We start from the raw sequence: 57,671 nt of genomic DNA on the forward strand, positions 1-57,671 counted from the left end.
GGAAATCGAGATTATCGGTATTCGTCCAACGTCTAAGACGACGGTTACAGGCGTTGAAATGTTCCGCAAGCTTTTAGATCAAGGTCAAGCAGGTGATAATATAGGGGCTCTGCTACGTGGTGTTGACCGTGAAGGGATTGAGCGTGGTCAAGTATTGGCGAAGCTAGGATCCGTTACACCTCATACACGGTTTAAAGCAGAAGCTTACATTTTGACAAAAGATGAAGGTGGACGTCATACACCATTTTTCACGAATTATCGTCCTCAGTTTTACTTCCGTACGACGGATGTTACAGGTATTGTTACGCTTCCAGAAGGAACGGAAATGGTTATGCCAGGTGACAATGTTGCGATGGATGTTTCGTTGATCGTTCCGATAGCGATGGAAGAGAAACTTCGTTTTGCTATTCGTGAAGGTGGTCGTACTGTTGGTGCCGGTATCGTCTCTAAGATCATTGAATAAATAATGCTTGTTAAAGGGGTGTTAAAAGTGTTTTAGTTTTGAGAGTTAGGGGTATAGCTCAGTTGGTAGAGCGGCGGTCTCCAAAACCGCAGGTCGCGGGTTCAAGTCCTGCTGCCCCTGCCAAAGGGGGATTTTACATATAAGGGAGTGGATTTTGCTGCCTTTTTCGCTTTTTTTGATATGGGGCTTGTTTTTTTGTGTGTGAAACGGTATTGAATAGAAAGTAAGGAAATTGCATAAGTCTGAAAGTTGGCTTTTGCGTTTTTTCCTGTTTATTTTGTTCTATAAAACACAATAGGACTAGAGAGAGTATAGTGTGACGATGGCATCTAAAACCAATCCGATTACCTTTTTGAAACAGGTTTATGCAGAAACAATTAAAGTGAAATGGCCTACACGTCGTGAGACGGTTATTTCTACTATTATGGTTTTGTTGGTAACTGCATTGGCTTCAGCTTTCTTTTTTATTGTGGATCAGGTTATGCATTTTGGTGTTTGGCGGGTTATTGATCTTCTGAAATATCTTTTTAGTTGAGAATGTAAGGAAGTGTGACTGTGGCAGCTCGTTGGTATATTGTTCAGGCATATTCAAATTTTGAAAAGAAAGTAGCGGAAGCTATTGATAAGGAGGCAAAGCAAAAGGGGCTTGATCATCTTTTTGAAAAGATTTTTGTTCCAACAGAGCGTGTTGTAGAGGTTCGTCGTGGACGCAAAGTTGATACTGAGCGAAAATTTTTTCCTGGTTATGTTCTTGTTCGTGCTGAGTTAACAGATGAAGTTTATCATCTTATTAAGAATACGCCTAAAGTGACAGGTTTTTTAGGGTCGGATGCGCGTCCTGTTCCTATTTCTGATCGAGAGGTTGAGCAAATTCTCAAACAAGTTCAGGAAAGGGTTGAGTCTCCAAAGTCCTCTGTATTGTTTGAGGTTGGAGAGCAAGTTCGCGTTGCTGATGGTCCTTTTGTTTCGTTTAATGGAATTGTTCAAGAGGTTGAAGAAGAACGCTCTCGTCTTAAGGTTGAAGTGCTTATTTTTGGGCGTCCTACGCCTGTTGATTTGGAATTTGGTCAGGTTGAAAAACTCTGATTAAACTTAGAGTAGTTTTAATTACTTTAAGGAAGGAGTGGGAGGTGATTTATAGCTTTTGTCGGCTTAATGATCCGAACCACGTGACTGCAAGCGGGTAACGGGCAAGATGAATTGTCAGTATACCAGTGAAATTAAAGGCAGATTGTTATGGCAAAAAAAAGTATAGGTCAGCTTAAGTTGCAGGTTCCTGCAGGAGCTGCTACTCCATCTCCACCAATTGGTCCAGCTCTTGGGCAGCGTGGTATTAATATCATGGAATTTTGTAAGGCGTTTAATGCAGCGACACAAGAAATGGAAAAGGGGGCACCGATTCCAGTTGTTATTACGTATTACCAAGATAAGTCTTTCACCTTTTCTCTCAAGACGCCTCCTGTATCCTTCTTTTTAAAGAAGGAAGCAAACCTGAAATCTGGCTCAAAAGAGCCTGGTAAAGTGTCTGTAGGAAGCATTTCTCGCGATAAAATTCGTTCGATTGCGGAATCAAAGATGAAAGATCTTAATGCGAATGACATTGAGGCAGCAATGCGTATGGTTGAAGGTTCTGCTCGCTCGATGGGCTTGGAAGTGGTGGGCTAATATTATGGCAAAAGTAGCAAAAAGAATAAAAAATATCCGAAAAGATATTGATTTTAATGAACTCTACGCTTTAAAAGATGCCGTTTCAATGGTTAAGGAGCGTGCCGTTGCTAAGTTTGATGAAACAATCGAAATTTCAATGAACTTGGGTGTTGATCCTCGTCATGCTGATCAAATGGTTCGAGGCGTTGCTCATTTGCCTAATGGAACAGGGAGAAATATTCGTGTTGCCGTTTTTGCTCGTGGGGATAAGGCTGAGGAAGCTAAGGCGGCAGGAGCTGATATTGTGGGTGCCGAAGATTTATTTGAAAGCGTTAATAGAGGGACTATAGATTTTGATCGTTGTATTGCAACGCCAGACATGATGCCTCTTGTTGGTCGTCTTGGTAAGATTCTTGGTCCACGGAGTTTGATGCCGAATCCGAAAGTTGGTACTGTAACACTTGATGTCGCCGGTGCTGTCAAAGCTTCTAAAGGTGGTGCTGTTGAGTTTCGTGTGGAAAAAGCTGGTATTGTGCATGCTGGTATTGGTAAGGCTTCTTTTGGTGTTGAAAAAATCGTAGAAAATATAAAAGCCTTTGCAAGTGCAGTTATTAAAGCCAAACCGCAAGGTGCAAAAGGTGAGTATATTAAGCGCGTTGCTGTTTCGTCGACTATGGGAATTGGTGTTAAAGTTGATCCAGCAACGGTTCGTTCAGAGCTAGTATAAGCTGATTTATAATTTTGTTTTGGGGTATGGGAATATCAAAATTGTATTTAAAATGCTGATTTTGATCAGCTCGCTATCTAAGCTTTATAGGGCTTAGGTTGTACCGGGAGAAATTCCGGAATATCCTGTCCGAGATTGTAGGTGATGCTTTTAAGTATCTTAATCAAAAAAACCTGCATGAGACTGGGGTAAAAACTGAGAGTTAAAAGACTTAAAGGGTTTGAGCCAAGGTTGCCTTTGAACGCTGTGCGTGAAAAAGGGGACAGGATCCTCATCGGTGACATGAAGTATTTTATGTTATCAAAGGTAACCAACAGGTTTGTTTTAAGCAAATCTGTTAAATGGAGAGAGACAGTGAATAGAGCGGAAAAACGCGAATTTGTTACATGGCTTAACGAGGCTTTTCGGAAGTCTGGTTCTGTTGTTGTTGCACATTATTCCGGTCTGACAGTTTCACAGATGAATGATCTGCGTTCGAAAATGGGTGAAGCTGGCGGTGCCGTTAAGGTCGCCAAAAACCGTCTTGCTAAAATCGCTCTTCAGGGCACGGAATCTGAATCGATAGTGGGTTTGTTTACTGGACAAACACTTATTGCTTATTCAGAAGATCCAATCACAGCACCGAAAGTTGCTGTTGATTTTGCGAAAAGCAATGACAAATTTGTCATACTTGGCGGTTCAATGGGTGCAACAAGTTTAACTGTAGATGCTGTGAAGTCATTGGCTTCATTGCCTTCATTAAACGAGTTGCGTGCAAAACTTGTGGGTATGATTTCTACCCCTGCGACCCGTATTGCACAGGTTGTTAATGCCCCTGCTGGTCAGGTTGCACGTGTCATTGGAGCATATGCTCAGGAGGATAAGGCGGCTTAAGGCTGTTTGTATTCACGTTTATGGAAGAGCTTTAATGCTTTTCTGTTTTTTTGAATAAGATTTAATAATGGTTCAAATCTTTTAATTGAAGGAATTTAAAAATGGCTGATCTAGAGAAGATCGTAGAAGACCTTTCTAATCTAACCCTTTTGGAAGCCGCTGAGCTTTCTAAGTTACTTGAAGAAAAGTGGGGAGTTTCGGCTGCTGCTCCTGTAGCTGTCGCTGCTGTTGCTGGTGCTGCTGCTCCAGCTGCTGAAGAAAAAACAGAATTTGATGTTATTCTTGTTGAAGGTGGCGCACAAAAAATTAATGTTATTAAGGAAGTTCGTGCTCTTACTGGACTTGGTCTTAAAGAAGCTAAAGATCTGGTTGAAGGTGCACCTAAGCCTATTAAAGAGGCTGCTTCTAAAGAAGAAGCAGAAAAAATTAAATCTCAACTTGAAGCTGCCGGTGCTAAGGTGGAACTTAAGTAAATTTAATTTTATCGGCGGGCATTTATGTTCGCCGATTTTCTTTCTCTTAATACAAAGAGGGAAAATAATGAGTAAAAAACTTTTCCCAATGGTTTTGTAACAGGAATGGGATAGGTTTGGATTACTTACCCCTTCATCATAGAGTCAAAGAGATAAATGGCTTATGTTGGTGGGGAAAGTTAATGATGCTCATTATTGAGTGTCAAGTGAACTGGTCTGCATATGCAGGTTAATGGTATAAGGCTTTCAAGGTTGGTCTACCTTGAAGAGTAAAGATCAAGGAGCGACGATGGCTCAGACTCACGCAATGATGTCTCAATTCAATGGTCGTAAGCGCGTACGGAAATTTTTTGGTAAGATTCCTGAAGTAGCAGAAATGCCGAATCTTATTGAGGTTCAAAAAGCCTCATACGATCAATTTCTCATGGTTGAGGAACCGAAAGGTGGGCGACCAGATGAAGGTTTGCAAGCTGTTTTTAAATCGGTTTTTCCTATTTCAGATTTTTCCGGTACAGCTATGCTTGAGTTTGTAGGTTATGAATTTGATTTACCAAAATTTGATGTTGAAGAGTGCCGTCAACGTGATTTAACTTATGCTGCCCCATTAAAGGTCATATTGCGTTTGATTGTTTTTGATGTTGATGAGGATACTGGCTCCAAAGATATCAAAGACATTAAAGAGCAAGGCGTTTATATGGGCGATATGCCTTTAATGACGACGAATGGTACCTTTATTGTTAATGGTACGGAGCGTGTTATTGTTTCTCAGATGCATCGTTCTCCTGGTGTCTTTTTTGACCATGATAAAGGAAAGTCCCATTCATCAGGAAAGCTTCTTTTTGCTGCTCGTGTTATTCCGTATCGTGGTTCTTGGCTTGATATTGAGTTTGATGCTAAGGACATCATTTATGCGCGTATTGATCGACGGCGCAAGATTCCTGTTACTAGTCTTTTGATGGCATTAGGTATGGATGCGTCGGATATTTTATCGACGTTTTATGATAAAGTGACTTATGAGCGTGATGGAGAAGGATGGCGAGTTCCTTATTCTGTGGATCGCTTTAAAGGAATGAAGCTCATTTCTGACCTTATAGATGCAGATAGTGGTGAAGTCGTTGCGGAGGCTGGTAAAAAATTAACAGTTCGTACTGCGAAGTCTTTGGTAGAAAAAGGACTTAAAGCGGTTAAAGTTAGTGAAGATGATTTATTAGGTTGTTATCTAGCCGAAGATATCGTCAATTACGAAACAGGTGAAATCTACCTTGAAGCTGGTGATGAAATTGACGAAAAAGTATTAAAAGTTCTGCTCGATGTTAGTGCTGATCAAGTCAATATTCTTGATATTGATCACATGAATATTGGCGCTTACATCCGCAATACTTTGAAGGTGGATAAAAATGAAAGTCGGCAGGATGCGTTATTTGATATTTACCGGGTGATGCGTCCAGGTGAACCTCCAACAATCGATACAGCAGAGGCAATGTTCCATTCATTGTTTTTTGATCCAGAGCGTTATGATCTTTCAGCTGTCGGGCGTGTTAAGATGAATTTACGTATGGATCTTGATTGTCCAGACACAGTTCGCATTTTACGCCAAGAGGATATTCTTGCTGTTGTTAAGATGTTGGTTGAATTGCGTGATGGACGTGGTGAAATTGATGATATTGATAATCTTGGCAACCGTCGCGTTCGTTCCGTCGGGGAGTTGATGGAAAATCAATATCGCATTGGTCTTCTTCGTATGGAACGTGCGATAAAAGAGCGTATGTCATCGGTTGAAATTGATACAGTTATGCCACAGGATTTGATCAATGCAAAGCCTGCTGCAGCAGCAGTCCGTGAATTTTTTGGGTCTTCACAATTGTCGCAGTTTATGGATCAAACCAATCCATTGTCAGAAATTACCCATAAGCGCCGTCTTTCTGCTCTTGGTCCAGGTGGTTTGACTCGTGAACGTGCGGGTTTTGAAGTCCGTGACGTACATCCTACGCATTATGGTCGTATTTGTCCGATTGAAACACCAGAAGGCCCCAATATTGGTCTGATTAACTCCTTAGCAACATTTGCGCGAGTTAACAAATATGGCTTTATTGAAAGCCCATATCGAAAAATTATTGATGGAAAAGTCACAAAAGAAGTTATTTATCTTTCAGCGATGGAAGAAGCAAAGCATTATGTCGCTCAGGCTAATTCTTCATTAGATAACGAAGGTCGTTTTATAGAAGAGTTTGTTGTTTGCCGTCATGCTGGTGAAGTTTTAATGGCGCCGCGTGATCATGTTGATTTGATGGATGTTTCACCAAAACAGTTGGTTTCAGTTGCAGCAGCGCTTATTCCTTTTTTGGAAAATGATGATGCGAATCGTGCGCTTATGGGATCGAACATGCAGCGTCAAGCAGTTCCTCTTGTACGCGCTGAAGCGCCATTTGTTGGGACGGGAATGGAATCTATTGTTGCGCGCGATTCAGGAGCTGCTGTGAGTGCAAAACGTAGTGGTGTTGTTGATCAAGTCGATGCTACCCGTATTGTTATCCGTGCAACAGAAGATTTAGATCCTTCAAAATCAGGCGTTGATATTTACCGCTTACAGAAATTTCAGCGTTCTAATCAGTCCACTTGTATTAATCAGCGTCCTCTTGTACATGTCGGTGATAGGGTAGAGAAAGGTGATATCATTGCAGATGGTCCATCCACGGATCTTGGTGATTTGGCTCTTGGGCGGAATGTTCTCGTAGCCTTTATGCCTTGGAATGGATACAATTATGAAGATTCTATTTTGTTATCCGAGCGCATTGTTGCTGATGATGTGTTTACTTCAATTCATATCGAGGAATTTGAAGTTGCGGCACGCGATACAAAACTTGGACCTGAGGAAATTACGCGCGACATTCCTAATGTTGCGGAAGAAGCGTTAAGAAATCTTGATGAAGCTGGCATTATTTATATTGGTGCTGAAGTTCAACCAGGTGATATTTTAGTTGGAAAGATTACCCCGAAAGGTGAAAGTCCCATGACGCCGGAAGAAAAGCTTCTGCGTGCAATTTTTGGGGAAAAGGCATCCGATGTTCGTGATACTTCTATGCGTATGCCTCCTGGGACTTTTGGTACTGTTGTTGAAGTTCGCGTTTTTAATCGCCATGGCGTGGAAAAAGATGAACGTGCGATGGCAATTGAGCGTGAAGAAATTGAGCGTTTAGCAAAAGACCGTGATGATGAACAGTCTATTCTTGATCGCAATGTTTATGCGCGCCTCACCGATATGTTGACAGGTAAAGTTGCTGTAGAAGGTCCGAAAGGCTTTTCGGGTAGTAAAAAGCTTGATAGTACAGTAATGGGGCATTATCCGCGATCCCAGTGGTGGCAATTTGCTGTTGAGGATGAAAAGCTTCAAAATGAAATTGAAGCTTTGCGCAAGCAATATGATGAATCAAAAGAAGCATTACAACGTCGCTTTATGGATAAGGTTGAAAAGGTCCAAAGAGGTGATGAAATGCCTCCTGGTGTCATGAAAATGGTGAAAGTTTTTGTGGCTGTGAAGCGCAAAATCCAACCAGGTGACAAGATGGCGGGGCGTCACGGGAATAAGGGTGTTGTTTCACGTATTCTTCCCGTAGAAGATATGCCATTTCTTGAAGATGGGACCCATGCTGATATCGTCTTGAATCCGCTTGGTGTGCCTAGTCGTATGAATGTTGGACAAATTCTTGAAACGCATCTTGGTTGGGCATGTGCGGGGATGGGCAAGAAGATTGGTGCTTTGTTAGAGTTATATCAAGAGACTGGGGATATATTGCCGTTGCGTCAGCGTATTGAAAATCTTATGCCTGATGATAATCATAATGAACCAGTTCGTCAGTATGATAATGAAAGCCTTTACAAATTGGCATTGCAGATGAAGAAAGGGGTTTCAATTGCAACGCCTGTTTTTGATGGAGCACATGAGTCTGATATTAACATGATGCTGGAAGACGCAGGCTTAGATAGTTCAGGGCAGGTTACGCTTTATGATGGTCGTACTGGGGAGCCTTTTGATCGCCCAGTAACGGTGGGATATATTTACATGTTGAAATTGCATCACCTTGTTGATGATAAGATTCATGCACGTTCTATTGGTCCCTATTCACTCGTTACGCAGCAGCCATTAGGAGGTAAGGCACAATTTGGTGGTCAGCGTTTTGGTGAAATGGAGGTTTGGGCACTTGAAGCTTATGGTGCTGCATACACTTTGCAGGAGATGCTAACAGTAAAATCAGATGATGTGGCTGGTCGAACAAAAGTCTATGAGGCAATTGTGCGTGGTGATGATACATTTGAGGCAGGTATACCCGAAAGCTTTAATGTGTTGGTAAAAGAAATGCGCTCACTTGCTCTTAATGTGGAGCTTGATGATGCGCGTGAACTTATTGCACAGCGGGCATTGTCTGATACGGCAGAATAATAATTCAAGGAGCGCACTAGAAAAAAGCTGCGCTCTTATTACTTTAAGAGGCTCAATAACCTTATTAAGGCTATACAGGTCATTTTTAAAAGTAAATGTATTTTAAAGAAGATCTGTTATAAAATAAATGAGATATTACAACAGGTTCTAAGAATCTTTGAAGGAGAACAGCATGAACCACGAGGTCATGAATCTTTTCAATCCTCAAGCGCCAGCGCAGACATTTGACTCTATTCGTATTTCTATTGCGAGTCCTGAGAAAATTTTGTCCTGGTCGTATGGTGAGATTAAGAAGCCTGAGACGATTAATTATCGGACTTTTAAACCAGAGCGTGATGGTCTTTTTTGTGCACGTATATTTGGCCCTATTAAGGACTATGAATGTCTATGTGGCAAATATAAACGCATGAAGTATAAGGGCATTATTTGTGAAAAATGTGGTGTAGAGGTTACTCTTTCGCGCGTACGTCGTGAGCGTATGGGGCATATTGAACTTGCGGCACCCGTTGCGCATATATGGTTTCTTAAATCATTACCAGGCCGTATTTCTACACTTTTAGATTTAACTTTAAAAGATATTGAACGGGTTCTTTATTTTGAGAATTATATTGTAACCGAACCAGGGTTAACATCTCTTAAGCTCCATCAGCTTCTTTCTGAAGAAGAATATATGCTTGCTATTGATGAATTTGGAGAAGATCAGTTTACAGCTATGATTGGCGCTGAAGCTATTTACGAGCTTTTAGCTAGTATGGAGTTAGATAAAATCGCTAATGATTTGCGTCTTGAATTAGCTGAAACAACTTCAGAGTTAAAGCAGAAAAAATTGATTAAACGACTTAAAATCGTTGAAAATTTTCTTGAATCTGGAAATAAGCCAGAGTGGATGATTATGAAAACAATTCCGGTTATTCCACCGGATTTGCGTCCATTGGTTCCGCTTGATGGTGGGCGTTTTGCGACATCAGATCTGAATGATCTTTATCGGCGTGTTATTAATCGTAATAACCGCTTGAAGCGGCTGATTGAATTGCGAGCTCCTGGAATTATCGTACGCAATGAAAAGCGTATGGTACAAGAAGCTGTTGATGCATTGTTTGATAATGGACGGCGTGGGCGTGTGATTACTGGAGCCAATAAACGTCCTCTTAAGTCTTTATCAGATATGTTGAAGGGCAAGCAAGGGCGTTTTCGTCAGAACTTACTTGGGAAGCGTGTTGATTACTCGGGGCGTTCTGTTATCGTGACGGGTCCTGAATTAAAATTGCATCAATGTGGTCTTCCCAAAAAAATGGCTCTTGAATTATTTAAGCCTTTTATTTATGCGCGGCTTGATGCAAAAGGCTATTCATCAACGGTAAAGCAGGCAAAGAAGCTTGTTGAAAAAGAACATCCAGAAGTTTGGGATATCTTGGATGAGGTTATTCGTGAACACCCTGTTTTGCTCAATCGTGCACCAACATTGCACCGTTTGGGAATTCAAGCTTTTGAGCCTATCTTGATTGAGGGAAAAGCTATACAGCTACATCCATTGGTGTGTACTGCTTTTAATGCGGATTTTGATGGTGATCAGATGGCGGTTCATGTTCCGCTTTCTCTTGAAGCACAACTTGAAGCCCGTGTTTTGATGATGTCCACCAATAATATTCTTCATCCGGCCAATGGTGCTCCCATTATTGTTCCCTCACAGGATATGGTTCTTGGTCTTTATTATCTTTCAATTGTTTCTGAAAAAGAACCAGGTGAAGGAATGGCCTTTTCTGATATAGGTGAGCTTCATTATGCCTTGGAAAATAAGGTTATAACGCTTCATACGAAGATTAAAGGCCGTGTTAAGAATATGGGGAAGGATGGAAAAGAAGTCTCTAAACTTTATGATACGACACCTGGTCGTTTGATTATCGGTGAGCTTTTGCCAAAAAGTGCGGATATCTCATTTGATATTGTCAATCAAGAGATGACGAAAAAGAACATTTCTAAAATGATTGATCATGTTTATCGGCACTGTGGACAAAAAGAGACGGTTATTTTTTGTGACCGTATTATGCAGCTTGGCTTTTCTTATGCTTGTCGTGCAGGAATTTCATTCGGTAAGGACGATATGGTTATTCCTGATAGTAAGTCGCGTTTAGTCGCAGAAACAGAAGCTTTGGCTAAGGAGTACGAACAGCAATATAATGATGGTTTGATTACACAAGGTGAAAAATACAATAAGGTTGTAGATGCTTGGGGTAAATGTACAGATCGCGTCGCAGATGAAATGATGAAACGTATTCAAGCTGTGGATTTTGATCCTAAAACAGGTCGTCAACGGCCGATGAATTCTATCTATATGATGTCGCACTCTGGTGCTCGTGGTTCTGCTAACCAGATGAGACAATTGGCCGGTATGCGTGGATTAATGGCAAAACCATCGGGTGAAATTATTGAAACACCCATTATTTCAAATTTTAAAGAAGGTCTAACTGTTAATGAATACTTCAATTCCACGCATGGTGCACGTAAAGGACTTGCTGATACTGCGTTAAAGACGGCGAACTCTGGTTATTTAACACGGCGTCTTGTTGATGTTGCACAGGATGCTATTATTTCAGCAGTTGATTGTGGTACCGCAAAAGGGCTTACCATGCAGCCGATTGTTGATGCAGGACAAATTGTTGCCTCCCTTGGGCAAAGAATTCTTGGTCGTACAGCGCTTGTTGATATTCTACATCCTGTCTCTGGAGAGGTTATCCTTGAAGGTGGAGCAATGATTGAGGAAGCTGATGTCGCGAAGATTGAAGCAGCTGGGATTCAATCTGTTCAAATTCGTTCTGCATTAACATGTGAAACACGTCTTGGTGTTTGTGCAAAATGCTATGGTCGTGATTTGGCGCGTGGAACACCTGTTAATCAGGGAGAAGCGGTTGGTGTTATTGCTGCTCAATCCATTGGTGAGCCGGGAACACAGCTTACTATGCGTACTTTTCACTTAGGAGGAACTGCGCAGGTTGTTGATTCATCGTATTTAGAGGCATCTTATGAAGGTAAGGTGGAGATTCGTAATCGTAATGTAGTTCGTAACTCTGAAGGCCATTTGGTTGTTATGGGGCGTAATATGGCTATCCTTATCAAGGATGAGTTAGGAAAAGAGCGCGTTGTACATCGTGTTAGCTATGGTGCTCATATTTTTGTTGATGATGGTGATGTGGTTAAACGTGGCCAACGTATAGCAGAATGGGATCCTTATACACGTCCAATTTTAACGGAAGTTGAAGGCTATGTGGGTTTTGAAGATATGATTGATGGTTTATCTGTCACTGAAACAGCTGATGAATCTACGGGTATTACGAAGCGTTTGGTGATTGATTGGCGCGCTAATCCACGTGGTGCGGATCTTAAACCAGCTATTATTATTCACACGGATAAAGAAGGTGAATCCATTGCTAAATTGTATAAGGGAGGTGAAGCCCGTTATATGATGTCAGTGGAAACTATTCTTTCTGTTGAGCTTGGTGCTCATGTTAAGGCTGGTGATGTTATTGCTCGTTTGCCAATGGAAAGTGCCAAGACGAAAGATATTACGGGTGGTCTTCCTCGTGTGGCTGAGCTTTTTGAAGCGCGTCGTCCAAAGGATCATGCGATTATTGCTGAAGTTAGTGGTACAATTCGATTTGGCCGTGGTTATAAGAATAAACGTCGTATCATTATTGAACCAAATGATGAAACTCTTGAGGCAGTAGAATACTTGATTCCAAAAGGTAAGTTGTTCCACTTCCAAGAAGGCGATCAAATTGAAAAGGGAGATTATATCCTTGATGGTAATCCAGCACCTCATGACATCTTGGCGATTAAGGGGGTTGAAGCTTTGGCATCTTATCTTGTTAATGAGATTCAGGAGGTTTATCGTCTGCAGGGAGTTCTTATTAATGATAAGCACATTGAAGTGATTGTTCGTCAAATGTTGCAAAAAGTTGAAATTACTGAATCTGGAGATTCTGGTTATATTCCAGGTGATAATGTTGATCGTATTGAACTTGATGAAATCAATGATAATTTGATTGCAGAAGGGAAGAAACCTGCATCTGGTAATCCCATTCTTCTTGGAATTACAAAAGCTTCTCTTCAAACACCTTCTTTCATTTCGGCGGCATCGTTTCAGGAAACAACACGTGTTCTTACTGAAGCAGCAGTTTCTGGTAAAATTGATACTTTGCAAGGACTTAAAGAGAACGTTATTGTCGGTCGTCTTATTCCAGCAGGTACGGGTGGTACAATTTCTCAAATCCGTCGTATTGCTGCAGTTCGTGATGATTTGATTGTAGATGAGCAGCGTAAGTCTAGTAATAACGAAGTGGCTAAGGCTATGTTGACAAATATGACAACTGGGGCCGTTACTGAATAATTTAAATACAACACCACATAATATAAAAACGTCTGAATAGAAAGTTTAGACGTTTTTTTATTTCGAAATGCAGAAGTTGTATATTTTCTTGAAAAATATCAAAAATTATAAGGCGATAGTTATTTTAAACATCTTTAGTAGCTTATTATTTTGTAATGATGCTTATCTTTTTTGTTACTTTATTTTAAAGTTTCTTAATTTCTAAAAGCAGTATAGAATTTTTCCAAAATATGTGAAACTCAAAAATCATATTCAAGGAAAAGAGTTGATTATCTACAAATCAAATAAGATTGATTTTGAACTTTAGGAAAATTTTTGATTGATATCTTCTATAAAAATTTAAAAGGACTTATGATGAAAGATCAAGAGTCCTTTCTATAATCTAAAAAATAATTGATTCTCTACTATACAATGTTTGTGAATGTATTTTCTTCTAAATTAGAATGCAGAAAAGTAGAGATTAAGGTGCTCACTAAGTTTTATAAAAAATAGACATATTTCTTATAACAATGTGATCTATGCAGACAGAATAATATAATGTACGAATATTATTCAATTGGAAAATTAACACGTGAGTTTTCAATAATAGCTCGAACTTTGCTATGAAGAAGAGGGACTTCTTATCCCTTTTCGGTGTGGAAGTACACGGCTTTATACATAAACGGATCGTCATAAGTTAAAACAAATTCTGTATGCTAACAGAGTAAAATTTTCGTTGTCTGAAATATCTGATATGTTGACAATGGTTGGAAAACCACCTGATGATGAGAAAAAGCTTAAGAAATTAATAGCAGGAATTCATAAAAAACGAACTGATTTAAAGCAGATGCAGCATGATGTTGATGATCTTCTACAGGATTTAGAACGAATTGAAGAGAGTTTTTTTGAGAGCTTAGCGGAGTTGGGGGGTAGTCATTGATTATAAATTTATTTTGTCTTCTTTTAGACTAATTTCTTTCTCTTAAAAGAGATAGATTATACCGTCTCTAAGGGGAATATTTACCACTGCGTGAAATGTGTAAGTCATTTAAAGAAATAGAGTGTTTGAAAAAGCTGCAAAGGTATTTTCGCAGTATATTATTCTTGATAAGAAAAAACTATTTTTCATAAAGAAAGTAAAAACAATGACAGTTTCTCCTATGAGTGTTTTTCAATCTATATTGTCACGAAAGTCAATTCGCGCTTTTACTGATCAGCCAGTTAGTTTGGAAACAATCAAAGAAATCTTAAAACTTGCAGCACGTGCACCATCTGGAACAAATATTCAGCCATGGCAAGTAATTGTGCTTACAGGAAGTGTATTACAGAAAATAGGGCAAGAGCTTTCACAACTTGTGCTTTCAGGTGTAAAAGGAGAGCGTGAATATAGTTATTATCCACGTCAGTGGCGTGAGCCTTATATTTCAAGGCGTCGAAAAGTTGGTTTGGATCTTTATCAGAGTCTTGGAATTCAAAAAGGTGATGAAGAAAAAATACTTCATCAAAAGGCGCGAAATTTTTTATTTTTTGATGCACCTGTAGGACTCTTATTTACAATGGATCACGACATGGAAATGGGGAGTTGGCTTGATTTGGGTATGTTTATGCAGACCATTATGTTAGCTGCACGTGGATTTGGATTAGATACCTGTCCTCAAGCTGCTTTTGCTGATTATCATAAACAGATTCGTACGCTTTTATCTATTCCTTCTGATCGCCATATTATCTGTGGTATGGCACTTGGTTATCGCGATATGAGTGCTCCAGAAAACAATTTTGAGACAGAACGAGAATCGTTAGAAAAATTTGTACGTTTCATTGAAACATACCCATAAAATATTTTATACAATTAAGCATATGTTTTGAAGAACTTAGTGCATTATGAAAAATATTTCCGATAAGATTTCTCATCCTTATTGAATTTTAATATTGCATATTAACACTTATTTTACTACGTTTGGAACATTGGGAGTGGTGACTCTAGGGGCATTGTCCGTTTTAAAGGTTGGCTAATGGAAAACACTATAGAAAGAAAGTGTTGGGTGGTAGCAAGACGAGCGACATTCGTGTTTATTGTTGTCATTTTTTTAGTTTATCTCGCAATTTGATTTTAAACGGAAGAAACGTTATGAAAAAGCATATATGCTCAAGCTGTACTATAGTTTAAGGTGATACGTGTTTCTATCTGTTTTTGAACTTTTTAAAATTGGGATTGGTCCTTCTAGCTCACATACGATGGGACCAATGACTGCTGCTAATATGTTTTTGCAAAAGATAGGAGATTTTTCTCAGTCGTCTGATGTTCAAGTTTCTCGTATACGTGTTTATCTTTATGGTTCTTTAGCTTTCACGGGTATTGGTCATGCAACAGATAGAGCTATCATATTAGGACTTTTAGGAGAAAAAGCTTCTACTGTTGATCCTGATAGCATGGGGTTTTTGTTAGAAAAAGTTATACGTGAAAAAAAAGTGCAACCAGAAGGTCATCCCGCTTATCAGTTTGATGTGCAACGTGATCTTATTTTTGAACGAAAGCAAATCCTCCCTGGACATACAAATGGACTAGCCTTTGAAGGACTTGATACTGATGGGAATGTTCTGTTGCGGCAGATTTATTATTCTATCGGTGGTGGCTTTGTTGTGACTGAGGATGAATTAAGCCATATGAATGATAATATACAACCAGAAGCATTTGAGGTACCATATCCATTCGATTCTGCTTGTACAATGTTATCAATGGCAGAAAAATCAGGGCTTTCAATTGCTGAAATGAAGCGCTTAAATGAAGAAACAAAGATAGAGCGTTCTTCTCTTGATGTAGGGCTTGATGAAATTTTTTCAGCGATGACAAATTGCATTGATAGAGGTCTTTCACAAGAAGGTGAGTTGCCTGGTGGATTGCGTGTTTTAAGGCGCGCTAAAAAGCTGCATGAAACGCTTTTGGAAAAACAAAAGAAAAATTACAATTATCCACTTTGGGCAAATGATTGGCTTTCGGTATATGCTATAGCAGTCAATGAGGAAAATGCAGCAGGTGGTCGTGTTGTTACAGCACCAACAAATGGAGCAGCCGGTGTCGTCCCAGCCGTTTTGCGTTATTATCTTCAGTTTAATGATGATTCAGATCGAGAGGGAATACATAATTTTCTATTAACGGCAGCAGCTATAGGTGGTGTTATTAAACATAATGCCTCTATTTCTGGTGCAGAAGTTGGGTGTCAAGGTGAAGTTGGAACGGCATCTTCAATGGCCGCAGCAGGGTTGACCGCAGCGTTAGGTGGAACACCAGCTCAAATTGAAAATGCGGCAGAAATTGCGCTTGAACATCACTTGGGAATGACATGTGATCCTGTTGCAGGTCTTGTACAAGTGCCTTGTATTGAGCGTAATGCAATGGGAGCTGTTAAGGCGGTAACGGCTTCTTCTCTTGCATTATATGGTAATGGAGATCATTTTGTTTCTCTTGATGCTTGTATAGAAACAATGCGCCAGACTGGTCATGATATGAGTGAACGCTATAAAGAGACAAGTAAAGGTGGTCTTGCAGTCAATGCGATATCTTGTTAAGAGCTGGAACATTTTTCAATCCATAACTGGACTTTTTGGAGAGAGATCGTATTTCCTAATAAAGCTTATGTTTTTTGTTCCTTATAAATCAAAATTCCACTTTAATGCAGCAGTAGTTTGAAATAAATCTGAGATGATTCAGTGTTTTCTTAACGAATAATAGGTGTTGCATGCAAGCTTGGAGGGGAGAGTGTTGTACATCTGTTTGATTTGTCTCTAAAGTGGGGAAAAAGTGTAATTTGGAAAAAATAAGAAAGCGTAAAGTAAAATTAGTGATCAATCTGCCATTATTTTTAGCTGGGTTTTATGGCTTTAAAAAGTTTCCATAGCCATATATCTTTTAAGTAATGGAAGATTATGCCTGAGTATCCAAGGAAAATTTGTTTTAAGTCTGAATAATTATGATGAAGAAAGTAGAATTTTAAAGGTTTTAATTTTTTAAAAGTGAAGTTTTTTTCTACCTAGTATGATAAAAAATGCCTTGAAAAAAACACTAATTTACAATAATTAAGAGATATATTGGAAATATCTTTTTTATTTATAAATTTTGTACCGACAAAAAAATTAAAATAAATAATAACGTATACATTAAGAAATATTTATAAAAATTCTCATGAGAATAGAATGCACACGATAGAACATTGTCGTGTTACGCGTTCGTGAGTTCGTTTTAAAAAAATATCTCTCAGGCCTCCCCCCAAGCTCATTTCGCGATGGCACCTGTGAATGATATAACGGTAAATCCATTGAGCTGTCTCTATCTTTATGCTTAATAAAAAGAAGTACGCTGGCATGGTTACACACTTTACCAGAGCCCCCCCCTCTGTACAGGGGGACTAAAGCACTTGGCATTTGAAACGGTTCATTATAGGCATTTTTAGTCTTTTTGGGACAGTTTCACGCTACACACTAATCTCGCTCATAACATGCAAGAGACGGTTTTGATTGATTCAACATAAACAGATTTTAAATGAGAGAATCTTACGATATTCGAGATTCTCATCTAACAAACAAAATAATTAATTATCTTTATAAATCAGTATCTTGCATATGAATAATATAATGTAAGTTTTCCATGAATGGTATAAAATCTATAGAGTATTAGCATCTTTATTTATAAAGGGAGAAAACCAGCACTATCATCCTTTTTTCAACTTTCAATATTACAAAAGATCCTAGTACTTGAAATGATTCATAAGGGATACTTTGATTCCTTTTGTAAATGCTTTATATGTCAATTTTGCTCGTGATGAGCAAGCGAGCGATTTTGACTGATTCAATATAAGAAGTAAAATAAGAGTATTTTACGAAAATCTCTTGTTCAATATGCAAAAAATAAATTATAATTATAAATTAAAATCTTATGGGAATCGTTATCATAATATTTAATCTGATAATTTATTTACGTTTTTTCATCGATAGTATTTGTATTTTCCAATTTTCTGTGCCTGTTGACATAAATACAAGTAAGAGAAGTGAGATTGTTTTTTTTACAGCGTTTATGTTGTATAGGGAGCGTTATTAAGAGGGATTTTCTTTATTGAACTTTTACAATAATCCCACCAAATGATAAGCTTTCATCTAATGAAGCTATTCATTTTTTCCAGAAAGATATCAAGGATAATTTTTTATATTAAATCCAAAAGTGGAAAAATATTGGGTATTTTTATGTCCTTAACAATGTTTTATTGAAAGCTTGGAGATATTGGATAGTTGGAAAAGCTGTCAGAAAATTCAACAATTTAAGAAAAAAGTATGTTTATCAAAAGGTTTTCTAAGGCTGTAGATAATGGTTAATAATAAAATAATTTTTTAGAGAGGGTCTGTAGAATTAAATATTTGTTGCTCCTAAACGGATTTTAATAGGCACATTACCAGTTTGGCTCGCAACGCGTAAATGAATGCGTACAGGAGGCATTATGAGACGACGGTTGCGCATTGTTTGGCAAATGAGAAGGTTAACAAGAGACTGTGTATCTAATGCAGTAGAATTATATTTTAAACCAGTAAGTTTTGCGGCAGCATCGTGAAGAGGACGCAATGAAAGGAGGGATGATTGCTTCAATAAAATTTCTTTTTTATGGAATGAAGCAAAAGCATTATCTGTCATAATACTATCCTTAACGCAGAATTCAAAAATTTTTAGTAGGCTACAGTATAGCAGTTAAAATTTGCTTTCTTTAATGTAGAGCAAGCGTCAAATGCAGCTTTTTTTGATTGAAACCCTGTAAAGCGCGCTCGGTAATAACGCCGCCCATTTTTTTCAAACAGTTGCATGTGTGAAGATGCATGCTTTAAAGTAGAAAAAGCTATATTTTTTGCTTTTAAAAGTAGAGTTTTTGCTTGTTCTTCACTAGGAAGAGAACCAATTTGGATAGCCCATCCGGCATTTTCGGACAAAGAGACTGTTACAATTTTATGAGTTTCAGCCGGTATAGTTTTTTGAGGATTCGGTATTGGTATAATTACCTTATTGACAGCCGTTATTGCGATATTGGAGTTTTTAGGTTGTTCTGCAAATGCTGTCAACATAGTCGAAATTTCATCGTCAAAATTACTTGAATCAGCTTTAATGGTCGGTATAGGAGTATTGGCCCCAGTGGGTAAGTGATAGCGTACAGAAGCTATTAAACGTTCACCACTTTTCATTTGGCTTGCTTTGGGCAAATATTGATTCAATAAGCTAGCCATATGCTCGTCACGTGCAGTAGATGATTTACCTCCCATAACAACAGCGACAATAGAGCGCCCCTCAAGACGCATCGAAGTTGCTAAATTAGAACCTGACATTTGTGTGTAGCCTGTTTTAATTCCATCGACACCTTTCATTATTTTAACAAGTTTATTGTGGCTGTTAATTTTATGTCCACGGAAATTAAAACTTTTTGTTTTGAACAATTTATATTGTTTGGGAAAATGTTTACGTAAAGCTAATGACAAAGTCGCTATATCTCGTGCTGTAGAATAATTGTGCACATCCGGAAGTCCTGAAGCATTTGCAAAATGTGTATGTTTCATGCCAAGTTTACGAGCTTTTACTGTCATCATTTGAGCGAATTTTTTTTCACTACCTCCAAGATATTCTGCAATGGCAGCAGCAACATCATTTGCGGATCTTGTAATGAGTGCTTTAGCTGCTGATTCTGCAGAAATTGTTTGGCCTGCTTTAAATCCAATTTTTGTCGGTGGACGCATTGCTGCATAATGTGAAACAGGAATTGGTGTATTTGGTGTCACACGACGCATCTGCATAGCTTCAAAGAGTAAGTACAATGTCATCATTTTTGTTAAAGAAGCAGGATAACGTTTCAGTGTTGCATTGGCTTGAAATAAAGTTTTTCCCGTAGTAGCATCTATAACAATAGCCGCATACTTATCAGGATAGGCGCCTTGAGGTGTGGCGGATGCCCAACAGTAAGAAAAAGCTAACATAACAAAAGAAATTGCTATTGTTTTACAGTAGCGCATAATTTTTTGATAATTAATATACACTTGCAGTATCCTATTTCTCCATTTATCCTAAAAAACTTCTATAAAGCTTCCTTTTCTGTAATTTATTGATGCAGTTTAGACGAATGGTATTACTAATTTGTTTACAGAAGTTATTTTATGAGTGAGTGATTGAAGTCTAACCATAGAGGGAAATTTTTTTCTAATACAAACAGGTATTGCAATAGTTATGAAAGAATTTAAAATTAATAAAAATGTGCTGCATGGAAAACGATAATGGGACAGATGCTCATAATAAACTCTATAGCTCATATTATGCATAATGAAAAGGGCAAGAATTGGGATGAAGGTAGGCATGGTGCGGTTATAATGCCTAAGGCTAGAGAAAAACTCGAAAAACCTAAATTATGTCGAGTTTTTTTGCTTAATGATGATTACACACCTATGGATTTTGTTGTTTTCGTTTTGAAGAACTTTTTTAAAAAAAGTTTCGAAGAGGCAACGCGGATAATGTTAAATGTTCATCACAATGGGATAGGAGAATGTGGGACTTACACTTATGAAGTCGCTGAAATGAAAATATTACAAGTGAGGGAATGTGCGCGTCAAAATGAACATCCGTTACAATGTGTAATGGAATGGAAGTGAGGAGCTATGCCATCTTTTACACCTAGTCTTGAAGAGGTTTTGCATCGTGCATTAACAATTGCTACTCAAGCACGGCATGAATATGCAACACTAGAGCATCTTCTACTTGCGCTGTTAGATGATGCCGATGCAAATTCCGTTATTCAGGCTTGCCAAGTAGATGTGGAGGAATTGCGAGAGCGCTTAACCAATTATCTTCGCTCAGAGTTAGATGAACAGATTAGAGCTGATGAGGATACAAAGCCTACAGCTTTTTTCCAGCGTGTTATCCAACGTGCGGTGATTCATGCACAATCAGCTGGAAAAGATGAAGTATCGGGGGCAAATGTTCTTGTTGCAATTTTTTCTGAACGTGAAAGCCATGCAGCATATTTTCTTCAAGAGATGGGAATGACACGCTACGATGCTGTACGTTTTATTTCACAGGGTGTCACGCGTGATGATGGGTTATCCATGTTACTTGAAGGACTTGAAGAGCAATTAGATCAGCAGATTTCGGATAATGGTGAAAGAGGAACAAGTGCTTTAACGAATTATTGTGTTGATCTCAATTGTAAAGCACGTAATGGAAAAATTGATTTATTAATTGGCCGTGAAATAGAAATTTCACGCATGATACAGATTTTATGTCGAAGGTCAAAAAACAATCCGCTTTTGGTTGGTGATCCTGGAGTAGGGAAAACAGCTATAATTGAGGGGTTGGCAAAGCGTATTGTTGATGGGCAAGTGCCTGAAGTTTTATCAAATGCAACAATATTTTCTCTTGATATGGGGGGACTTGTTGCAGGTACACGTTATCGCGGTGATTTTGAAGAACGCTTAAAACAAGTTATTAAAGAGTTTGAGCTGTATCCAGATGCTATTTTATTTATTGATGAAATTCATACCTTAATTGGAGCAGGAGCGACATTAGGGGGAAATATGGATGCAGCAAATCTTTTGAAACCTGTGTTATCTTCTGGAACTATGCGATGTATTGGTTCGACGACTTACAGAGAATATCGCAAATTCTTTGAACAAGATCGTGCTTTAGAGCGTCGTTTTCAGAAGATTGATATTAATGAACCTTCTGTTACAGATGCGATTAAGATTTTGCAGGGGATGAAGCCTTACTTTGAAGATTTTCATCAGATTAAATACACAGATCAGGCGATGAAGGCATCTGTAGAATTATCTTCACGTTATATAATTGACCGTAGGTTACCTGACAAAGCAATTGATATTATTGATGAAAGTGGCGCAGCGCAAAAGCTTTTGCCACAAAAACAACGCAAGAAGAGTATAGGTGTTAAAGAAATTGAAGCGACTGTTGCTACAATTGCAAGAATTCCATCAAAAACAGTTTCCCGGAATGATCAGAAGATACTGAGTAAGCTTGAAAGAGAACTCAAACATGTTGTTTATGGTCAAGATCAGGCAATTTCCGTCTTAGTTTCATCCATAAAATTGGCGCGAGCAGGTTTACGCGAACCGGATAAACCAATAGGAAGTTATTTATTTTCAGGACCAACAGGTGTAGGAAAAACTGAAGTTGCAAAACAGCTTGCATCATCTTTAGGCATTGAATTATTGCGTTTTGATATGTCAGAATATATGGAACGGCATACGGTAGCACGTTTAATCGGAGCACCTCCAGGTTATATAGGGTTTGATCAAGGAGGTCTCCTTACAGATGCCGTTGATCAGAAACCTCACGCAGTTCTATTGCTAGATGAGATTGAGAAAGCGCATCCAGAGTTATTTAATATTTTATTGCAGGTAATGGATTATGGTAGATTAACAGACCATAATGGTAAGAAAATTGATTTCCGCAATGTTATTTTGATTATGACAACCAATGCTGGTGCTTCAGATATGGCAAAATCAGCTATTGGATTTGGGAAAGTACATCGTGATGGTGAGGATATAGAAGCAATCAATCGGTTATTTACACCAGAATTTCGTAATCGGTTAGATGCAATTATTCCGTTTGCACCTTTATCTCATTTAATCATCAATCAGATAGTGCAAAAATTTATTTTTCAGCTTGAAGCACAATTAGCTGATCGGGGAATTTGTTTTGAATTAAGCCCTTCTGCAACTTTATGGCTTTCTAATAAAGGATATGATTCTCAGATGGGAGCACGCCCATTAGGGCGTGTTATACAAGAATATATTAAAAAGCCATTAGCTGATGAAATTTTATTTGGAAAGTTACGCAATGGTGGTACCGTTCGCGTATTGACACAAAAATCAAATGGTAAAAAAGAAAGCTTACAGTTAGAAATTTCATCTTCCGATATATCTGTAAGTTCAAAGAAAAGTAAAATGGAAAACTTTACAAAAAAAACGTGTAGGAAAAAAAGCACAACAACTTAAGAGTGTGTTATAAAGCTGCACGAATTTTTTTTGCATTCTCTTCAAGTATTTCTGGAGGCGTTACCATATCATTATGAGGGGTAAGCTCTATTCCCTCCATACGTGGTATAATATGAAAATGAAGGTGATAGACGGTTTGTTGACTAGCTGCTTCATTAAATTGCATGACAGTTATGCCATCTGCTTGAAAGGCTTTTTTGACAGCATTTGCAATTTTTTGAACAGCTTTAATAACAGGAAATAATGTTTCAGGATCTGCATCAAGTAAGTTTCTAGAGCCTTTTTTAGGAATGACCAGCGTATGACCTGGTGCCTGTGGCATGATATCCATAAATCCAATAACATCATCATCTTCGTAGACCCGAACAGAAGGGATTTCATTGCGAATCAATTTAGCAAAAATATTGTTATTGTCATAAGCTTGTTTCATACAAATATTTCCTTTTATCGTAAGTTTAAGATTCTAATTTAAAAACGAAAAAATGCAAGGTTTATCAGAGTGTAAGACAAAGAAGTATTTTGACTTCAGTTATATTTAGGATAATGCACTGTCTTAATGAAGGTTTAGATTTCTATGATGGCTTCAACTTCTACAGGAACATCCATAGGAAGAGAGGCAACACCAATAGCAGAACGGGCGTGTTTTCCAATTTCACCAAGGATATTGACGAATAAATTAGAAGCTCCATTGGCAACAAAAGGAATATCGGTAAAATGAGAATCTACAGCCACAAAAACAGTAATTTTGACCACACGTTTTATTTTATTTAAGTCACCCAGAGTTGCCTTGAGTTGCGCGAGAATATTGAGAGCGCAAGCTTCAGATGCTTTTTGGGCTTGTTCGGTATTCACAGTTGCACCAACTTTACCGATGGCTATTGGTTTTCCATTAATAAGAGGGAGTTGTCCAGAAATAAAGAGTTGATTGCCACTTTGTGAAGTGGTGATGTAATTGGCAAGGGGGGAGATTACTTCAGGAAGAGTGATTCCGAATTTTTCTAAGTTTTTTTCAATCATATTGGTCATAATTTTAACTCCATAGCTGCTCTATAATATATTCATTGCATAATCTATTTTTTGATTTAAGAAAATGTGTGGTTAATTGAGAAATTAACCTTTTTTGCCTTATTGTATGATGTTATGCAACGGGGATAAAGTTCGGAAGTTGGGAATGATTAGATCATTATTTATAATAATTTTATATATTGTTTTTTTATGTACTGCGAGAGCTGAAGAGCGCATTTTTATTGTGCCTCATCGAGCAATTTATGATTTTCATCTCGATAGTGTTTCTCATGAAATGACAATTTCTGCGATGTCAGGACGAATGGTTTACGAGCTTACTGGTTCGGCATGCCAAGGCTATAGCACACGTTTTCGTTTCATTAGCCGTGTTCACATTGAAGATATGCCAGTACGTTTGACGGATCAACAGACGACGAGTTATGAAACAGGAGACAGCCGTACATTTCGTTTTAATATTACAGATCAAGAGGGAGAAGAGGTTGTGCATCGTGCCGAGGGGGTTGCGGAGCGTACGCAAGATGGTATCACAGTTACCTTAAAAAAGCCAAAGGAAAAAGAGTATAAGCTTGCAATGGCTGAATTTCCAATGATGCAACTAAAAAATATTATCCGCCATGCAAAAGCAGGAGATCATTTTTACAATGTTACTGTATTTGATGGGACAAATAAAGCAGATAAAGTTATAAAAGAAAGTATCGTCATAGGGGAAAAGAAGACGCTTTTATCTGATAGCGAAACGGAAAAAGTAAGAAAATTGGATGAAGAAGAATATTGGCCTGTTACAATTTCTTATTTTGATGATGGAGAAAATAAAGATGGTTTGCCGGTTTATCGTAGCAGTTTTCTCTTACATGAGAATGGTGTCATGCGTGATCTTCATATAGATTATGGAACTTTTTCAGTGCGTGCAAAATTGAACAGTCTCGAATTCTTGGAACTTGGAAAAGATCTTAATCAATGTGAAAATGCAAATATTAAATGATTAAAGAAAATAACTTGAAAAAGAATCAAATATTAGTATGTTTGCGCTATTCCACACGCGGAGTCTGGGTGTTTGCAAATGATCTGTGAGAAACTTCTAGCAAGCATCCGCCGGTAGCAGGTCTTCCTGCTTTTTCCGCGGAGGTTGAACCGGAAAGGATAAGATTTATGGCACTACCCGATTTTACTATGCACCAGCTTTTAGAAGCCGGTGTGCATTTTGGTCACCAGACTCATCGCTGGAATCCCAAAATGACTCCCTATATTTATGGTCAGCGTAATAATATCCATATTATTGACCTTGCTCAGACCGTTCCACTTTTACACCAAGCACTTAAACTTGTTTCAGATACTGTAGCGCGTGGTGGTCGTATTCTCTTTGTTGGTACGAAACGGCAAGCATCTGACATTATCGCAGATGCGGCGAATCGTTCCGCTCAGTATTACGTTAATGCACGTTGGCTTGGCGGCATGCTCACAAACTGGAAAACGATTTCCAATTCGATCCATCGTTTGCGGAAGCTTGACAAAATTCTTGCTGCTGAAGCGCAAGGCTTTACTAAAAAGGAACGTTTAAATCTTGAACGTGATCGTGAAAAGCTTAATCGTGCGCTTGGTGGTATTAAAGATATGGGTTCTGTTCCAGATCTTATCTTTGTTATCGATACGAATAAAGAAAATATTGCACTCCAAGAAGCAAAGCGTTTAGGTATTCCAGTGATTGCTATTATTGATACCAATTGTGATCCCGATGACGTAACACATCCAATACCAGGTAATGACGATGCTTCACGTGCAATTTCTCTTTATTGCGATCTTTTTGCCCGTGCTGCTCTTGATGGTATTGCACGCCAGCAAGGAGCAATGGGTATCGATTTAGGAGCTCAAGTTGATGCACCTGTGGAGCCTATTTTGGAAGAAAATGCAGTTTCAGAAGTTTCTGAATAATATAAAATGCCTAATTAAGGTACTTTTATTGTCTAAAGAAGAAGTTATAGGCGTGCAGAGGGATTTTGCACGCTTTCACTGTTATAAAATAAAGAGGCAAATATGAGCATTACTGCTGCACAAGTAAAAGAACTTCGAGAACTATCTGGCGCTGGTATGATGGACTGTAAAGCCGCCCTAGCAGAGACCAATGGTGATATGGAAGCTGCTGTTGATTGGCTTCGTAAAAAAGGAATAGCTAAAGCAGATAAAAAGGCTGGTCGTACAGCAGCTGAGGGATTAATCGGAGTCGTATCAAAAGATTCACATGCAGTTTTGGTTGAGATTAATTCTGAAACAGATTTTGTTGCGCGCAATGATGGATTCCAAGACATCGTGCGTAAAGTAGCAACTGCTGCCTTAGATACGCTAGGGGATGTTGAATCTGTTTCTGTTTCTCTTTATCCAGGTTCTGAGAAGACTGTAGAGCTTACGATTAAAGATGCAATTGGTACAATTGGCGAAAATATGACATTTCGTCGTTCCGCTAAATTGTCTGTTGAGAATGGTGTTGTTGCGACTTATATACACAATAGTGTGGCTGATGGGCTTGGAAAACTTGGTGTTTTGGTTGCGATTGAAACAACAGGAAATAAAGAGGCTGCTCTTGCTTTTGGTCGGCAGGTCGCGATGCATATTGCGGCAACCAATCCATTAGCACTTACAGCACAAGATGTTGATGCTGCTGCTGTTGAGCGAGAAAAAGCAATTTTTTCAGATCAAGCGCGTCAGTCTGGAAAACCTGAAAATATCATTGAAAAAATGGTAGAAGGACGTATGCGTAAGTTTTTTGAAGAGGTTGTTTTGCTTTCTCAAGCTTTTGTTATGAATCCTGATATAACTGTTGAGGCCGCTTTAAAGGATGCTGAGAAATCAATTGGTGCTCCAGCAAAAATTACAGGCTTTATTCGTTTTGCATTAGGTGAAGGTGTGGAAAAAGAGGAGTCTGATTTTGCTGCAGAGGTTGCTGCTGCTGTAAAAGGCTAGTTATTGCAAACTCTTGAACAGAGATTTAAAGTCATATCGTTGGTTGTAGAATCTCTGAGGGGAACAATGTAATTGTTGAGAGGGCGTCACGTGAAAAAAGTGGTGCCCTTCGTGGTGTCAAAAGCGAAAATAAATGTGCTTTTGGGGAGATTATGAATGGCATTAGCACTTCCGTATAAACGTATTCTTTTAAAGGCTTCTGGTGAAGCTCTTATGGGAGGGCAGAATTTTGGCATTGATGTTTCTGTTGTAGACCGTATTGCCGCTGATATTGCAGAAGTGCGCACAATGGGGATAGAAGTTGCGGTTGTTATCGGTGGGGGAAATATTTTTCGTGGCGTTGCTGTTGCTTCGCATGGTGGGGACCGAGTGACAGGTGATCATATGGGAATGCTTGCAACTGCTATTAACTCTTTAGCATTGCGAACATCTTTGACAAAATTAGGGGTTGAAACTGTTGTACTCTCTGCGATTGCTATGCCACAAATTTGTGAAAGCTTCTCGCAACGTAAAGCAATAGCTTATATGAATCAGGGAAAAGTTGTTATTTTTGCAGGTGGTACAGGAAATCCATTTTTTACCACTGATTCTGCTGCTACTTTACGTGCAGCAGAAATTGGTGCGGATGTCCTTCTTAAAGGAACACAAGTTGATGGTATTTATTCAGCAGATCCAAAAATAGACCCTACGGCTAAGCGTTTTGACCAATTAACACATGTTGAAGTTTTGCAATGGGGATTATCTGTTATGGATTCAACGGCGGTCACTTTAGCACGTGAGAACAATGTACCGATTATTGTGTATTCCATTCATGAAAAAGGCGGTTTGGCTAAGGTCTTGAATGGAACAGGACGCTTTACAATAGTATCGGAATAAGGGTAAGCTTCAAAGGACAATTGAAGGAGACAGAAATATGAATGTTACATCAATTATGGATGATCTGAAACGTCGCATGGATGGTGCCATTACGGCTTTTAAACATGAATTAGGTGGTTTGCGGACTGGACGTGCATCGGCCAGTTTATTAGAACCGTTGACCGTTGAATCTTATGGTTCTGTTGTGCATATAAATCAGGTTGCTAATATTTCTGTTCCCGAACCTCGGATGCTTTCTGTTTCTGTATGGGATAAAACGATGGTCGGAGCTGTAGAGCGCGCTATTCGCGATTCTGGTCTTGGTTTAAATCCCATAACTGATGGTACGAATCTACGTATTCCTTTGCCTGAATTGAATGAAGAGCGCCGTAAAGAACTTGTAAAAATTGCGCATCACTATGCAGAGCAAGCGCGTGTTGCTACACGTCATGTTCGTCGGGATGGTCTGGACAATTTGAAAAAGTTAGAAAAAGATGGTGAAATTGGACAAGATGAAGCCCATAGTTTGTCTGAAAAAGTTCAAAAACTCACGGATGAAACTATTGCTGATATTGATAAAATTTTAGCCGTAAAAGAATCTGAAATTATGCACGTTTAAGACGATTTTGTCACTAGAAAAAGGATATTTACTCCCAGCCTGTAAATTGTTTCTAGGGATAATTGTGGGGAGTGGTGTGCTCTGTGGTAGCAAGGTGTGATGCAGGAAGGTGTTCTATCATTTTGATATGGGAGAGACTGATTTGAAAGGGCAGATGTTTTAATTTTTTAGTCTGCGTGATAAATCATGCCCTTTGCTGGGAGACACTATTTAACAGCATGGTGCGGGTTTTTAGTTGAGCACGTCTTTATTAAAATGCATAATGAAAGCATTATTAGAAATTATTCAAATATTCTAAGATGAAGGTTGAGGAAAGAATATAATGCAAAAAAACAAGTCTAACCTTTCTCTTATTTCTCATTATAAAACATGTGAGTATAATTGATCAAGCAGATGTTATGTGGCGTAATTCATTTTTTAATGACGAATAGTTGATAGAAAAGTGTTTTTATACGAAACCTATATTAGTTAATTTGTATGGGGCAGAGGTAACTGCTTTTTCATTTTATATTTGAGAAAATATTAAAAAAATATTTTATAATTTTGACGGAGATTTTTGAAGCTGTTTTCATTGATTATTAGTTTCATAAGCGCTATCTTAGTAGACTGAATTATTTATGATAAATTATAAGAGAAATTATACAGGTATGAGATAAAAATACTGCGTAGGGGAGTTTTTCTTGCGTTAATTTTAGAGCTTGTATTTTCTATTTTTATTGTTTGGATGTTGTTTTGTCTAATTTGGTTTATCGTATTCTGACAGCTTTTGTTTTTGGCATTATTGCGTTGTATCTAACATGGTTGGGAGGAAACTTCTTTTTTTTATTTGTATGGTGTATTGGCGGTTTTGTTCTTTATGAGTGGATAAGTATTACTAAAGAGAAATGGTGTATTTTACAAAAAATATTAGCAAGTATCTTTTATTTAATCTTTGGCTTTTTTTTAGTATTGAGTGTATCTGCTTCATTGATTTTTTGTGTTTTAATCGTTTTAGCTACAGTGTTAGCTATTATATCTATAAAAAAGAGTGGTTGGGTTTTTTGTGGTTTTTTATATGCATCTTTTCCTGTTGTTGCTTTATGCTTTCTACGGGATCATGAAATGTTGGGGTTCCAAGTTGTTATTTTCTTATTTACGATAGTGTGGGGAACAGATATTGGTGGTTATTTTATCGGACGTGCATTAGGGGGCCCTAAATTAGCACCACAATTTTCTCCTAATAAAACATGGTCAGGAGCACTTGGTGGTACATTTGTCGGAGTTTTCGGTGGTATATGGGTTGCTTTTGGATTTTTTGATATAAATTTAGCCAGTTTTTTTGTGCCACTCCTTACACTTGTTTTGTCAATTGTTTCACAATTGAGTGATTTAGGGCAATCATGGCTCAAAAGACGGTTTTCTGTTAAAGATTCTAGTTCTTTATTGCCTGGACATGGTGGTTTTATGGATCGTATAGATGGATTGGTAGGGGCAGCTTTTCTTCTTTATTTAATTGGTTCATTTATGTCTGATATGGATGCGCCTTTTAATCTTTTTAGTATGATCTAATTGGGAGAAGATAGTTTGGAACTTTTAAATCATATCGTCACTATGGGTGATTTTCTTTTAAGAAGTTTGAGTATTCTTTTCATCATTATGATTATCATTTTTGTGCACGAATTTGGGCACTATCTCATTGGTCGGTGGTGTGGTATTAAGGCGTTAATTTTTTCGCTTGGATTTGGACCAGAAATAGCGAGTTATACAGATAAGCATGGCACGAAGTGGCGTTTAGCACTTATCCCCTTAGGAGGTTATGTAAAATTTGTTGGGGATGAGGAAAAAATCGATACGGAATCATCCCAATCATCTCTGATTGTTGATGGTTCATTTGCTAGTGCGCATGCTTGGAAAAAAGCAGCAACTGTTTTTGCCGGTCCTTTCTTCAATGCCCTTTTTACTGTTGTTATTCTAACATTTTTTTTCTTTATCTATGGTCGTGTAGCCATTGAGCCCGTTGTTGGTTCTTTGGTAAAAGATAGCCCTGCTCTTCAATCCGGTTTGGAATTAGGTGATCGTTTTGTTGAAATGGATGGACGACGGGTTGAAAGCTTTGAAGATTTGATGAATTATGTAGCTTTTCACGGAAGAGAACCCATAGAGTTTAAAATAGAACGCATGGGGCGAGTCTTTACAACGCTGATTACCCCGAAAGTCGTTGAGCGAGATGATGGATTTGGTAATCGAACACGAAGTGCTATGATAGGTGTAGGTGTTCCTGTTGATTTAAATAATCCTGCACGTTTAGATCCAACTTATATAAAACATATTCGCTATGGTTTTGTAACAGCTGTAAGAAAAGCGTCAGACCGTACTGTGTTTATCGCCACTCAAACCGTTCTTTTTATGAGTCGTTTAATAGGAGGCAAAGAGGATCGTTGTCGGCTAAGTGGACCTTCTAAAACCGTTAAAATTGCTTGGAAAGTGAGCGAGACAGGTTTTATCTCTTTGTTGAATTTGGCAGCTTTTCTTTCAATAAGTGTTGGGCTTATTAACCTTTTTCCGATTCTACCGCTTGACGGTGGGCATCTTTTATTGCATGTCATTGAGGTCATTACTGGGAGGAAAATATCTGCTAAAATTCAGGGAATCGTTTTTCGTTTAGGTTTTTCCATTCTTCTCCTTTTTATGATCTTTGTCTTTTTTAATGATTATTTTTGTTGGTTTAGCTAATTAAATTATGGAAAACGCTTTATAAATTAAGTAATAATAGCAAAAACAAATTGAAGGTTGTTTACCATGTCTACAAAATGTTGTGGCGTTGTACATTATAATGAGTAATTAAGGAATGAAAAGTCTCGCTGTAAAAAGGTTGTTATGGCAGTTAGCTTTTAAGGCATCATGTCCAAGGAACGAGAGTAAGGTAAAAAAGCCAATGACTACGAATTCAAAGTTTTTAAATGCAGCATCTGTATTGGTGTTAAAGATGGGGATGTTTGCCCCAGCAACGGTTTTTATGTCAATTGCTGCGGTCGGAGAAATACAAGCGTCTGTAGTCCGCTCTATTGAGGTTCGTGGGAATAAGTTTGTAAGTTCTCAGGCGATTCGAGACAATATGGGGATTAAGGTTGGGCAAGGTGTTTCCAGTGGTGATGTTGATAGTGCTGTGAAGAACCTTTTCGAATTGGGTTTATTTTATGATGTTAAAATAAATCCGGTGGGTGATAAATTGGTTGTATTCGTAAAAGAATATGAGGTTGTCAATCAAATATTGTTTCAAGGAAATAAATCTTTTAAAGACCCAGATCTTAAGCGGTTTATTTCTTTAAAACCGAATGAGCCTTTTAATTCTGCTAAGCTTTCTGCTGATATAAATACAATTCGTGAGGCTTATAAAACTCTTGGTCGTAATAATATCACTGTTAACGTTCAAACGATTAACCTTGGAAAAGGGCGGGTTAATGTGGTATTTAATGTCGTTGAAGGGAAAAAAACAAAGATTGGTGATATCACTTTTAAGGGAAATAATGTCTTTGGAAGTCGTCGTTTGCGTGATGTGATTTCAACAAAAACTTCAGGAATTTTTTCGAAGTTGTTGGGAGGTGATGTTTACAGTGAAGAGCGCCTCGCTGTTGATGAAGAAGCTTTACGTCGCTTTTATTATAACCGTGGTTATGCAGATTTTCGTGTAGTCTCTTCTAAAGCAACTTTTGATGCAGCAAGCAATACGTATAAAATTTCTTTCGTTCTTGATGAGGGTGCGCTCTATAAAATTAGCGATATTCAGGTTGAAAGTGATGTTGATGGAATTGACGTTCAATCTGTGAAAAGGATGCTTAAAACCCAGCCAGGTAATGTTTATAGTGCAGAAGATATTGAACAGTCTGTTGCAACTATTAATAACAAAGTTGCTGATTCGGGATATGCTTTTGCTAAAGTTGAACCGCGGGGAAATCGTAATTTAGCAAATCATACAATTTCAATTTTATATAATATTGAACGGGGTACACGTGCTTATATTCAACGTATTGATATACGTGGCAATGAGAAAACGCGTGATTACGTCATTCGCCGTGAGATTGATTTAAACGAAGGAGATGCTTACAATCAAACTTTATTACAGCGGGCAAAACGTCGTCTAGAAAGTTTAGGTTTCTTCAAAGCCGTTAATATTTCAATGGTTCCTACAGATCAATCTGACCAAGTTGTTTTGGTAATAGATGTCGTTGAAGCTTCAACAGGAGATCTTTCTCTTTCTGGAGGGTATACAACAGGGGGAACAAGTCCTGGTATGTCACTTGAAGTTTCTGTTACTGAACGTAATCTTGGGGGACGTGGTCAATATGTTCGTTTAGGATTAGGTGCGGGGCAAGAAAAATCTCGTAATTATAATTTATCATTTGTTGATCCTTATTTCTTAGGGTATCGTTTATCTGCTGGTGTTGATGTTTTTCGTAGTACTTATCGTGCTGATAAAGCCTATGATGTACGGCAGACAGGTGGATCGCTGCGGTTTTCGTTACCTATTAATAATCAATTATCTGCTAATGTAGCTTATTCTTATGTGCAGGAAGAATATGATTTTGGCGGAGAGTATGATTTTGACAAAGAGAGTGACATAATAGAATTATATGGGAAATATTCTGGTGCGATTGTTCAAGCTGCAAAACACAGCCCTTGGAAACGTTCATCAATTAGTTATGGTTTCACCTATAATACGATTGATGATATGAGATCCCCCCATGATGGGTGGTACGTGCATCTGCTTCAGGAATATGCAGGGCTTGGTGGGAGTGCAAAGTTCTTGAAGACCACGGGTAAGGCGATGATGTACAAGACTCTTTCTGACCAGAAGGATATCGTTGGTTTGCTTTCCTTTGGGGGTGGTTATATCCACGGAATGGGCCGAGATGGTGTTCGTATTTTCGATATGTTTAAAGTAAATTCTGATATGATTCGAGGGTTCAAATATAATGGAATAGGTCCGCGTCAGGTTTCCAGTAAGGGTGAGGTTTATTTCTTGGGGGGAACGACATATATGAATGCGACTGCTGAAGTACAGTTCCCTATCCCTGTCGTGCCTGAAGGATTTGGGTTGCGCGGTGCTTTATTTGCGGATATTGCCACGCTTTATGGCAATAATTATAAAGCCGTTTTTAAGGGTGAACCGTCTGTTACCAATACCAAAAGTGCTTGGCGTTCATCTGCAGGTGTGAGTTTGATGTGGGATTCTCCGTTTGGTCCTTTGCGTTTTGATTATGCTTGGCCAATAACGAAGCAGGAAGGTGATCGTTTGCAACAATTGAACTTTGGTATTTCTACGAAGTTCTGATTTGAGCGATTTTAAGAAGGAAAAACTTGAAGAGAATAGCTTAAGCTGGGAGAGAAAGTGTTTTGATGGCGGATACATTTTTTTTTACGCCGTCCCGACGATTGACAGTTGCAAATGCTGCTGAGTTGACGGGTGCAAAGCTTCTTAATCCAGAGTTTTCTCATAAAGTTATCAATACTCTTTCTTCACTTGAGAGTGCTGTGGAAGGTTCGCTTGTTTTTGTAGAGCATCGGAAGTTTTCTGATGCTTTACTGGACAGTTCTGCTGTTGCTGTTTTGTGTACGAATGAGATTGTTTTTAAAGTTCCCGAAACTATGGCAATTTTGGTGACATCCACACCACAGCGTGACTTTGCTCAGATTGGTCGTATTTTGTTTCCAGATTCTGTCAAGCCAATGCCTTGGTTGGGGCAGAAGGGGATTTCATCGCATGCGCATATTCATCCAACGGCTAAGTTGGCACATGATGTGTGTATTGAAGCGGGAGCTGTTATTGGTAAAAATGTTGAGATTGGTGCAGGAACTCTTATTTCATCCACAGCTGTTATCGGTGAAAATTGCCGTATTGGATGTGACTGCTATATTGCTCCTAAGGTAACAGTTCAGTGTTCTATAATAGGTGATAAGGTTCAGCTTTATCCTGGTGTTTGCATTGGGCAAGATGGTTTTGGTTATGTTGGGGGCGTTTCTGGAATCGAGAAAATTCCACAGCTTGGTCGCGTTATTATTGAGGATGGTGTAGAAGTTGGTGCGAACACGACAATTGATCGTGGAACATTTCAAGATACTGTTATTGGTGAAGGAAGCAAGATTGATAATCTTGTACAAATTGCCCACAATGTCAAAATTGGACGCTATTGTCTTATTGCCGCTCAATGTGGCATTGCGGGAAGTACATCTATAGGGGATATGTCTCAGCTTGGCGGAAGTGTGGGAGTAGCGGATCACATCATAATAGGTAAATCTGTTCAGATTGCTGCTCGTAGTGGTGTTATGAATGACATTCCGGATGGCGAAAAATGGGGAGGTAGTCCAGCGCGACCATTTAAACAATGGTTTCGTGAAGTAGCGGCATTGCGCAGTATGGGAAAAGTTAAAAAGGAGAAACGCTGATATGATCAGCAGTGAAAAAACTAAAAACTTAGAGGCTGTCGATATTGAAAAACTATTATCAATATTACCGCACCGTTATCCATTTTTATTAATTGATCGTATCGTTGATATTGATGGTGAACAAGAAGCGATTGGTATTAAAAATATAACGATTAACGAGCCACATTTTATGGGACATTTTCCCTCAAAGCCTGTTATGCCTGGAGTTTTGATTTTAGAAGCTATGGCACAAACGGCAGGAGCAATAGCACTTTTAAATTTAGGCAATAAGCAAACAAATTTAGTTTACCTTATGACGGTTGATAATGCGAAATTTCGTAAGCCGGTTATGCCTGGTGATCAGCTAAAAATCCATGTTCAGCTTTTGAAAAAAAGATCTGGTATGAGACGTTTTTCATGTGTTGCAAAAGTAGAAGATGTTCGCGTCGCTGAAGCAGAAATTGCTGCGATGATTGTCGAAGAAGCATAAACGATATTTGATGGGAATTAAAAAATGTCCGGTACGAAAATCCATCCAACTGCTCTTGTGGAGAAGGGAGCGCAGCTTGGTGAGAATGTACGCGTTGGACCATTTTGCCATATTAGTTCAGAGGCTGTTATTGGTGATGAATGTAGTTTGACAAGTCATGTTGTAATAATGGGAAAGACAACGTTAGGAGCCAAGAGTAAAGTATTTTCTCATGCCGTTTTGGGGGCAGATCCGCAAAATAATAAACATAAAGGAGGGGCTACAACTCTTTTTATTGGTAAGAATTGTACGATTCGTGAAGGTGTAACAATGCATAGGGGTTCCGATTCGAGTGTAGGAATGACAGTTGTTGGTGATAATTGCCAATTTTTTTGTTATGCGCATATCGCTCACGATTGTTATGTAGGCAATCATGTAACATTTGCCAATAACGCAATGATTGCTGGTCATGTTACTATTGGTGATTATGTGATTATTGGTGGTGGTGCTGCTGTTCATCAATTTGTTCGTGTTGGACACCATGCATTTATCGGCGGCGTATCTGCACTGGTTGGTGATCTGATACCTTATGGAACAGCTGTTGGTGTGCAGGCAAAACTTGCTGGACTCAATATTATTGGCATGAAGCGTGCAGGACTTGAGCGTCAAGATATTCATGCACTCCGTCATGCGGTTGCTATGCTTTTTGATCATAGCAAACCATTTAAAGAGCGTGTCAGTGATGTTGCTTCTTTCTATTCTTCTTCTCAGTCTGTTTCTGAAGTTGTTAATTTTATTAAAGAAGAAGGAAAGCGTTTTTATTGCACACCAAAATTTGAAGGTGTTAGAATAAAAGAACATAAGGATTAAAAATGCCTATTTGGGGAGCCAGAAGTTTTCTTTCCGGCCGTACTGCTATTATAGCAGGAAATGGTATTCTACCGATTACTGTTGCGCAGACTCTTGAGAAGAATGGAGAAAATCCTTTTCTTGTGCTTTTGCATGGTGAGGCAGATTCTGTTCTTTATCGCTATGAGCATTGCGAGCTATCAATTGTAGAGTTAGCACGACTCGTTAAAATTTTAAAAGAGGCTGGTGTATATAATGTTGTTTTGGCAGGTGGTGTGAAAAAGCGTCCACTTCTTAAACAATTGCGACTGGACTGGACAACATTTTTAGCTCTTCCTAAGTTAATCGGAGCTTTGAAGAGGGGAGACGATGCGTTATTAAAAGCTTTTATACGGGTTATTGAAGCACACGGTTTTTGTGTTATCGGTGCTCACGAAATAGTCCCAGATCTTTTAGCTCCCATAGAATTTAATTTAACAGTACGGCGCGCTACTCCAAAAGAGAAAAAAGATATTTTTTTAGCAGTAGAAGCAGCAAAGCTTTTAGGTCAATTAGATATCGGGCAAGCCGTTGTCGTTGTCCAAGGAAGGGTGGTTGCTCTAGAGGGCGCTGAGGGAACTGATAATATGTTGTGGCGTATTTGTGAAATGCGAGAAAGAGGGCAAATTCCCCTTAAAGGTGGCATTCTTGTAAAATGCGCAAAACCACAACAGGATAATCGCGTTGATTTGCCATCAATTGGGCCCGCGACAATAATGAATATTGCAAAGAGTGGTTTATCTGGTGTTGCGGTGGAGGCAAATAGAAGTCTAATATTATCAGTGAAAACAACAATAGAAAAAGCCAACAAATATTCTTTATTTATAGAGACATTTGAAAAGTTTGGTCATGAATAATTGTTTCTTAAAGATTGCAGTGGTTTCAGGTGAGGAATCTGGTGATTTACTTGGGGCCGATCTAATTTCTTGTTTATCACAACAGATAGGATGCAATATTCATTTGATTGGTGTTGGGGGGAGCCATTTAAAGGCATTAGGCTTAAAAAGCTTTTTTGATTCCCATGATATTGCTTTAATAGGTTTAAAGGAGGTGTTGAAAAAACTACCATTGTTGTTGCTACATATTCGCAATTTATCCAAATTTATTGCACAAGAACAACCTGATTGTTTAATTATTATTGATAGTCCTGATTTCACGCATCGTATTGCAAAAAAGGTACGTGCTTTAGCGCCTTCTATTCCTATCATTAAATATATTGCACCAACCGTTTGGGCATGGAGGCCAGAGCGTGCAAAAGCTATGTGTGGATTTGTTGATCATGTTTTAGCGGTTTTTCCTTTTGAAGAAAAGATTATGCAAGATTTGGGAGGCCCTGCCACGACTTATGTTGGACATCGTCTTTTGACATATCCTCCCCTTTTGAGAGTTCAGTCAGAAAAAAAAAGCCAATTAGAACAAAGAAATTTGATCGATACACAAACATTATCGCCTACATTAGTTATTTTGCCAGGATCACGCAATTCAGAAATTCGTTCCTTAATGCCTATTTTTCGAGAAACAGTAGAGATTCTTGTACAACGTATTCCTCATTTACGTATTATTTTACCAACCTTACCTCATTTGGTAGATAGAATCCGGGACTTTGTGCAGGGCTGGAAAAGCAAGATAGAAATTGTAGTTGGTGAAGATGAAAAATGGCGTGCTTTTGCACAAGCAAATGTTGCTCTTGCTGCACATGGAACTGTTTCACTTGAATTAGCCTTAGCAAAAGTTCCTATGGTTCTTTGCTATAAACTTGATTTCTTTTCTAAATTATTTATTTTTCCTAAAATGATGTTATGGAGTGCTGCTCTTCCAAATATTATTGCTGATAAGCCTATTGTTTCGGAATATTTGAATGAATTAATCCGTCCTGGCATGTTAGCAAGACAGGTAGAACAACTTTTGGCTAATCCTTTATTGCGACAGGCACAACTTGATTCCTTTGAGATGGTAGAACAGAAAATGAAAACTGAAGTACCATCGGGGGTTGTTGGCGCACAAACAATTATCACTCTTTTAAAAAGCAGGAATAAAATTGTATAAATAAAGCAATATTTTAATGATTAATATTTAATTTTAGCAAGAAAATTACAAGCACGTTGGCTTTTAGGATTAGTAAAAAATTCTTCAGAGGCTGCATCTTCAACAATTTTTCCATTTTCTAGAAAGAGTATTCTTTCTGAGACTTTACGTGCGAAGCCCATTTCATGGGTAACACAAAGCATTGTGATCCCTGTATCGGCTAATCGAGCCATCACTTCCAAAACTTCTCCCACACTTTCTGGATCAAGAGCAGAGGTTGGTTCATCAAAAAGCATGACTTCGGGTTCCATACAAAGTGCACGGGCAATCGCAACACGTTGTTGTTGCCCACCAGAAAGTTGTAAAGGATATTTTTCACAGTGTTTTTCAATACCAACATGCGTTAAGTAACGAATTGCCCGTTCTTGTGCTTGTTGTTTGGAAAGCCCTTGAACGGTCATAGGTGCTAAAATACAATTTTGTATAACGCTCATGTGGGGAAATAAATTAAAGTTCTGAAAGACCATTCCTATCTTACGAAGAACATTTTTTTGCTGTTGTATAGGTGCAGTATGGATATCAACGTTATGGATACAGATTGAACCTTTTTGTGCTTGTTCTAATTGATTAATACAACGAATTAACGTTGATTTTCCTGATCCGGATGGTCCACAAATAACGATATGTTCACCAGCTTGAACATTAAAGTTGATATCATGTAGGACCTGAAAGTTTCCATACCATTTATTTAGATTTTGGATAGAGATCACAGGGTTTTTACTGGGAGAGATCGATTTATTATTTTTCAAATTCATCTTATTTTATTCTTTCATTGATGAAGAACTTGATTAATTCAACATTTTGATTTGATACTGTTTTTTATGATCATTTTATTTACCGTAAATATCGAGTGAGGCGCTGCTCGATAAAAACAATAAAACGATGAATGAGTTCAACGATAAAGAGATAGATAAGAGCAGCCCAAACGTAAACTTGAAAATCGAAAGTCCGTGAATAAGCGAGTTTAGCAACCCCCATTAAATCATAAACAGTAATAAGTGAGGCAACAGCACTGGATTTAATCATTAAAATCAACTCATTTCCTAAGGGGCGTAATGCTACAATCATTGCTTGTGGAAGAATAACTCTAAAAAATGTGACAGAGTTGCTTAAACCTAAAGCTTTTGATGCTTCGCGTTGTCCAGTTGTTACGGATAGAAAACTTCCTTTAAAGATCTCAGATTGATAGGCAGCAGAATTGAGTGTAAAAATAAAAAGACAACAATACCACGCGTTTTGAAAAAACCACCATAGCCCCACTTGTTGCCAAAAACTGTTCATTGAACCAAGCCCATAATAAAAAAGAAAGAGTTGAGCTAATAAAGGAGAGCCACGGAAAAAATAGACATAAGCATTTGCAAAATATTGTAAAAATGTATTCTCTGATAGACGTGCAAAAGCGATAATCATACCAAGAAAAAGGCCTAGAGAACAAGAAATAGAAACAAGTTCAACAGTAACAATAAAGCCATTAATAAATTTGGGTCCATAATAACTTAAAAGATCAGGATTAAAAAGAAAATAAAGCCACTCAGGAATCATTGACTTAGCACCTTTTTATAGCCTATTTGAGTGTATGTTTCCAAATGGCGTAAGATTGCAGTAAAAACCGCTGAAAATAACAAATAGAGTAAGCATGCTACAAAATAAAATAGCATGGGTTTATTGGTAGCAGCGACAGCTAGATTCGTTTGTCGCATGAGGTCAACAAGCGCGATGGTAGAAACAAGGGATGTATCTTTCAGTAAAGTAAGCCAATTATTAGAAAGTCCTGGCAAGGCATTTCGGATGAGCTGAGGGAAGACAATACGAAAAAATGTGGTTGACCGTGAAAGTCCTAAAGCTTTAGCTGCTTCATATTGACCTTTATCAAAAATATTAAATGCTCCAAGCCAAACTTCACAAGAAAAAGCTGCAAGAACCATACTAAGGGCAAGAACACCAGCAACAAAAGCATTGATACTGAACATGATTTCAAAACTAAAATAGTCAAATAAATTTTGAATAAGGCTTTGTAATCCGTAGTAAACTAAAAACAAAGTTAAAAGCTCTGGTAGCCCACGAAATATCGTTGAAAAAAGGCGTGCCATAGCTTTGGCCATCTTAATATTGGATCGAATCATCACTGCATTGAGAAGCCCTAGAGGAAATCCTAGAAGTCCACAACATAATGCCAATGACAAAGTCATTCCTGCACTGGAAAGTATAACTGCTCCCCATCCACCATTGCTAAATGATAGCAATGCTAAATTTTCAATCATTCTTGTATTCCTCATGAAAGAGTTAGATAATATTTTTTAGCAATAACCAACGGGTTTCATTAAAATATCATATTGATATTTAATAAACATCACTTGTAAAATATTTTCTCATAATTTTTTCATAAGTTCCATCCAAACGGATTTCTTTTATAGCTTCATTGAACTTATTTTTAAGATCATTATTATTTTGACGGACTGCAATTGCAACAGGAAATCTTGTTTCTTCTAGAGTTCCCAAGAGGAGACAACAATCTTTTCCTTCATTTTTAAGCCAATTTAATGCTTGTAATTTATCAACAATGATCACATCAAGTCGATGATTTAAAAGATCACGATTCACTTCTATTGTGGAAGGATAGAGTTTTATTTTCACCTCTTCAGAGGCAAAATGATCTTCTGCATAGAAAGCTTGTGTTGTATTTGATTGCACACCAAGATTTTTACCTCTAAAGTCTTTTGTCGAGATTTCTTTAATTCCCGAAGCTTTGGTAACAATAACAGCCAGTGCTGTATCGTAGTAAGGATCTGTAAAGTCAATTTTTTGTAAACGCTCTTGTGTGAGAGAGAGGGAAGCAATGATAGCATCATATTTTTTTGCAATAAGTCCAGGGATCATTCCCTCGAAGTCTTGTGTAACAATAGTACACTCAACATTCATTTTTTTACAAAGTGCATAAGATATATCAATATCAAGTCCCTGCAATTTATTATTTGAGTCAATATAACTGAAGGGAGGATAGGTGCCTTCACTCGCAATTTTTAATGTTTTCGCATCAGCCAATTGGGTGAATAGTGCGGCGCTTATTATAAGAGCTCCTGCTAATAGTTTCATGATGTTCTCCTATTGGATAAGCGGGCAATATGAAATCATTATGTTTTTATAATCTGTAAGCTTTTTGGGAGCAATTCAAAAATTTATTGATGTTTATTTTAGATCATTATGTTGGGCATTATTGATAAAAAAGAATAAATATCTTATTGCTTGTATGATAGCTTAATTTTCACGAAATGATTGATTTGAATCATTTCATGAGTAAAAACTGAGGATTTTTTTTGAAAATAAGGCTATTAAATTTGAACATAAAAAAATTAGATTTTGATACGGTAAAAATACAACCTTATTGTTGTCATTAGATTCTACAAAATGTTTAGATCTCAAGGAGCAATTAAAAGTTATTTTGATAAATGTAAATTTTCTTATAAAAATGCCGAATTTCCAATTATACCTGCATGTTCAATAAAGAGTTAAAGATACCCCTTAAATATACAGATTGAGTTTTAATTCATAGTACTATCTAATTGATATCGAAAGTAAAATATTTTCTCATAATTTTCTCATAGGTTCCATCGGCGCGGATTTCTTCTATTGCTTTATTAAAACTGTTTTTAAGATCATTATTATTTTGACGGAGTGCAATTGCAATAGGAAAATTTGTTTCTTCTAGAGTTCCCAAGAGGAGACAGCAGTCTTTTCCTTCATTTTCAAGCCAATTTAATGCTTTTAATTTATCAAAGATGATGATATCAAGCCGATGGCTTAAAAGATCACGATTAACTTCTGTTGCTGTAGGATAAAGTTTGATATTAACTCCTTCAGAGGCATAATGATCTTCCGCATATGCAGCTTGTGTTGTATTTGATTGTACACCAAGGTTTTTACCTCTAAAGGCTTGTGTTGAGATTTCTTTAATTTCCGAATTTTTGGTAACGATAACAGCGAGTGCTGTGTTGTAGTAAGGATCTGTAAAATCAATTTTTTGTAAGCGCTCTTTTGTAGGAGAAAGGGAAGAAACGATAGCATCATATTTTTTGGCAAGAAGACCGGGAATCATCCCCTCAAAGTCTTGTGTGACAATAGTACATTCAACATTCATTTTTTTACAAAGCGCATAAGATATATCAATATCAAACCCTTGCAGTTTGTTATTTGAGTCAATATAACTAAATGGCGGATAAGAAGCATCGCTTGCAATTTTCAGCGTTTGAGAATTGGCCGATAGGGTAAACAGTGTCGCGCTTATTATAAGAGCTCCTGCTAATAATTTCATTATGTTCTCCTATTAGATAAGCTGGCAAATATGAAACCATCATGAATTTTTATAATCTGTAAGCTCTTTTGGAGCAATGTAAAAAATTTATCTGTGTTCATTTTGCTATCATTATGCTGAATATCATTATCAAAAAAATAATTTCTTTTTATAAAGTATGGGAATAAAAAATATAGGAAAGAAAGTCACCTCTTATTGGTTATAGGGTGATTTTTAATAATTTTATTTAAAAATCAATAATTTATCTTTAAAAGAAAAACTATCAACTTAAATACAAAGAAAATTTCAGCTTTTAACAGGACAAAATGTAAAAGTGTTTTTATTCTAATTAGAGAAGCACTTAATGTAAGCTTTTTGCAATTTTATCTGAAGAAGATAGAAAGAAAAATTCTGACATTGCTAGATTTTAATATGTAATAAGGCTTTTAAACATGGGGGAATGATAGGGAATACATTTCCATTAAAGATAATGAGGATTATAAGGTAAAATTTTCAATTTCTTTTTGCTAAATGTTTGGCTAATTTGCAGAAGAGTATTCTCAATTTCTTTACAGAGCTAAAACTTAGAATTTTTTAGTAAATTTTTATGATGATGTTATCTCTGTAGAAAGAGTTTTAAAATCACGTTTTATAAAAATTTTTAAAGGATGTTTTTTGATTACTCTCAATAAAGCTTCAGTAAATTGAAGCTTTATTGATTTCTTTTTTTAATTTGCACGTTCATCTATAGGAACATAGTCACGCATAGCATAGCCTGTGTAGAGTTGTCGAGGACGACCAATTTTTTGTGCAGGGTCTTCAATCATTTCTTTCCATTGTGCCACCCACCCGACACTGCGCGCCAATGCAAAAAGGACAGTAAACATTTCAGTTGGAAAACCTAGAGCTTTTAATGTAATGCCGGAATAGAAATCAACATTGGGATAAAGCTTTTTCTCAATAAAATATTCATCACTTAAGGCAATTCTTTCAAGCTCTATTGCAATATCAAGAAGAGGGTCATCTTGAATGTTGAGTTCTTTTAAAACTTTATGACAGGTTTTTTGCATGATTTTTGCACGTGGATCATAATTTTTATAGACACGGTGCCCAAAGCCCATAAGGCGGAAAGGATCATTTTTATCTTTTGCACGTGCAATAAATTCAGGAATTCTTTTAATAGAACCTATTTCTTGTAGCATTTTTAGGCATGCTTCATTGGCACCACCATGTGCTGGTCCCCAAAGGCATGCAACACCTGCTGCAATACAGGCAAACGGATTAGCACCTGAGGATCCAGCAAGACGTACCGTAGATGTAGAAGCATTTTGTTCATGATCTGCATGAAGGGTAAATATTTGATCCATCGCCCGAGCAAGCACAGGGTTTGTTTTATATTCTTCACAAGGAACAGCAAAACACATATGGAGGAAATTTGCAGCATAACTAAGATCATTACGTGGATAAACAAATGCTTGTCCAATACTGTATTTATAGGCCATAGCAGCAAGCGTTGGAACTTTTGAGATAAGACGAACAGAAGCAATCATTCTCTGGTGAGGATCTGTAATATCAATAGAGTCGTGATAGAACGCAGACATAGCGCCAAGGCAGGCAACCATGACGGCCATAGGATGAGAATCACGACGGAAGCCATGGAAGAAGCGTGCAAATTGTTCGTGGACCATGGTATGCTGCATAATACATCGATCAAATTCATTTTTTTCTTGCTGTGTTGGGAGTTCACCATAAAGTAAAAGATAACAACTTTCGAGAAAGTCTCCTTTTTCAGCCAATTGATCAATAGGATAACCACGATAAAGCAATATGCCTTTATCACCATCGATATAAGTAATTTTTGATTCACAAGAAGCTGTTGAAGTAAAACCAGGATCATAAGTAAAAATATCGGTTTTTTTATAGAGAGAAGCAATTTCAATGACTTCAGGTCCACTCGTGCCTTTACGCAAGGGAAGCTCTACTTTTTTATCATTCACAATAATATATGCGTTATTCTCAGACATTCGGTATTCCTTTCAGATCCTTCACTTCTAAAAATTAAGACTCTGCTTCATCAGAGTGGGGGATGTATAACTGAAGCTTTTCTTACTTATTTAAGGGTAGATTGCCTCTAAAAGTGAGTACATGCAATCTAAAAATATTTCCTTATTGATCATTATTACTCAATAAGAAATGTATTTCAATGATATAACATAAAAAACTCTTTTAGGGCGCGTTGAGATATCTGTATAGATCCTTATTTGAGGAAATATACTCAGTGCACATCATGGGCATATTGTTGTGATAAGTTGGTCCTTGATGCGATGAAGGGATTCATTGCGTCCTAATAAAATAAGAATATCCAAAACACCTGGTGATGTTGCACATCCTGTAAGAGCTGCGCGAAGTGGTTGGGCGATAGATCCAAATTTGAGATTCTGTGTTTGGACAAAAGAGCGAAGTGTTTCATCTAGAGTTTTGGTATCCCAAGAGGGGCACGCTTTCAGAGCAAGATAAAGATCGTTTAAAATGGTTCGTCCATTTTTATCTAAGAGCATTTGAGCTTTTTCATCAAGTTGTAAAGGTCGTTGCGTAAAAATGAAGGAGGCATTGTCAATCAGTTCGCACAGTGTTTTTGAACGTTCTTTCAAATGCGGGATTGCTTTTAAAAATTGAACACGGCGTTTTTCATCAAGTCTTTCAATAATTTGTGCTCCCCTATCGGTTTCTGGTAGAATATTAAGAGCGGCATCAAAAAGTTCTTGATCATTACTCATACGCATATAGTGTCCGTTGATGGAATCGAGCTTTTTGAGATCAAAACGAGCAGCACCTTTGTTAATATCCTCAATATCAAACCAAGAAATCATATCTTTAAGTGACATCAGTTCGTCATCACCATGACTCCAACCTAAACGGACAAGGTAATTGCGCAAAGCAGCAGGAAGATATCCCATTGTTCGGTAGGCATCAACACCGAGCGCACCATGTCGCTTTGATAATTTTGCACCGTTTTCACCATGGATAAGAGGAATATGGGCCATAACAGGAATGTCCCATCCCATTGCTTTAAAGATAATCGTTTGTCGGGCTGCGTTGGTAAGATGATCGTCACCACGTATAATATGTGTGATGCCCATATCATGATCATCAACGACAACAGCATGCATATAGGTAGGCGAACCATCAGAACGCAAAATAATGAAGTCATCGAGATCTTTATTAGGAAAACGGACATCACCTTGAACACGATCATGTACAATCGTTTCTCCATCTTGAGGGGCTTTGATGCGAATAACAGGCTTAACACCTTTAGGAGCTTCAGAACTATCATGGTCACGCCAACGTCCATCATAACGTGGTGGGCGCCCTTCTGAACGGGCTTTTTCACGCATTTCAGCTAACTCCTCAGGTGAAGCATAACAATAATATGCTTTGCCATTCTTGACCAACTGTTCAGCGATTTGGCGGTGACGTTCTGCTCGTTCGAATTGCGAAATAGGGGCGCCATCATAACTAAGACCCATCCAGTGCAAGCCATCTATAATGGCTTTTACAGCTGCTTCGGTTGAACGCTCTCGGTCTGTATCTTCAATTCGTAAAAGCATTTTTCCACCGGTATGTTTTGCATAAAGCCAATTAAAAAGAGCAGTACGAGCACCACCAATGTGAAGGAAGCCAGTGGGTGAAGGGGCAAAACGAGTAATAACAGACACGAATATTTTCCTTTAAACTAAGATATTACTTATGGAATTTTATAGAAAAGTCATGTTAGCATAAGTGATGGGGCGTGCAATAGCCGTATTGCGAGTTAAAGTGGGGGACTGATGTTTTATAAAAGTAAAGAGGGTTTATCCGAAAAATCTGTTACAGAAAGAAAAAAGCCATGTCAGATAGGGCAGAGTGTTTTTTCTAGGTATGATGATGCAAAGAACGGTAGCTATAATCAACAAAAACTTTTTTTATTGACACTCTTAAAAGAAGTAATCATTTTTTTTCGCAAATGGTTAGAAGATTGTATTAATAAAGAAGTTTCTTTTGGTATCCTTTTTTCGCTGATTTTAGTCTTTTTTGCCCTAGGAATCATTTTCTATTTTCATTTAGAGTGGGAACCAAGTTGGGGACAATTGGGGGCGTTGGTCAGTATTTTTCTGGGAATATTCTATGTTGCACGTTTTTATCGAAAAATATGGATTCCCGTGGGGTTTCTGTTTTGTATTATATTGGGTGTTTTAGCGGCAAAAATAGAAACGTGGCGTATTGCAACACCCATGCTAAGCAGTGACATTGTCACTACATTGACGGGAAGAATTGTTTCTATTGAGTCAGGTGCCAAAGGAGGATTTCGTTTAGTTTTGGATATTTTGAATACAGAAAATCCCGTATTACGCCATAGTCTTCATCGTGTTCGTTTATCGGCAAGATATTTGCCATCTGGCTTAGCGATTGGTGATGGATTGCATGGAAAAGTTAAGATTCGTGCATTCTCTGGGCCGGTGCGTCCAGGAGGCTACGATTTTAGTTTTCATAATTATTTTAAAAGAATTGGAGCACAAGGCGTTTATTTAGGAAAACCAAGAAAAATATCCGTTTCGCAGCCTGATGGAATATTCGCTATCATTCTACAGAAAATTGAAAATTTACGCACGAAGATGACACAAAGAATCCGTATAGCCCTTGAAGGAGAAAAGGGGAGTGTTGCAGCTGCCCTCATAACAGGGCAGCGTGCTGGTATTTCAAATGAGACAAATGAAGCATTACGTACAGCTGGATTAGCTCATATTTTATCAATATCAGGTTTACATATGGCGTTGTTAAGCTGCATAGTTCTTTTGAGTATCCGTAGTTTTTTAGCATTTTTTCCAGTTTTTTCTTCCTATTATTCCAGTAAAAAATTTGCTGCTATCGTTGCTTTTATGATAACAGCTTTTTATTTGTTATTGTCGGGCTTAGCAATATCAGCGCAAAGAAGTTTTGTGATGATTGCTGTTATGTTGGTTGCTATATTGTGTAATCGCTCTGCTATAACAATGCGTAATTTTTCCATTGCAGGGTTGATAACTCTAGCGATGACACCCCATGAAATATTAGGTCCTAGCTTTCAAATGTCCTTTTCTGCGACTGCTGCTTTGATCGCTTTTTTTGATTGGTGGAGTGGAAGGTCATTTTTTCGTAAAAGAAAAACAACTCCCTCTTATGTTGGAGGAGGAGTGATAAATTTTGTTTTCTTATCGATGCTTTCAACATGTGCTTCTTCCTTTGTTGCAGGGAGTGCAAGTGGAATTTATGCTGCTTATCATTTTTCTAATATGGCATCGTTGAGCATTATCAGTAATGCTTTTGCTTTGCCTGTCATCTCAATTTTTGTCATTCCCTTTGGATTAATCGCAGTTCTTGCAATGTTAGGAGGATTCGAATGGCTTCCTCTTCAAATTATGGGTTTTGGAGTTGATCTTGTAATAAAGATTGCACATGCTATCAAGGCTATTTCTCCTGATTTGAATCCTGGTTTTATGCCGTTATCAGCGTTAGTTTTATTGAGTATAGGCTTGGTTGGACTGACTTTTTGCAAAACACCCATCCGGCTCTTTTTTAGTTTGTTTATTTTGGCAGGTATTTCTATTTGTGTAATGCATTCACCTGTACAACTGATTATAGCAGATAATATGCGTCTCGTGGGCGTTATCCATGATAAAAAGTTATATATTGATCGTTACTATATTTCTAAGTTCACGACATCCATATGGAAAAAGTCATTTCGTGTGAAGGAAACGATTAAACCAACAAAATATGGTCCTTCGTTGCACGGACAATTTATTTGTGATTATCATGTATGTACATCTTTATTGGATAATGGATTAAAAGTGATCGTTTTACAGAGAGAAACAGGTCAATGTGTAGAGGCAGATATTCTCATTCAGACATTTGTGATGCATAATCCAACTTGTTACAAGAAGGCAAAAACAATATTTATACCTCAACAATTGTTATCACGAGGAAGCGTTATGATGACCAAAGGTGGAGATATTATTTGGTCTTCGCTAGGGTTTCATAGACCATGGAATATGCACAGACAGCGTTCATAAAAACATATAATCAGTCATATTTTGCTTCACATTTGGATAATGACAAAACAAAAAATAACAGAAGACTTTTCTCATAATATTTTACGGTATTTAAATTGGTAAGTTTATCAACGTCATTGAAATGAGATAATAATCTACAGTTTTCTAGAAATAGATGATTTTTTATATCTGATCATTTTAATTTTTTCAAAAAAATTGATATGTGCATTTTTGTGCATCCTATTGATAGCACAAAATAAATCAAAAATTCTTATTGAATGAGAAAAATGCTAACAAATATTCTCAAAGAAATAAAAAAGATAATTGTTGATTATTCTATTTTATTCTTATCATATATTTCTATAACGAGTAACATCTCTTCAAGCAAAAGATGATGGTCAATTTAAATAGATTGCGTCAAGAGGTTATCTTTTATTATCATTATTATCGGTGGTAATAGGGGTGATAAATGCTGCTTATACGGATAGAAGGCAAAGTCATTCATGAATGTTCAGCAGTTAAAAAAAATGGCAGCTATTAAAGCGCTTGAGTTTGTGGAAGATGGTATGCGGCTTGGAATCGGATCTGGTTCGACAGTCAATGAATTTATTCGTCTTCTAGGTGAGCGTGTTGCGGATGGTTTGCGGGTGACTGGTGTTGCTACTTCAAAATATTCTGAACAACTCTGTCATAAGTTTGGAGTGCCTGTTAGCACTTTAGAACAAATACCTGAGCTGGATCTTGATATTGACGGAGCAGATGAAATTGGTCCTGAGATGATGCTCATTAAAGGGGGAGGGGGAGCATTGTTGTATGAAAAAATTGTAGCGTCGGCATCTCGTGCAATGCTTGTCATTGCGGATGAAACAAAGGTGGTAAAAAGACTTGGTGCTTTTGCACTACCAATTGAAGTTAATCCATTTGGTATCCACACAACATGCAGAGCCATTGAAAAAGTTGCTGATGATTTAGGGCTTTCTGGAAAAATTGCATTGCGAATGAATGGAAAAAATCCTTTTGAAACAGATGGTGGCCATTTTATTCTTGATGCATTTTGGGGCTGCATTTTGCAACCAAAACCATTATCGGATGCACTTCTTGCTATTCCTGGTGTTGTTGAGCATGGACTTTTTTTGGGGTTGGCTTCACGTGCAATTGTCGCTATGGCTGATGGTCAAACAAAAATTTTAGAATCTTTTGATTTTAGAGAAGACAGTTTCATGACGATATGTTAGCACAGTAAAAAAGGGTCTTAAAGATTTTAGGTAGAATAACGAATTAAAATTATAATTAGCGATCGGGGTAATCATTAAATGAAAATAATATTTTCTTTTCAGCGTTTTGTCGTATATTTGGGTGTAGTTGTCGTTTTTGTTGTGAATATTGGAATGGCTTATGCACAAGGTGTGAGCGATCAACATTTAGATTCAGCTAGAAAAGCTATAAGTGCCATTCACGCAACGGATCAGTTTGATAGTTTTTTACCAAATGCGGTAGAAGATCTTAAAACTGTACTGATGAGGGATGATCCAAACTTGGCAGCGGATATTTCTGATATTGTTGATAAGCACGCACTTGCTTTAATTAAAAGGCGCTCTGATCTAGAAAAAGAGATTGCTCATGTATATGCAAAATATTTTACTCAAAAAGAGCTTGATGCAATAACAACATTTTATAATTCTGATACCGGTAAAAAGTTTTTGACAGAAGTTCCCAATATCGCACGTGATTCTTACTCAGCATTTGATATATGGCGTACTGCTTTTATGCAGGATCTTGTAGAAAATGTGAGAAAAGAGATGTCTGAAACACTTAATTTGAATAATTCTACGATGCCTACAAATGTGCCTATAAAATCAGAATCTTCAGGAAATAAAAAATAGCTTGATTGATATCATGACAACCAATGGGCAATTTCTGATTTTTAAAATAGCGGCGGTTTTCCCGCCGTTTTAAATGTTTTAATGAGAATAAGTCCTTTTAGAATGCTGCTTTATAAAAAAGGCTTCTTCAAAAGAAAAAAAGACTTTCATTTGATAATAAAAGATCTTAGCCTACTCTTGCAGATGTATAAGAAGGAATAATTCGTGGGCTCTTTTGACTTTGATTTATTTGTTATTGGAAGTGGTTCTGGTGGAGTGCGTGCAGCACGGCTTGCTGGAGGTCTTGGCAAGCGGGTCGCTATAGCAGAGGAATATCGTATAGGGGGCACTTGTGTTATTCGTGGCTGTGTTCCCAAAAAACTTTATGTTTATGCATCACAATATGTAAAAGAATTTAAGAAAAGTGTTGGTTTTGGGTGGAAATATGCGGATCCAATTTTTAGTTGGGAAAAGTTGGTTGCAGCTAAAAATAAAGAAATATCAAGGTTAGAAGGGCTGTATCGTAAGGGATTAGAGAATAACAATGTGCATATTTATGAAAGTCGTGCTACTTTTGTAGATGATCACACATTAGAGCTTTCTGCCACGGGTGAGCGGGTCAGTGCAGAAAAAATTTTGATTGCAACAGGGGCAAAAGTTGCACCAAATACGTCCATAGAAGGCGGTGGATTTTGCCTCACTTCTAATGAGATTTTTGACCTTGATCAACTCCCAAAATCAATAGTCATTGTTGGTGGAGGGTATATTGGTGTTGAATTTGCTAATATTTTTCATGAATTAGGTGTAAAAACAACACTCCTTCATCGTGGTGATTTAATCCTTCGTGGTTTTGATCATGATTTGCGGCAATTGCTCAGCGATGAAATGACTGAAAAAGGGATTTCTATTCTCTATGGTGTAACAATTTCTAAAGTGCAGGCTGCAGAAAATTGTTATGAAGTTATTTTATCAAATGGGAAAATAATCAGAGCCGATCAGATTATGTTGGCTACGGGGCGTGTACCAAATACAATGGGTTTAAGACTTGAGCGGGCAGGTGTTAAGGTGAATGAATTTGGTGCAGTTGTTGTTGATGAGAAAATGACAACAAATATCCCCCATATTTGGGCTGTTGGTGATGTAACAGGTCATATTCAATTAACACCTGTTGCGATTCATGATGCAATGTGTTTTGTTAAGACAGCATTTGAGAATATTCCAACAACACCTGATTATGATTTAATTACAACAGCAGTTTTTTCACAGCCAGAGATTGGAACGGTTGGTCTTTCAGAAGAGGAGGCGGTAAAGCGTTATAAGCGTCTTGAAATTTATCGTACAGTTTTTCGTCCTATGCGTAATGTTCTTTCTGGTAGTTCAGAGAAAATGCTTATGAAACTCATTGTTGATGGTGAAAGCCGTATTGTTGTGGGCGCTCATATTTTAGGGGAAAACGCTGGTGAGATGGCACAGCTTATTGGGATAGCTCTCAAAGGAAAGCTGACGAAGGATATCTTTGATGAAACGATGGCAGTGCATCCAACGATGGCAGAAGAATTGGTAACGATGTATAAACCAAGTTATATATATGAAAATGGGAAGAAAATAGAAAGTTAAACAGCATATATTGCGGTAAAAAGCTTTTGATATGCCAATCTGTAAGATTAATCTTTAGAGAGAGTGTAATGATAAAAGAATGGGCACCTGACTCTTGGAGAACAAGGCCAATTAAACAAGTTCCGACTTATCCGGATAAGTCTATGTTAGAAGATGTTGAGCGAAAACTGAGAAGGTATCCTCCTTTAGTTTTTGCCGGTGAAGCACGTGATTTAAAAAATGAATTAGCAGCCGTTGCGAAAGGCCAAGCTTTTTTATTGCAAGGTGGTGATTGTGCCGAAAGCTTTGCAGAACATGAAGCTGATAATATTCGTGATTTTTTTCGTGTATTTTTGCAAATGGCGATTGTTTTGACCTTTGGTAGTTCTAAACCGGTTGTTAAAATTGGTCGTATTGCTGGTCAATTTGCAAAGCCTCGCTCTTCTGATATTGAAAGAAAAGAGGGAGTTGAATTTCCTGCTTATCGTGGGGATATTATTAATGGCATTGAATTTGAAGCAGGTTCTCGTATTCCAGATCCGCAACGGATGTCTATGGCTTATCGCCAATCTGCGGCAACACTTAATCTATTGCGTGCTTTTTCACAAGGTGGCTATGCTAATTTAGAAAATGTTCACACATGGATGTTGAGTTTTGTTTCTAACAGTCCGCAGGGAGAACGTTATGAATTATTGGCAGAGCGTATTTCTGAAGCAATTGATTTTATGCGTTCTATAGGGATTACATCCAAAACACATTCTTCATTGCGTGAAACATCTTTTTATACCAGTCATGAAGCACTGTTGCTTGGTTATGAAGAGGCTTTGACTCGGATTGATTCAACTTCAGGAAATTGGTATGCAACATCTGGTCATATGTTATGGATTGGTGACCGTACGCGTCAGATTGACCATGCTCACGTTGAATATTGTCGCGGCATTAAGAATCCTATAGGATTAAAATGTGGTCCTTCCATTGAGTCTGATGAGCTTTTAAAATTAATTGATATTTTAAATCCTGAAAACGAGCTGGGGCGGCTTACTCTCATTACGCGCTTTGGTTATGATAAAGTTGAAAGTTATCTGCCTAAACTCATCCGTGCCGTTGAACGCGAGAAGCGTGCGGTTATATGGTCATGTGATCCAATGCATGGCAATACAATTACTGCCAATGGTTATAAGACGCGTCCCTTTGATTATGTTTTAAAAGAAGTAGAGAATTTTTTTGCAGTGCATCGTGGAGAGGGAACTTATCCAGGAGGCATTCATATTGAGATGACAGGTCGTGATGTTACTGAATGTACAGGAGGGGCACATGCCATTTCTGTGGACGATTTATCTGATCGTTATCATACGCAATGTGATCCACGGTTAAATGCAGATCAAGCGTTAGAATTGGCTTTTCTTGTTGCTGAACTCCTTAAAAAAAATCGCGTGACTGACTCGTTAGCAATTGCTGCTGGGGGGTAGGCAAAAATTTGCCTAATATTTTTTAGGTCATTATGGCAGAAGAGAATTTTTAAAAATGATATTTCCGATGATGAAGAATAAAGTTGTGGTTACTAAACTGATGAAATGATACAAAGGCTTATGAAAAATAATTTTCGGGTATCAATTGCTCAATTAAATCCTATTGTCGGTGATATTGAGGGGAATTTTTCTTTAGCTGTCATGGCGCATCAAAAGGCCAAAGAAGAGGGGGCAGATCTTGTTTTATTCACGGAACTTTTTATAAGCGCTTATTCGCCGGAAGATCTTGTTCTAAAACCTGCTTTTACAAAAACATGTGAAGAGACTGTTGAGAAATTAGCAAAGATAACCGTAGGCGGACCAGGAATTGTCATTGGACTTCCATTAAGACGCAATGGCAATATTTACAACGGTGTCATGCTTCTTGATGAAGGGAGAGTCATTGCCGAATGTTTGAAGTTTGATTTACCTAATTATGCTGAATTTGATGAAAAGCGTTTATTTTCTTCAGGTCCACGTCCTCAGCCTATTGTCTATCATGGAATTAAATTAGGAATAGTCATTTGTGAGGATCTTTGGAATGATTCCTCTCTTAGTACAGAGCTTAAAGATAAAGGAGCGGAAATTATTCTTGTCCTTAACGGATCTCCTTATTATCGTAATAAAACATTAAAACGTATAGACGTTGTTCATACACAGGCTCTACAATCTGGAGTGCCAATTATCTACGCTAATCAAGTAGGTGGTCAAGATGAGCTCGTTTTTGATGGTGGGTCTTTTGCCTTGAATGGACAAGGCAAAAAGATATTTCAAATGAAACACTTTGATAGCCATATTGCTTTAAGCCATTGGCAAAAAACAACGACGGGATGGCACTGTATTTCAGGTCCTAATGAAAGTCTTCTCAATGGATTAGCGGCTGATTATCAAGCTTGTGTTTTGGGGTTGAAAGATTACGTTAATAAAAACGGCTTTAAGGATGTTATTCTTGGTCTTTCAGGAGGAATTGATTCAGCCCTGTGTACGGCAATGGCGGTGGATGCTCTTGGTGCTGAGAGGGTTCGCACCATTATGATGCCCTATCATTATACTTCGCAAGAATCATTAAAAGATGCCAAAGAATGTGCTGATCTTTTGGGATGTCGTTATGAAATCATACCGATTGCACAACCTGTTGAGGCTTTTTTAAAGACAATGGCACCTGTTTTTTCAGGGTTACCCTCTGACGTCACAGAGGAAAATCTTCAAAGTCGTATACGCGGTACACTTTTAATGGCGCTTTCAAATAAATTCGGCTCAATGGTGGTAACGACAGGCAATAAGTCAGAAATGGCTGTGGGATATGCAACACTGTATGGGGATATGAATGGCGGGTTTAATCCTCTTAAAGATATTTATAAAATGCAGGTTTATGCATTAGCGGAGTGGCGCAATAAAAATCACTTGCACAATTTGAGAGGACCAGAAGGAATGATCATTCCATCCAATATTATAGAAAAAGCACCCTCTGCAGAGCTGCGGGAAAATCAAAAAGATGAAGATTCTCTTCCGCCTTATCCTATTTTAGATGATATATTACAATCTCTTGTAGAAAATGACATGAGTATTTGTGATATTGTTAAACGTGGACATTCACGAGAAACTGTTGCGAAAGTTGAACAGCTTCTTTATGGTGCCGAATATAAAAGGCGTCAATCTGCGCCTGGTGTAAAAATCAGTTACAAAAATTTCGGACGCGATCGTCGCTATCCTATAGTCAATCATTTTCGCGATAAAAATTGAGTGTTATTTTATGGTTAAAGTTCGTTTTGCTCCCTCTCCAACAGGTTATATTCATATTGGCAATATCCGTATTGCGCTTTTCAACTGGCTTTATGCGCAAGCGTATAAGGGAGAATTTATTTTACGCTATGATGATACAGATATTGAACGTTCTAAACAAGAATATATCGATGCTATTGCTGTTGACCTTGAATGGCTTGGTATTCAACCAGATGCAATTTATTACCAATCCAAGCGATTTAATCGATATGATGAAGTGGCAGAAATTCTCAAACAACGTGGCCTTCTTTATCCTTGTTATGAGACAACAGAGGAATTAGAGCGGCGTCGTAAAATCCAGCTTTCACGCAAATTGCCTCCTGTTTATGACCGTGCAGCATTGAAGTTGACAACAGAAGAGAGAAAAAACTTTGAATCACAAGGTCGTAAACCCCATTGGCGTTTTCTTCTTCCTAATTTTGAAAGTGATCCTTTACACACAAAGCGAACAGAAGTTTACTGGAATGATGCAATAAAGGGAAAGCAGACGATTGATTTAGCTTCTCTTTCAGATCCTGTTCTTATTCGTGAAGATGGAACCTATCTTTATACATTGCCGTCTATTGTTGATGATGTAGATATGGCTATTACGCATATTATTCGTGGGGATGATCATATTACAAATACAGGCGCTCAAATTGCTCTTTTTAAAGCTCTTAATGCAGAATTACCGGTTTTTGCTCATACCAATTTATTGGCGACAGTTTTAGGAAAAGGATTTTCAAAACGTAATAATGATCTTTCTATTCGTTCTCTACGGGAAGAAGGATTTGAATCTATAGCTGTTCAATGCCTTGCCGTTTTGATTGGGACATCGCAAAATGTGCATCCCTATCCCAATCAAGCTGCGCTTTTAGAGCATTTTAATCTCCAAGATACGTCAAGATCCGTTGCAAAATTTGATATTGCTGATCTTCTTGCTTTGAATAGTCATCTTGTCCATGAGTTAACCTATGAGGAAGTAAAAATGCACCTTAAAAAACTTTCTATTGAGGGAGATAAGGCGGAATATTTCTGGAACGCGATAAGAAGCAATATTAATAAAGTCAATGAGGCTGTTTTTTGGTGGAAAATCATTCATGATGAACAGAATTTTGATACAGTAGCACTAGAGGATCGTGCTTTTGTGCACCAATCACTCGATTTCTTACCTGAAGGTGCTTTGAATGAGGAAAGTTGGAAAATTTGGACAACAGCATTAAAAGAAAAAACAGGTCGAAAAGGAAAAGCTTTATTTATGCCATTACGTCAGGCACTTACGGGCATGGATCATGGACCTGAAATGGGAAAAATTTTGCAGCTTTTAGGGCGTGAAAAGGTAACGGAAAGGCTCTCTAGGAAATAAGAGCGGATTTTTTAAAAGTATTTCGTTCATTTCACTCTAAAAGAGAGTAGAGAACGGGTTTATTTACATGTTTTTATAAGCATGAAAGCAGGAATATCATCACCAAATCCAATAGGTGTGTAATTCTTATTTTTTCGTGAGCGTTGTTGCTCAGATGGCTTCTCCTTATTATTTGCATTTTTGATATATTCTGTTTTATTCTCTTCTACAGATTTTTTAGTGTGAGCAACAGTCTCTTTTGGAGCAGTTTTCTTTGATGGTTTTGAAGATTTTTTCTTTACAACAATATCTTCTGTTTGATCATCGGCTATTAAAGTTGAGAGATCTCCATTGAGCCATTCAATTTTTTCATTACTCATTTCCTCGATGGCATTGATATATTTTTGATCAGCTTTTGTAACGATTGTAAAGGCTTTTCCGCTACGATTTGCACGCCCTGTACGACCAATTCGATGGATATAGTCTTCAGCATGTGTAGGAACATCATAGTTAAATACATGACTTACAGCTGGAATATCGAGTCCACGGGCAGCAACATCAGAAGCAACAAGAAGTGTAAGTTTATTATTTTTAAAATCAGCTAGGGTGTTCATGCGCGAATATTGGTCCATATCTCCATGAAGTGCCCCTACATTAAAGTTATGTTTGATGAGCGATCTAAAAAGTTCAGAAATATCTCTCTTTCGATTACAGAAAATGATTGCATTTTGAAGCTCTGCACCTTCATTTTGGATAAGTTCTCGTAAAACCGCTCTTTTATCCCATGATTTATTTCCAGATTTGACAAGCCGTTGTGTAATTGTGGTAGCTGTTGAGGAAGCTTTTGTAACTTCAACAGATACGGGAGAATGTAAAAATTGTTTCGTTAGCTTTGTAATTTCTGGCGCCATTGTTGCAGAAAAGAACAAAGTTTGACGCG

Annotated in this window: 46 protein-coding genes and 1 tRNA gene (1 of these 47 running past the window's edge); 35 read left to right on the forward strand and 12 right to left on the reverse strand. The window is 37.8% G+C overall.

All coding sequences use genetic code 11. The features are described 5' to 3' along the window. From ACFIMC_RS03380 to ACFIMC_RS03440, 13 genes are all read left to right on the forward strand, one after another. The coding region (locus ACFIMC_RS03380; protein ID WP_375681009.1) for an EF-Tu/IF-2/RF-3 family GTPase at window positions 1-463 on the forward strand (463 nt) is incomplete at its 5' end. A gap of 47 nt (window positions 464-510) precedes the next feature. Next, window positions 511-586 (forward strand) — tRNA-Trp (locus ACFIMC_RS03385). 199 nt (window positions 587-785) lie between these two features. Then, entirely contained in the window at window positions 786-998 is a 213-nt protein-coding gene (gene secE, locus ACFIMC_RS03390) for a preprotein translocase subunit SecE (protein ID WP_273790652.1), read from the forward strand. Window positions 999-1,018: 20 nt separating this feature from the next. Beyond that, entirely contained in the window at window positions 1,019-1,549 is a 531-nt protein-coding gene (nusG, locus tag ACFIMC_RS03395; protein ID WP_273790740.1) for a transcription termination/antitermination protein NusG, read from the forward strand. A 150-nt stretch (window positions 1,550-1,699) separates the two neighbouring features. Further along, a complete protein-coding gene (gene rplK / locus ACFIMC_RS03400) occupies window positions 1,700-2,128 on the forward strand; it encodes a 50S ribosomal protein L11 (RefSeq protein WP_273723157.1) in 429 nt (142 codons plus the stop codon). Window positions 2,129-2,132: 4 nt separating this feature from the next. Then, on the forward strand, window positions 2,133-2,837 hold the full coding sequence (gene rplA / locus ACFIMC_RS03405) for a 50S ribosomal protein L1 (protein ID WP_375613460.1): 705 nt from the start codon (window positions 2,133-2,135) through the stop codon (window positions 2,835-2,837). Between the two features lie 354 nt (window positions 2,838-3,191). Next, window positions 3,192-3,710, forward strand: a complete 519-nt coding sequence (rplJ, locus tag ACFIMC_RS03410) for a 50S ribosomal protein L10 (RefSeq protein ID WP_012755027.1) — start codon at window positions 3,192-3,194, stop codon at window positions 3,708-3,710. 101 nt (window positions 3,711-3,811) lie between these two features. Next, on the forward strand, window positions 3,812-4,183 hold the full coding sequence (rplL, locus tag ACFIMC_RS03415; RefSeq protein WP_273790654.1) for a 50S ribosomal protein L7/L12: 372 nt from the start codon (window positions 3,812-3,814) through the stop codon (window positions 4,181-4,183). Window positions 4,184-4,472: 289 nt separating this feature from the next. Continuing rightward, window positions 4,473-8,621 carry a DNA-directed RNA polymerase subunit beta gene (rpoB, locus tag ACFIMC_RS03420; RefSeq protein ID WP_375612113.1) on the forward strand — a complete coding sequence of 1,383 codons (4,149 nt, stop codon included), beginning with the start codon at window positions 4,473-4,475 and terminating at the stop codon, window positions 8,619-8,621. A 172-nt stretch (window positions 8,622-8,793) separates the two neighbouring features. Then, on the forward strand, window positions 8,794-13,005 hold the full coding sequence (rpoC, locus tag ACFIMC_RS03425) for a DNA-directed RNA polymerase subunit beta' (RefSeq protein ID WP_375612114.1): 4,212 nt from the start codon (window positions 8,794-8,796) through the stop codon (window positions 13,003-13,005). A gap of 715 nt (window positions 13,006-13,720) precedes the next feature. Further along, window positions 13,721-13,924 carry a hypothetical protein gene (locus tag ACFIMC_RS03430; RefSeq protein WP_375613464.1) on the forward strand — a complete coding sequence of 68 codons (204 nt, stop codon included), beginning with the start codon at window positions 13,721-13,723 and terminating at the stop codon, window positions 13,922-13,924. A gap of 205 nt (window positions 13,925-14,129) precedes the next feature. Further along, window positions 14,130-14,819: a nitroreductase gene (locus tag ACFIMC_RS03435; protein ID WP_375613507.1), complete on the forward strand. Its 690-nt coding sequence runs from the start codon at window positions 14,130-14,132 to the stop codon at window positions 14,817-14,819. Window positions 14,820-15,159: 340 nt separating this feature from the next. Next, the gene (locus tag ACFIMC_RS03440) at window positions 15,160-16,551 is read left to right on the forward strand and encodes an L-serine ammonia-lyase (RefSeq protein ID WP_375620780.1); all 1,392 of its coding nucleotides are present in this window, start codon (window positions 15,160-15,162) and stop codon (window positions 16,549-16,551) included. A 1,831-nt stretch (window positions 16,552-18,382) separates the two neighbouring features. Here the strand turns inward: ACFIMC_RS03440 and ACFIMC_RS03445 are convergent. After that, window positions 18,383-18,661, reverse strand: a complete 279-nt coding sequence (locus ACFIMC_RS03445; protein ID WP_375629616.1) for a hypothetical protein — start codon at window positions 18,659-18,661, stop codon at window positions 18,383-18,385. A gap of 32 nt (window positions 18,662-18,693) precedes the next feature. Then, complete coding sequence (locus ACFIMC_RS03450) at window positions 18,694-20,043, reverse strand: D-alanyl-D-alanine carboxypeptidase (protein WP_375629618.1); 1,350 nt, start codon at window positions 20,041-20,043, stop codon at window positions 18,694-18,696. 234 nt (window positions 20,044-20,277) lie between these two features. On the opposite strand from ACFIMC_RS03450, the gene clpS reads away from it, so the two are divergent. Next, a complete protein-coding gene (gene clpS, locus ACFIMC_RS03455) occupies window positions 20,278-20,649 on the forward strand; it encodes an ATP-dependent Clp protease adapter ClpS (protein WP_375612119.1) in 372 nt (123 codons plus the stop codon). A gap of 6 nt (window positions 20,650-20,655) precedes the next feature. Next, complete coding sequence (gene clpA / locus ACFIMC_RS03460) at window positions 20,656-23,007, forward strand: ATP-dependent Clp protease ATP-binding subunit ClpA (RefSeq protein ID WP_375681010.1); 2,352 nt, start codon at window positions 20,656-20,658, stop codon at window positions 23,005-23,007. Window positions 23,008-23,014: 7 nt separating this feature from the next. On the opposite strand, the gene ACFIMC_RS03465 is transcribed toward clpA, so the two are convergent. After that, window positions 23,015-23,437 carry an HIT family protein gene (locus ACFIMC_RS03465; RefSeq protein WP_375607220.1) on the reverse strand — a complete coding sequence of 141 codons (423 nt, stop codon included), beginning with the start codon at window positions 23,435-23,437 and terminating at the stop codon, window positions 23,015-23,017. A 134-nt stretch (window positions 23,438-23,571) separates the two neighbouring features. Then, on the reverse strand, window positions 23,572-24,033 hold the full coding sequence (locus tag ACFIMC_RS03470) for a RidA family protein (protein ID WP_375607219.1): 462 nt from the start codon (window positions 24,031-24,033) through the stop codon (window positions 23,572-23,574). A 145-nt stretch (window positions 24,034-24,178) separates the two neighbouring features. On the opposite strand from ACFIMC_RS03470, the gene ACFIMC_RS03475 reads away from it, so the two are divergent. The 13 genes from ACFIMC_RS03475 (at window position 24,179) to lpxB (ending at window position 38,267) form a co-directional block, all read left to right on the forward strand. Then, on the forward strand, window positions 24,179-25,015 hold the full coding sequence (locus tag ACFIMC_RS03475) for a cell envelope integrity EipB family protein (RefSeq protein ID WP_375612121.1): 837 nt from the start codon (window positions 24,179-24,181) through the stop codon (window positions 25,013-25,015). Between the two features lie 167 nt (window positions 25,016-25,182). Continuing rightward, a complete protein-coding gene (rpsB, locus tag ACFIMC_RS03480; protein WP_273788135.1) occupies window positions 25,183-25,962 on the forward strand; it encodes a 30S ribosomal protein S2 in 780 nt (259 codons plus the stop codon). 102 nt (window positions 25,963-26,064) lie between these two features. Beyond that, on the forward strand, window positions 26,065-26,988 hold the full coding sequence (gene tsf / locus ACFIMC_RS03485; protein ID WP_273790665.1) for a translation elongation factor Ts: 924 nt from the start codon (window positions 26,065-26,067) through the stop codon (window positions 26,986-26,988). A gap of 156 nt (window positions 26,989-27,144) precedes the next feature. Continuing rightward, complete coding sequence (gene pyrH / locus ACFIMC_RS03490) at window positions 27,145-27,864, forward strand: UMP kinase (protein ID WP_273790666.1); 720 nt, start codon at window positions 27,145-27,147, stop codon at window positions 27,862-27,864. Between the two features lie 37 nt (window positions 27,865-27,901). After that, window positions 27,902-28,462 carry a ribosome recycling factor gene (frr, locus tag ACFIMC_RS03495; protein WP_273790667.1) on the forward strand — a complete coding sequence of 187 codons (561 nt, stop codon included), beginning with the start codon at window positions 27,902-27,904 and terminating at the stop codon, window positions 28,460-28,462. 732 nt (window positions 28,463-29,194) lie between these two features. Then, window positions 29,195-30,010, forward strand: a complete 816-nt coding sequence (locus tag ACFIMC_RS03500; protein ID WP_375671960.1) for a phosphatidate cytidylyltransferase — start codon at window positions 29,195-29,197, stop codon at window positions 30,008-30,010. A gap of 15 nt (window positions 30,011-30,025) precedes the next feature. After that, entirely contained in the window at window positions 30,026-31,174 is a 1,149-nt protein-coding gene (locus ACFIMC_RS03505) for an RIP metalloprotease (protein ID WP_375671959.1), read from the forward strand. A 202-nt stretch (window positions 31,175-31,376) separates the two neighbouring features. Beyond that, window positions 31,377-33,773, forward strand: a complete 2,397-nt coding sequence (bamA, locus tag ACFIMC_RS03510; protein WP_375613471.1) for an outer membrane protein assembly factor BamA — start codon at window positions 31,377-31,379, stop codon at window positions 33,771-33,773. Between the two features lie 65 nt (window positions 33,774-33,838). Further along, window positions 33,839-34,885, forward strand: coding sequence for a UDP-3-O-(3-hydroxymyristoyl)glucosamine N-acyltransferase (gene lpxD / locus ACFIMC_RS03515; RefSeq protein WP_375612127.1), 1,047 nt, complete (start codon window positions 33,839-33,841; stop codon window positions 34,883-34,885). A gap of 1 nt (window position 34,886) precedes the next feature. Then, the gene (gene fabZ / locus ACFIMC_RS03520) at window positions 34,887-35,354 is read left to right on the forward strand and encodes a 3-hydroxyacyl-ACP dehydratase FabZ (protein WP_375612128.1); all 468 of its coding nucleotides are present in this window, start codon (window positions 34,887-34,889) and stop codon (window positions 35,352-35,354) included. A gap of 24 nt (window positions 35,355-35,378) precedes the next feature. Beyond that, a complete protein-coding gene (lpxA, locus tag ACFIMC_RS03525) occupies window positions 35,379-36,203 on the forward strand; it encodes an acyl-ACP--UDP-N-acetylglucosamine O-acyltransferase (protein WP_375609506.1) in 825 nt (274 codons plus the stop codon). Window positions 36,204-36,205: 2 nt separating this feature from the next. Beyond that, window positions 36,206-37,078, forward strand: a complete 873-nt coding sequence (locus ACFIMC_RS03530; RefSeq protein ID WP_375671958.1) for an LpxI family protein — start codon at window positions 36,206-36,208, stop codon at window positions 37,076-37,078. Then, entirely contained in the window at window positions 37,071-38,267 is a 1,197-nt protein-coding gene (gene lpxB, locus ACFIMC_RS03535; RefSeq protein ID WP_375612130.1) for a lipid-A-disaccharide synthase, read from the forward strand. The genes ACFIMC_RS03530 and lpxB overlap by 8 nt, the downstream gene beginning before the upstream one ends. A 20-nt stretch (window positions 38,268-38,287) precedes the next feature. On the opposite strand, the gene ACFIMC_RS03540 is transcribed toward lpxB, so the two are convergent. The 7 genes from ACFIMC_RS03540 to gltX (ACFIMC_RS03570) all read right to left on the reverse strand — a co-directional run bounded on the left by ACFIMC_RS03540 (window position 38,288) and on the right by gltX (ACFIMC_RS03570) (window position 46,310). Beyond that, entirely contained in the window at window positions 38,288-39,061 is a 774-nt protein-coding gene (locus ACFIMC_RS03540; protein ID WP_375612131.1) for an amino acid ABC transporter ATP-binding protein, read from the reverse strand. Between the two features lie 79 nt (window positions 39,062-39,140). Continuing rightward, on the reverse strand, window positions 39,141-39,848 hold the full coding sequence (locus ACFIMC_RS03545; protein WP_375681011.1) for an ABC transporter permease: 708 nt from the start codon (window positions 39,846-39,848) through the stop codon (window positions 39,141-39,143). After that, window positions 39,845-40,567, reverse strand: coding sequence for an ABC transporter permease (locus ACFIMC_RS03550; protein ID WP_375612133.1), 723 nt, complete (start codon window positions 40,565-40,567; stop codon window positions 39,845-39,847). Before ACFIMC_RS03550 ends, ACFIMC_RS03545 begins: the two co-directional genes overlap by 4 nt. Before the next feature lie 79 nt (window positions 40,568-40,646). Then, complete coding sequence (locus ACFIMC_RS03555; protein WP_375612134.1) at window positions 40,647-41,399, reverse strand: transporter substrate-binding domain-containing protein; 753 nt, start codon at window positions 41,397-41,399, stop codon at window positions 40,647-40,649. A gap of 463 nt (window positions 41,400-41,862) precedes the next feature. Then, window positions 41,863-42,615: a transporter substrate-binding domain-containing protein gene (locus ACFIMC_RS03560; RefSeq protein WP_375612135.1), complete on the reverse strand. Its 753-nt coding sequence runs from the start codon at window positions 42,613-42,615 to the stop codon at window positions 41,863-41,865. 707 nt (window positions 42,616-43,322) lie between these two features. Next, complete coding sequence (gene gltA / locus ACFIMC_RS03565; RefSeq protein ID WP_375612136.1) at window positions 43,323-44,618, reverse strand: citrate synthase; 1,296 nt, start codon at window positions 44,616-44,618, stop codon at window positions 43,323-43,325. 261 nt (window positions 44,619-44,879) lie between these two features. Next, entirely contained in the window at window positions 44,880-46,310 is a 1,431-nt protein-coding gene (gene gltX / locus ACFIMC_RS03570) for a glutamate--tRNA ligase (protein WP_375671957.1), read from the reverse strand. Window positions 46,311-46,421: 111 nt separating this feature from the next. Here gltX (ACFIMC_RS03570) and ACFIMC_RS03575 point away from each other — a divergent pair, with 111 nt between their 5' ends. From ACFIMC_RS03575 to gltX (ACFIMC_RS03605), 7 genes are all read left to right on the forward strand, one after another. Next, window positions 46,422-48,680 carry a ComEC/Rec2 family competence protein gene (locus ACFIMC_RS03575; protein ID WP_375636877.1) on the forward strand — a complete coding sequence of 753 codons (2,259 nt, stop codon included), beginning with the start codon at window positions 46,422-46,424 and terminating at the stop codon, window positions 48,678-48,680. A gap of 482 nt (window positions 48,681-49,162) precedes the next feature. Continuing rightward, window positions 49,163-49,894, forward strand: coding sequence for a ribose-5-phosphate isomerase RpiA (gene rpiA, locus ACFIMC_RS03580; protein ID WP_375618356.1), 732 nt, complete (start codon window positions 49,163-49,165; stop codon window positions 49,892-49,894). 78 nt (window positions 49,895-49,972) lie between these two features. Then, window positions 49,973-50,542, forward strand: a complete 570-nt coding sequence (locus ACFIMC_RS03585) for a DUF2059 domain-containing protein (RefSeq protein WP_375634725.1) — start codon at window positions 49,973-49,975, stop codon at window positions 50,540-50,542. Between the two features lie 204 nt (window positions 50,543-50,746). Next, window positions 50,747-52,138 carry a glutathione-disulfide reductase gene (gene gor, locus ACFIMC_RS03590; protein ID WP_375632800.1) on the forward strand — a complete coding sequence of 464 codons (1,392 nt, stop codon included), beginning with the start codon at window positions 50,747-50,749 and terminating at the stop codon, window positions 52,136-52,138. 68 nt (window positions 52,139-52,206) lie between these two features. Continuing rightward, window positions 52,207-53,586 (forward strand): class II 3-deoxy-7-phosphoheptulonate synthase, encoded by a 1,380-nt coding sequence (locus ACFIMC_RS03595; RefSeq protein WP_375671956.1) that lies wholly within the window; start codon window positions 52,207-52,209, stop codon window positions 53,584-53,586. Between the two features lie 120 nt (window positions 53,587-53,706). After that, entirely contained in the window at window positions 53,707-55,368 is a 1,662-nt protein-coding gene (locus ACFIMC_RS03600) for an NAD+ synthase (protein WP_375671955.1), read from the forward strand. 10 nt (window positions 55,369-55,378) lie between these two features. Beyond that, window positions 55,379-56,752: a glutamate--tRNA ligase gene (gene gltX / locus ACFIMC_RS03605; RefSeq protein ID WP_375671954.1), complete on the forward strand. Its 1,374-nt coding sequence runs from the start codon at window positions 55,379-55,381 to the stop codon at window positions 56,750-56,752. Between the two features lie 59 nt (window positions 56,753-56,811). On the opposite strand, the gene ACFIMC_RS03610 is transcribed toward gltX (ACFIMC_RS03605), so the two are convergent. Continuing rightward, window positions 56,812-57,671, reverse strand: the 3' portion of a protein-coding gene (locus ACFIMC_RS03610; protein WP_375620798.1) for a DEAD/DEAH box helicase. Its footprint extends 544 nt past the window's final position; only the last 860 of its 1,404 coding nucleotides appear in the window; its start codon lies beyond the right edge, outside the window — the gene reads right to left on this strand; the stop codon is at window positions 56,812-56,814.

The sequence above is a fragment of the Bartonella sp. AP21QHHD genome (genome assembly GCF_042196205.1).
In the GTDB taxonomy this organism is placed as follows: domain Bacteria; phylum Pseudomonadota; class Alphaproteobacteria; order Rhizobiales; family Rhizobiaceae; genus Bartonella.

Bases quoted from the DNA above. Each gene is read 5' to 3' on its own strand.
- secE (WP_273790652.1), top strand. From the start codon at position 786: ATGGCATCTAAAACCAATCCGATTACCTTTTTGAAACAGGTTTATGCA.
- rplK (WP_273723157.1), top strand. From the start codon at position 1,700: ATGGCAAAAAAAAGTATAGGTCAGCTTAAGTTGCAGGTTCCTGCAGGA.
- rplA (WP_375613460.1), top strand. From the start codon at position 2,133: ATGGCAAAAGTAGCAAAAAGAATAAAAAATATCCGAAAAGATATTGAT.
- rplL (WP_273790654.1), top strand. From the start codon at position 3,812: ATGGCTGATCTAGAGAAGATCGTAGAAGACCTTTCTAATCTAACCCTT.
- rpoB (WP_375612113.1), top strand. From the start codon at position 4,473: ATGGCTCAGACTCACGCAATGATGTCTCAATTCAATGGTCGTAAGCGC.
- rpoC (WP_375612114.1), top strand. From the start codon at position 8,794: ATGAACCACGAGGTCATGAATCTTTTCAATCCTCAAGCGCCAGCGCAG.
- ACFIMC_RS03435 (WP_375613507.1), top strand. From the start codon at position 14,130: ATGACAGTTTCTCCTATGAGTGTTTTTCAATCTATATTGTCACGAAAG.
- ACFIMC_RS03445 (WP_375629616.1), bottom strand. From the start codon at position 18,661: ATGACAGATAATGCTTTTGCTTCATTCCATAAAAAAGAAATTTTATTG.
- clpS (WP_375612119.1), top strand. From the start codon at position 20,278: ATGGGACAGATGCTCATAATAAACTCTATAGCTCATATTATGCATAAT.
- clpA (WP_375681010.1), top strand. From the start codon at position 20,656: ATGCCATCTTTTACACCTAGTCTTGAAGAGGTTTTGCATCGTGCATTA.
- ACFIMC_RS03465 (WP_375607220.1), bottom strand. From the start codon at position 23,437: ATGAAACAAGCTTATGACAATAACAATATTTTTGCTAAATTGATTCGC.
- ACFIMC_RS03470 (WP_375607219.1), bottom strand. From the start codon at position 24,033: ATGACCAATATGATTGAAAAAAACTTAGAAAAATTCGGAATCACTCTT.
- ACFIMC_RS03475 (WP_375612121.1), top strand. From the start codon at position 24,179: ATGATTAGATCATTATTTATAATAATTTTATATATTGTTTTTTTATGT.
- rpsB (WP_273788135.1), top strand. From the start codon at position 25,183: ATGGCACTACCCGATTTTACTATGCACCAGCTTTTAGAAGCCGGTGTG.
- tsf (WP_273790665.1), top strand. From the start codon at position 26,065: ATGAGCATTACTGCTGCACAAGTAAAAGAACTTCGAGAACTATCTGGC.
- pyrH (WP_273790666.1), top strand. From the start codon at position 27,145: ATGGCATTAGCACTTCCGTATAAACGTATTCTTTTAAAGGCTTCTGGT.
- frr (WP_273790667.1), top strand. From the start codon at position 27,902: ATGAATGTTACATCAATTATGGATGATCTGAAACGTCGCATGGATGGT.
- bamA (WP_375613471.1), top strand. From the start codon at position 31,377: ATGACTACGAATTCAAAGTTTTTAAATGCAGCATCTGTATTGGTGTTA.
- lpxD (WP_375612127.1), top strand. From the start codon at position 33,839: ATGGCGGATACATTTTTTTTTACGCCGTCCCGACGATTGACAGTTGCA.
- fabZ (WP_375612128.1), top strand. From the start codon at position 34,887: ATGATCAGCAGTGAAAAAACTAAAAACTTAGAGGCTGTCGATATTGAA.
- lpxA (WP_375609506.1), top strand. From the start codon at position 35,379: ATGTCCGGTACGAAAATCCATCCAACTGCTCTTGTGGAGAAGGGAGCG.
- ACFIMC_RS03530 (WP_375671958.1), top strand. From the start codon at position 36,206: ATGCCTATTTGGGGAGCCAGAAGTTTTCTTTCCGGCCGTACTGCTATT.
- lpxB (WP_375612130.1), top strand. From the start codon at position 37,071: ATGAATAATTGTTTCTTAAAGATTGCAGTGGTTTCAGGTGAGGAATCT.
- ACFIMC_RS03540 (WP_375612131.1), bottom strand. From the start codon at position 39,061: ATGAATTTGAAAAATAATAAATCGATCTCTCCCAGTAAAAACCCTGTG.
- ACFIMC_RS03545 (WP_375681011.1), bottom strand. From the start codon at position 39,848: ATGATTCCTGAGTGGCTTTATTTTCTTTTTAATCCTGATCTTTTAAGT.
- ACFIMC_RS03550 (WP_375612133.1), bottom strand. From the start codon at position 40,567: ATGATTGAAAATTTAGCATTGCTATCATTTAGCAATGGTGGATGGGGA.
- ACFIMC_RS03555 (WP_375612134.1), bottom strand. From the start codon at position 41,399: ATGAAACTATTAGCAGGAGCTCTTATAATAAGCGCCGCACTATTCACC.
- ACFIMC_RS03560 (WP_375612135.1), bottom strand. From the start codon at position 42,615: ATGAAATTATTAGCAGGAGCTCTTATAATAAGCGCGACACTGTTTACC.
- gltA (WP_375612136.1), bottom strand. From the start codon at position 44,618: ATGTCTGAGAATAACGCATATATTATTGTGAATGATAAAAAAGTAGAG.
- ACFIMC_RS03575 (WP_375636877.1), top strand. From the start codon at position 46,422: ATGTTTTATAAAAGTAAAGAGGGTTTATCCGAAAAATCTGTTACAGAA.
- rpiA (WP_375618356.1), top strand. From the start codon at position 49,163: ATGAATGTTCAGCAGTTAAAAAAAATGGCAGCTATTAAAGCGCTTGAG.
- ACFIMC_RS03585 (WP_375634725.1), top strand. From the start codon at position 49,973: ATGAAAATAATATTTTCTTTTCAGCGTTTTGTCGTATATTTGGGTGTA.
- ACFIMC_RS03595 (WP_375671956.1), top strand. From the start codon at position 52,207: ATGATAAAAGAATGGGCACCTGACTCTTGGAGAACAAGGCCAATTAAA.
- ACFIMC_RS03600 (WP_375671955.1), top strand. From the start codon at position 53,707: ATGAAAAATAATTTTCGGGTATCAATTGCTCAATTAAATCCTATTGTC.
- gltX (WP_375671954.1), top strand. From the start codon at position 55,379: ATGGTTAAAGTTCGTTTTGCTCCCTCTCCAACAGGTTATATTCATATT.